This window comes from Gemella massiliensis (assembly GCF_900120125.1).
In the GTDB taxonomy this organism is placed as follows: domain Bacteria; phylum Bacillota; class Bacilli; order Staphylococcales; family Gemellaceae; genus Gemella; species Gemella massiliensis.
The window spans coordinates 57672-115342 of record NZ_LT635544.1 but is presented as its reverse complement, the minus strand read 5'-3'; the positions used below and the strand labels follow the sequence as shown (position 1 = coordinate 115342).

Sequence of the window (57671 nt, the reverse complement as noted above, 5' to 3'; positions counted from 1 at the left end):
GCACATTTCAATGCCAATTCTTTTACATCATAGTTAGGATCTGTCGGTTTTAAATTTAACCCATCTTTTATGACAAAAATTAATTTCGGGAAAATCGCCGTTCTTTTCTCGACACCAAGCCCTTCTATTCTTACTTGTAATATCGCCTTTTGAATTTCTTTTTCAAATTCTCCTTCTCCCAAACCGAAACCTAAAGATGTAAAAGGGGTTTGTCCTTGAGAAGAATACAACGTGTTTATTTCATACTCTAACGATTGCATTGCATCATAAATATCTTTATTTGTTTTTTGACGGGCAAAGCGTTCTTGTTTTTCTTCACCCTCTATCCACTCGCGTGCCATTTTTAAGTTTTTCTCATAGTTCAACTTAGCAAACGGTGCTAATACTTCATCTATTCTATCAGCACTACATCCACCGTATTGACTTGAGGCAACGTTAGCAATAATTTGTGCCATTTGAGCTGTTGCCGTTTGAATACTTCTTGGACTGCTTACCTCGGCATTCCCAATTTTAAACCCTTTTGTTAACATCTCTTTAAAATCAATCAAACAACAGTTGGTTAGCGGCTGATATGGTGAATAATCTAAATCGTGGTAATGAATTTCTCCTTTTTGGTGTGAATTAGCCACATGCTTCGGCAACATTTTAAGCCCAATTGCTTTTGCCACAATGCCACTTGTTAAATCTCTATGAGTGTTGAATACTAAACTATCCTTGTTGGCATTTTCATTAACAAGACTCTCATCACGATTTACGAGTTTTTCTATTGCTACATTAATATCCAGACTCTGTTCACGTTCAATATCACGCTTACTACGATAACCTACATACTCTTCATAAATGGCAACTTCTCCCAGTTGCACAAGTGTATGTTCTACTATATTTTGAATTTCATAAATTTTAATATTTGTATTAAAACGATTAGCAATTTCCAGTACAACATTGTCAACTATTTTTTGTATATCAACACTATGCTTTTCTCCAAAAACTGAAAATACCGCTTTTTCTATAGCTTTATAAATTTTTTCTGCATCAAAACGTGAAATTCTACCATCACGCTTGATTACTGATAGTTTTTCTTTTAATATATCTAGTTTTTTTTCTGTATATGAATAACATTTTTCTACCTGCATCAAAATTCCTCCCATATTTTTTTCTATATTATATATCTTATAGTAAAAAAAGTGATTTGTCTATACCTAAATTATTCCCCGGAAATTGAATTTGCGATTATATAGCCATCCTCAGTTAGTTGTGAAATTTTTGTGTAAACTGTTTTTTTATCACAAACTTATTATTTATTGTTGACATAGGAATTTTCTTAAATTTTATTACAATCTGTATTAATTTTTATTAACTCATTTTCTTAGTACAGTTTCGCTTCTCCTTATATTATCTCCTTTTTTTATAAAAAATTATTTTTATCCATTGTTTAAACTTTATTTTAAGAATATTATATATTATGATAAGTGTAATAAAATATAAAAGTGAGAGTTACGAATGAAAAAAAGTCACATTGAAACATTAACAGAACAATTATTTCCTGCTGAAAATAATGGTAAAAATATTCTCTTTAACGAGATACAACCATTTATCGAATTATTTATGCACTATGAATGTGCGATGCTTGAAATAGAGACAAAACTTAATGTCTTCGATAAAGAATTTTCACTGCATGGAGAAAATAATCCAATAGAATCAATTTCTACTCGTTTAAAAAGCCCCGTAAGTTTGATGAATAAGTTACAACGTTTAAATTTAGATTTCGATGTTAATACCATAAAACAAAATATTTACGACGTTGCCGGAGTACGTGTCATATGCTCATTTAAAAATGATGTATATAAACTTGTTTCCGCTTTGAAACAACAAGATGATATTACGGTTATAGCCGAAAAAGATTATATAAAAAATAATAAGGACAATGGTTATCGCAGTTATCACCTTATTGTAGAAATACCGATATTTTTATCAGGTAGTGTTGAACATGTGGCTGTAGAAGTTCAATTCAGAACAATCGCAATGGATTTTTGGGCAAGCCTTGAACATAAATTACGTTATAAAAAAAATCTCAGTGTTGAAAAAGAAAAAGAAATTGAACGTCGTCTTTTATTGTGTGCGGAAATTAGTGCAAAACTGGATAATCAAATGCAAAAAGTTAAAGAAATTATTGAAGAAGATGAAGAAGTAAAATTTATTGATTATAACGATATTGACACTTCAAAAGTATAATACATACCAAAATACCTTAGAAAAATTTTTCTAGGGTATTTTTATTAAGGTAAATCTTGTAAAATATCTTCACCTGTAAAAAACAAGAAAAATTATTTATAAACAACTTAAAAATCAATTTTGCCAAGCTTTTTCCATAAATTTCAAGAAAAGTTCTCTCAAATCAATAAATTTCAACGTTTAACTTATCAATAAATAAATTCCACCGGAGTTTTTAACTTTTAAAGTTAGTTATTCCGGGAAGCTAAAAATAAATTTGTTTTTTACGACAAAATTATAATACAACCCATATAATTTATTAAATTATTTATTATATTTATCAAATATTATTAAAATATAAAAATATTATATAATTACTTGACTTATCTTCTTATATCTGGTTTGATTATAGTAGACTACAAATAAAGGAGAATTGCTTATGAAAACTTTAAAATTAAATAATGAAGTAGAAATTCCCGTTCTAGGCTTTGGAGTTTTTAATATTTCAGATGAAGAAACAAAAGATGCCGTAGCAAGTGCTATCAAAGCCGGTTATCGTCATATCGACACAGCTCAACTATATCTTAATGAACGTGGTGTCGGTGAAGGTATTAAGGCTTCCGGTATTCCGCGTAAAGAATTATTTATAACTACAAAAATTTGGATAAACAATACCAATTACGAAAATGCTCGTTCATCATTTATGCGTTCATTAGAAAAATTACAACTGGATTATGTTGATTTATTATTAATTCATCAACCGTATAATGATACATTCGGTGCATGGCGTGCAATGATCGAGCTTAAAAACGAAGGAAAAATTCGTGCAATCGGAGTTTCCAATTTCGGCATTGATAAACTAGTTGACCTTTCACTATTTAGCGAAGAAAAACCGGTAATTAACCAAATAGAACTTAACCCTTTCTGTCAACAAAAAGAAGCTGTTAAACAGTTTAAAGAAGAAGGTGTTGTTGTTGAAGCATGGTCAACATTCGCACGTGGAAAAGATGATATTTTTAATAATAAAACTCTAGTTGATATTGCTAAAAAGCACAATAAAACTGTTGCACAAATAATCATTCGTTATTTTATTGAACAAGACATCGTAGTATTAACAAAATCATCACATCCTAAAAGAATGAAAGAAAACCTAAACGTTTTTGACTTTAAATTAGATAGTGATGATATTCAAAAGATTTCAGCGTTGGACAGAAAAGAAAGTCAATTCTTCAGTCATAAAGATCCGAAAGTTATCCGCTCTTTAGCCCAACGTAAAGCAGAATAAAACCGATTAAAATATTTATAAATAGCTAAAAACTTCGCCTATCTCACCTACGGCGGGATTTTCAGCTATTTTCTTATATAGTTTTCCCTACTGATATTTTTTTTATTCGGTTGTAATTGACTTTATTTTATATATTATTTTAGTAAAAGTCGATAGTAGTATAAACGTCTGTCGCTAACTTTATTATTTGAAAAATAATAAAAAATTAATTACTAATTACTGAATTTTTTATATTGTTAGTTAAATATTTTAAATTCTTTACAAACCCTGTAAGAGATATTTAAAATCCCTATTCTAATTAAAATATACATTTCAATTAGATAACTATATTTTATTCTTTTTATTTGAAAAAATTTAATTTTTAGTATATTATATGTATTATTCAATATTTAAAGAATAGTCTTTAAAAATTTTAATATTAAGTGAGGGGAAAATGAAAACAGCATTTTTATGTGATTCAACATTACAAGTAAGTGAAGAATTTACAAAAAATTATCCATTAACAATAATTCCTTTGGAGGTAAGGTTAGATAATAGGGTTTATGAGGATAATATAACAATTAAATCTGAACAATTTTATGAATATATAAAAAAAGGTATGAAACCGAGTACCAGCCAACCATCAGTCGGAAAAGTGTTAGAAGCCTTAAATGCCTTAAAAGAAAAAGATTATAAAAGGGTAGTAATTTTTAGTATTTCTGAAAGATTATCAGGAACATTCTCATCTTTTACTCAAGCTAAAGCATTGATAAAAGATTTAGAAATTAAAATTATTGATACTAAACAAGTTGCACGAATAGCAGGACGTGCTATTGAAAAAATCATTAAAGATTTTTCTAACGGTTTAATCTCTTATAACAATATTGAAGAAGAATATAACAAACTTTACAAAAAACAAAATGTATTGGTTACCGTTGAAACAATGGACTTTCTATATGCCGGCGGTCGCCTTGGTAAAACACAATTTATTTTATCAAATATGTTAAATATTCTGCCAATTATTACTGTAAAAGACGGCGCTCTTCTAGTAAGCGGTAAACAGCGCGGGATAAAAAAAGTTATCAAAAAAATGTGTGAAGAAATTAAGAAAAAAAATCCACAGTCCCTTATTATATTCCACACAAACAACAATAATCTGTTAGAAAAAACACAAAATATAATTAAAGAAATATTCGGAGAAATAAAAACAGAAATAGTTACAGTTTCTCCGGTTATCGGGGCTCATGCCGGCCCAAGGGCAATAGCAATAGGTTATTTAGAGTATGAGGACTAATGGATAGCATAAATATAATACGAACTAACCCTTTTTAAATTAACGTAAGGTTAGTTCGTATATTTAGATATTTTCAGGGCTATCATTATTTATAATCATATACATCGAATAGCCTGTTTTTATAATAATAATCGATTTCTGCTGCTGTTATTTTTCTTATAATCTTACATGGATTACCGGCTGCTACCACATTATCCGGTATATCTTTAACCACGACACTCCCGGCAGCAATTACGCTGTTAGCACCTATCGTTACCCCCGGCACTACAGTTACACTGCCACCAAGCCAAACATTATCACCTATTGTAATTGGAAACCCGTACTCATAACCCGAATTACGACTTACTGGATGAATAGGATGCCCCGCCGTATAAAGACTTACATTAGGCCCAAACAATACATTATTCCCTATTTTCACCTTAGCAACATCTAATATCGTTAAACTATAATTCGAAAAAAAATTATCTCCAATTTCTATATTATACCCATAGTCACAATAAAAAGGTGATTGAACAACTGTCCCATTTCCAACTTTTCCGAAAAACTTATCTATCATATTTTTTCTTTTTTCTTTTTCAGTAGGAGAAATATTATTGTATTTAAAACAGAACTCTCTTGCTCTTTGTCTTTCTTTTTGCAACTTGTCGTCAGATGCTAAATAAGGTAATCCTGCCAACATCCTTTCTTTATAATTCATCTTTTATCCTTTCTAACCTTTGATCTGTGTTTCGTACATTTTTCTATAAACACCGTTAAGTTTTAACAATTCCTCATGATTTCCACTTTCCACTACTTTCCCTTTATTTAACACAAAAATCATATCGGAATTTTTTATCGTTGATAATCTATGGGCTATTATAAGTGTTGTTCTTCCATCTTTAAGTTCATCAATCGCCCTTCCTACTATTTGCTCCGTTTCACTGTCAATATTGGCAGTTGATTCATCTAAAATTAAGATTTTCGGATTTTTTGCCAAAGCTCTCGCTAAACAAATTAGTTGCTTTTCTCCGGTAGAAAAATTATTACCCCCTACTTCTACTTTAGAATTCAACGATCTTGTTTTTAAAATAAAATCTCCTCCAACTCTTTTTAAAGACGTTTTTGCCAATTCCTCATTGCCGGTTGTTGTAATATTTTCAAGAAGAGTTCCCTCAAATAAAAAAGTATCTTGGAGAACAATCGCTGTTTGTCTTCTTAGATATTCTCTACTATATTTTTTTATATCACGACCTCCGATTAAAAGTTTTCCTTTAGTAGCCTCATAAAATTTGACAATCAAGTTCATAATCGTACTTTTACCGCTACCGGTATGTCCAACAAAGGCAACCGTTTGATTTTCTTTAATATCAATATTCAAATCTTTCAAAACATAGTTTTCTTCCTTATATGCAAAAGAAACATTTTTAAATTCAATATTACCTTGGAAATGTTCTATCTCTTCCATTTCAATGTCTTCTTCAATTTCCAATTTCAAAATTTCTTGAATATTATTTGCCGCTCCTACGGCACGAACGTAATTAGAAATACTAAATGTGAAATCGGCAATACGATATATTATATCCGTTGTATAATTAATAAATAGATAAACCATTCCGAGCGTTATACCAAAAACATTATTAAAGTGTGAATAAGCATAATAGTAAACTATTCCGATAAAAATAATAATTCTAATTATTCCTGTTATATTATGTAATAATAAACTATCTACGATATTAAGGCTTTTCCAATAACCGAAACGTTCTTCATTATGTTTATTCCAATCACATAGTGCCGCTTCTTCTTGGTTAAATGCTTTTATTATTTCTAAATTTTGATAATTTTCATTAACAATACCATTGCTTTCAGAAAATTTACGGCGATACCCTTTTATACTACCAATAGTCATTTTATTATAAAACTTCAAAATAACATACATTATCGGTAACAAAAGCAACATATACATTCCAAATCTAATATCTACATAAAACAGGACAATATAAGAAAAAATAATTTTCATCGCAATAATCATAATCTGAATAAAAGTAGATACAAAAAATATCCTTATCTGATTAACATCACTTGTTATCCTTGATACAACAGAACCCGCAGGCATATTATCAAAATAACGAATCGGCAAACTTTGAATATGATCATACACTTGCGTTTGTATACGAACATATATTTCATTGGCACCCTTTACCAAATAAATATTTCTTATATAGTTGGAAATACCTGAACATAGCAAAATTAAACCGTAACCTGCAGCTATTACCAATGATTTTTTTACTACTTGAGTTGTTACATCACCATTAACCCCGTCAAAAACTTTTGATAAAACATAAACTCCGCCTACACCAAATGCAACATTCAATATTGAGAAAATTGTTCCAAGCAAATAATCTTTTTTCGCTGTTTTTAAATAAGGTAGAAATTGTAATAATGGATTTTTATTATTCATCTTCTTCTACCTCCTTATTTTGATAAGCATCTAAATCTCTATACCATGCACAATTTTCCAATAACTCACTATGTGTTCCGATATTTAAAATCCTGCCGTTTTCCATTACAATGATTTTATCAGCATGTCTTATCGCAGAAATTCTATGCGAAACAATTATATTGGTCTTTCCTGTTCGATGATTTTTTATATTTTCGATAATTACTTTTTCAGTGTTGGCATCAACTGCACTTAAGCTATCATCAAGAATCAGTATATCAGGATTTGTTAAAATAGCCCGTGCTATTCCCAAACGTTGTTTTTGTCCCCCTGATAACGAAACTCCATTCTCTCCGATTAAAGTATCTAAACCATCTTTAAAATTATCAATATCCTTTTTTATATCGGAAAGAATTAAACTTTCTTCCAAATTATTTTCTAAATTTTCTCTGTAAAATAAAATATTTTCTCTAATAGTCTTTGAAAATAATTGGTACTCTTGCGGGGCATAACCTATCTTTTCACGAATAGAATAATCGTAATACTCTTCTATCGGTTTACCATCAATAAACAAAGTCTTCTCTTTTATCGGATATAGTCTAAGAAATTGTTTTATAAGAGTTGTCTTACCGCAACCGGTTTTTCCTATAATACCAACTGTTTCTCCACGATTTATTACCAGATTAATCTTCTTTAAAACCTTTACATCATTATAACTGAAATCAAAATCTTTAAATTCAATATTATCACCAAACTTAAAAACGGTATCCGCTCTATCGTTATTTACTTCAGGCTTTCTTTTCGTGATTTCAATAACACGTTTTGTTGCCTGACGAACTTCTATAAGCATAACAATCAACTCGGATAAAGCTATATATGGCCACTGAAGCATACCTACAACAACACAAACTGCAATAAGTTCTCCAAGTGTCATACTCCCAATATTAATTAAATAAAAACCATAACCGACAGCTAAAACATAAGTTATAGCCAAAGATACCGTATTAAGCGATTGGTAAAGAAGTGTTGTTTTCATATATCTTACATTAGTTTTTGAATAACTGCGTAATTTTTTTATAAAACTGTCTCTAACTTTTGAAAGTAAGCTATATGTTCTTATAACCCTAATTCCCTTTACATTTTCTAATGTTTCTTCGGTAATTTTATCCATCGTTTTAGCCATTTTATTGTAGTATTTTTCCTGTACTTCTCTTCTGCTAACTAAATAAATAGTCTGTATAATAAGCGGTAGATGTATTAATGCTAAATACCCTAAATTAGACTTATTAAATATTAAAATACTTATAAAAATATTATAAATAATACCGTCAAATATAAGAAGTATTCCATAGCTGAAAAAAACAGCAATGTAGTTTGCGATATCATTGGTTGAACGGCTAATAACTTCCCCTATGCTAAATTTATTAAAAAAGATAGGTGTATGGCGGTAAACATCACGTTGCACTTCATAGCCTAAATCTTTTATTATTTTATCATACCCGATAAAAGTATAATATTCTTTAAAATAATAGACGAAATATAATGCTAATCCTATAAAAATAATATTAATTATCTCTTTTATTACACCGTCAAAGGTGATAGAACCGTTAGCTATTCCGTCTACTATAAAATTTAATCTATTGGCAGGATATAAAGTAAAATAATATGAAAAAAATGAAGCTACTAATGCAATTCCAATTCTAATTTTATCCCTATAAAGCAACTGTGATAATTTTTTTATTATTTCTTTGTTGCTTACGCTACTTTCCATTTCTTCACCTTCTTTCAAGTATATTTTATAATTATATCATATAAGAAAGTGAAAAAGAAATTATTGTGAGATAATGGAAAGGTATAAAATAATAAGGGTATAAATTTTTCCCCATACCCTATATTTGACACAGAGCCAAAAGAACTGTTTTCGCAATAATAGCGAAAAACAGTTCTTAAAGTTATTTTTTAAAATAAACTTTCTTCCAAGAAAAACCTTTGACTAATCCTACTAAAGTTCCTAGCCCATAAGAAATGTGTACTAAAAATAAAATAATCGGCATTAACAACAATGTTAAATTAAATTTATTCGTTAATATAGTTGCAATAGTTATTATTATCGTAAAAAATACATACACACCCATTAATAATTCCAATAGTATCCATGTCCAAGGCAAAGCCAATAAACTTACGACAATCACCACTACAAATACAAATGGTACAAAGTGAAATATTGAAAACGCTTTAGGGTAAACATGGCTGACTTTTCCTATCCAATAACCATTGGAATATTTTTGCTTTAACATACGTTTTAATGTTGGACGTGTATACTGATAAGACAAAATATCATTACTATATCGAATTTTGTACCCATGTTTTCTTAAGCGATAGTGCAATTCATTATCTTCTGCACGACCTACATACTCATCTAATAAACCTACTTTATCAAACACTTCTTTTCTGTACATTCCTTGAAAAACGGATCTAACATACTTCTTTGAAGTTTTTTTTCGATAACTTGCCACACCGCTGCCAAACATATTTTCTTCTACAAACAATAAAGTTTTACTAAAATTGTTCCCACCATTTATAATATTAGGTCGTGGCCCCCCACAAACATATTCTCCTTCGTTAATCACTTTTACATTATTTTCTATAAAATTCTCCGTAATATGAGAATGACAATCCACTTTTAAAATACATTCTCCTTTTGCACTCTTTATACCTATATTCATTCCTGCTGATAAAATGACTTTAGGATTTTTTAAAAGTACCACATCATAAAATTCGTGATTATTATCTTTAAATTTTTTTAATATATCCCAACTACTATCAGACGACATACCATCAATAAATATCAATTCTATTTTTTTATGATTATACGTTTGCTTTTTAAAATCTTCAATTAATTGCGGTAAAAATTTTTCTTCATTAAGTAGCCCAATAACTACTGATACTAACATATAGTCTCCTTGCCAAAAGTAAGGGAGCAAGGCAATTTACCTGCCCGGCTCCTACTTTTTTATTTATCTTTTCTTCCTAAACGTTCGTTAGCTTCAAACATTATACTTGCGATTGATTCGCCCCAATACGGTGCTGTTGCATAGTTTACATTCATACCGCCGGCTTTATTTCCTAAATATGCACCATGTGCAGGGTATCTACCATTAGTTAGATATTTCTCACTAATCCAACGTGCAGCCCCCAATATACCGGCATCAACATTATCAAAACGTTTAGCTGAATTGAAAGGATTTGAATCATAAGCGGCAATACCGAAGAAATTATTTTTTCTCTTCGCTATATTACTTTTACCCCAAGCACTTTCTAAAGCACTATGTGCCACTAAATAAAGTGCATTAACTCCATATCTTCTTTCAGCTTCTTTGAATGTTGCACCTCTTCCAGCCAACATACTGTTGCTCGCTCCCATTAAGTTATAAAGGCGATTAAGATCTGCTGCCGAATAATTTGTTTTTGATTTTAAATTATTAAATTGGAACGGATGCTCAAGTTTAAATGTTCCGAAATTAACACCATCTGCTGAATAATAAGCTTTACCCACTACCATATTCGGATTATGATATGCAACTTTTACTTTACTATATCGCGAATAACGATGATATACATATTTACCATCACTTACATAATCCGGAATAAATGTTGTATTTTCCGTTACGGCTTGTACTTGAGAAGGATTTACATACCCCGTTAAACCTGCTACCTGTACCGGTATTCTTCCGTTTGAGGTTGCTCTACTGTCTCTAAATAAGACCGTTCCTTGTGATACATGTGATAATATTTTTCCGCTAGCATCATAAACCGGAATATACAATCCTTTTACTTTATAATATCCTGAGTAAGTATTACCGCTATAGGTTTTATTAGATTTTCCTGCATTTGCTACCCATTTTCCGTTATTGTCTACATAATAACGTCCACTATCTACCCAGCCGTTTGTTGCCATCTTTCCGTCTGATCCTAACCAGTAGTTTCCTACCCATTGATTCCTTGCCAATGTGTTATTTTGGTTATAATAATACCATGTAGTTCCTCTCTTCACCCAACCTTTTTGGGCATTTGCTATCCATTTTCCATTATTATCAACATAATAACGTCCACTATCTACCCAGCTGTTTGTTGCCATCTTTCCGTCTGATCCTAACCAGTAGTTTCCTGCCCATTGATTCCTTGCCAATGTGTTATTTTGGTTATAATAATACCATGTAGCTCCTCTCTTCACCCAACCTTTTTGGGCATTTGCTATCCATTTTCCATTATTATCAACATAATAACGTCCACTATCTACCCAGCTGTTTGTTGCCATCTTTCCGTCTGATCCTAACCAGTAGTTTCCTGCCCATTGATTCCTTGCCAATGTGTTATTTTGGTTATAATAATACCATGTAGCTCCTCTCTTCACCCAACCTTTTTGGGCATTTGCTACCCATTTTCCGTTATTGTCTACATAATACTTCCCTTGTATCCAAGTATTCTTTACCATGTATCCATTACTACCTAGATAATAATCTCCTACCCATTTATTTTTTACTTGTGCACCATTATAGTAGTAGCTCCATGTACCATGCTGTTGTACCCAACCTTGAGCCGCCGCATGTGCTTCCATCCCTACTACTTCATTTATTACTATCGGTGTTGTTAATACTGTTAAAAACATTAAGCCACTTTTTACACTTTTTGAATTCATTTTTCTATATCCTCATTTTCAACATTTTATTACATAAATTTATCATATTAATTATATCATAAGCTTGTTATTGTTCTTATTACAATTAAATGATTTTTATTACAAATTTGTTACGTATAATAGAAAAAGTAACCCAAAAATCATGATTTCATTAGAAATCAATTTTGTCGAGTTACCCCTGTATAATTCATTAAATTTACGAAAATTCTTTAAAGCAAATTTTTAAATTAGTGAACCCCTTCATATAACTACTGATGAGTAAATTCTACTAAAATTTTTACTTTTTAGATCATTCCACCTTTTTTAGGATTCTCTTTTGCACCAGTTCCGTAAGCCACCCTGTATACTTTTTTAATTCATTTTGTTATAACTTCATTGTTTGATACCTTACTTATATCTTTTTAAAATTTCTTCTAACCTATTATAATCCTTAACGCTATCAATCTCATAAATCGTATTATCTTCTAATTCTTCAACATAAACATCAAGTTCTTTAATATTATCCTTAACTATATTATCCCAGTACAAATCCATGAATTTCTTATCAGTATATGCTTTATCAATAAACTTAATTATTTTTTCTGCTGTTTGTTTATCCCAAAATGATACACCACTTAAAATCCTTCCCCCCCTGCTGTCAACAATAATATCTGTTACTTTATAGTCATCACCATATATTAAAAACCACTCATTATCACAATCTTCTCGATAAACACTAAAGTATGTAGAACGATCTATATTTGTTCTAAATAAATTTTTAAATAAATAATTATCTGCATCAATAACATAACTATCTGCTAATAGATTTTTCACTAAATACAATGAGTAAAAATTATTATACTCAGCATACTTATCATTATATACTAATTCAACATTATAGTTTTCTGTTAAATATTCAAACTGCTCACACAAATATCCTGTTACTATAACTATATCTTCTATACCTGTCTCTTTTAAATATTCTATTTGATATTCTATTAGCGGTTTCCCCTTTACTTTAATAAGTGATTTAGGTGTATTGTCAGTCATTGGTCTTAATCTTGTTCCAAGCCCTGCTGCCAAAATAATTGCTCTCAATATTATATTCTCCTTTAATCTTTTATAATAATATAAACTCCTACCACAATAATTAACGATGTTATCACTACTTGTGCACTTAGTTCTCCGCCAAGTAATAACGCAGTAAAAATTATTGTCCACACTGTATAACTAACATTAAGCCCTGTTGCTTTAGCTGGTTGCAAACGATTAATAGCAATATAATACATAATATAAGAAATCATGTTGCTAAGTACAAAAATAAAAATTATGCCACCTAATTTTATGTCAGTAAAGCTACTAAAATCAAAACCATTGAAAACTATAATAATAAGATATGATAAAAACGATGTAACTTGTCTTATTAATAATGTTTCTATCTCACTAAGATTATTACTCATTGCATATGAGCTAAGTACACTCTCACTTCCCCACGCAACTGCACAACCAAAAGCAAATATTATTCCAATATAAAATGATTGAACTTGCTCGGTCTTGTAACTTTGTATAAAAATTCCTATAATAATTAATGTAATCCCTAAAATTGTTTGTTTGGAAATTTTATGTTTTAAGACAAAAAATGCTAAAATTACAGATACTGCCGGATAAATAGCAGTAACCGATGATGTCAATGCACTACCGATGTACTTAACAGCATATAAATTACTTTGCATTCCAACCGGTCCTGCTAAAATAGCACCTATTATTACACTCATATTTTTTATATTAAGAAATATTCTAAAATCTATTCTTTTATATTTAATCAACAATATTGCTCCTAATATAAAAATACTAATAAAATCATGTACAAACGCTACAATAAACGGAGAAATATTGTATGAAGAAAATATATATGCACTAATTGTAAGACCTAATCCCCAAAATAAACCTGAAAATAGACCAAATGATATACCACTTTTATTTTTCATAACTGTTCACATACTCTTTCAAATTTTTTAATGCTCTTTGATATCTATCTTTACCATATGTACCAAAGTCTGCACCTTGTTCTTCTTTATAAATCGTCCAAAGACTCCAGATAAAATCTTGAAGTATTTTATAAATCAATATTTTCCCAACACTAACAGGTGTTTTTTCACTATTATAATACCTGAGAAAATCTCCTTCTTCTGATTTTTCAAAATCAGATTCTAAAAATAACGCTGCTAAATCCCACATTGGATCATTCATAGTTGAATATTCCCAATCGATTAGATAAATGTGCCCTTTTTCATCTTCTATAAAATTTTCTGGTACTAAATCAATATGACAAGATTTTTTTTGTATACCTAATTCTTCTAGTGGTTTTTTCAACGACATTACTTTTTCTCTTATTTTATTATAATAAGGGAAATATATTTTCCCTATTATCAAACTCTCATACTTCAAAATTTCAGAAAATGGATTAAACTCACCTTTAAGCTCTTTTTTTGAACTATGCACTGTTTTTAAAATTTCCGCTACACTCGGTAATTTTGTTTTTATATAATTTTTATCGAAAGTTTTGGCATTTTCTATATATTTATTAACTTTTATTCCTGCTTCTATATCAAACACATAATTTTTCACATCGAGTTCCAAGTCCTGCAGCAACTCTAAATTATATTTTTCAGCTTTACGGTCTATTAATTTTTCTGTACCTTTCCCAAAAAATTTAACAATATACTTTTTATCCGTAGTTTCGACTAGGTAATTGTTATTGGTCATTCCACCTAAACGTTCTACATTTATTATTTCTTCTTCAGGAGATAACAATATACTTATTTTATCACGTATTAATTCTTTCACTTTATCTTCTCCTTATTTGCATAATATTATTTATTATAACATAAAATTGAGATTTTTTAATTGTTTTTAAAGGTTTTTGGTTTTATTTCCTCGGTAGACAGTTTTTTTACACATTTCATATTGTTCTCTGATATTATATATTGATATTTATACACTACCCCCGTAGGATAAATAATTACTAAATTTTTCCTATTATCTATTTCAATCACATCTTCAAAAAACACTTGTATATCTTTAGGGATGGTATCTTTATTATCTATAAGCGTCCCAGGTTTTATTTTAGCAATACTTTTAATGCCTATAGGTAAACTTTCTATAACTTCAGGCTTCTCTTTTTTGCGTCGGAAATTTCATTTTTGTAAATTTTTGTTTTTACAACTTCTAATAATAAACCCTTTCTCTTTCTAAAAAATTCTTTTATTGCAAAAATTACTAATACCACTGCGATAAGGTTTATCTCACCCTTAAATAAACTTGCTAAAAACTTATTATTTGATTTTGCTATAAAATCATATACTCCAAAATAACTAAAAAGATTAAAAATAATACACAAAATAATAATGGTTAGCATTATATACATTTTAAATTCAAGTTGTCTTTCGTTTATTTCTCTGATATTTCTTTCTGAAAAATATTTTTTATCACTCAACTTACTACTTAAATTTTCAGTGTCAACTAAAGCAAAACATAACAAAAACGCTAACACACTCCCCGTCAACAACTCTGGTGTTAAAACATTTGCTATAGAAAAAACTATAATTATTATCATTATACTCCATTTATCAAGACTGAATATTTTCTTAATTTCATTTAAGACGACTGCAGTTACTATAATAAGAGCTATTGTAGCATATCTATATTTATCTATGAAAACCCCTAATACAATAAGATAAATTATTGAATAAAAAATTTTATATTTCGATAACTTCACATCTAATCCGGCAATATAAAGTAAATTATGTATTTTTTCTATTATATTACTCCCTTTTGGTTTATAACTTCCTTCTTTTTTATATATACAGAATGATTTTAAAATAAGAAACATAGTTAAAACTATAATTAAAACCGAGAAAAAAACTAGAGGTTCCTCTATGGGTAAAACTATAGTTTTAATTGAAATTGAACCTACTGCTGTAATTGGACTTAAATATATATGTAAAATAAAATTAACAATTTTATAAAGTATACTAATTTTATTTATTTCTAAAAAATAAATACGTAATATAAATAATCCAATAACAATAGGATAAATATATACACTAAAAATATCTAATATTTTATTTGTTCTTTCATATTCTATTAATTTTTTATAAAATAATTTATTATCCTTGTAGTAAGCTATTATCCCTAATTTCCCCGAATCAATAACTATATCCCTTTGAAAATATTTTTCATCTAATATTTCTATTATTCTTCTTTTTTTTCTACTTTTTCCTTCGGTTTCAAAGCTTTTTTTATTTCGTTGTTGATTTCTTTTTCCTTGTCAGCTATTTTCTTTTCTAAATCTTCTTCATCTTCTCTTTCTTTTAAAATTCTTTCTTTATCTTTCTTATATTCATGACCTTTTACAACAGTGTACTTATTTTCTTCCACAACTTCTAATTCTTTTCCCATACTTTTCTCACTTTCATTTTTCTACTTATCTTCTCCCTACCAAAACTGGAAAAGTTCTGTTAATTATAAGTGCTATTAATTCACAAATCCCAACAGCACAAATAATTTCAAACATCATAATTACATAGTTGTTAATAAATATACCAGTGTATCTACCTGCCAGTTGTTCAAATATTATATCTAAAATATACAAAACTATCGGCGAATGATAGGCGTAGTATATTAATGTATTTTGTCCTATTTTTTCTATAAAGTTAATCTCTGGTATATTTTTAAAAAATATTAAACATGCCCAAATACCAAAAACAGCGGCAACAAAGTATAATATTATATTGTTTGTCTCTTGATAGTATAAGTCCACTCTCTTATTAACTACACCTAATGCTATACTTATTAAAACAGCTATTAGAAAATATCTCTTTTTCAAAACGTTATTAAAAATTCTCATATTATTTTTCACGTAGTACCCTAATAATATGAATAGCACAGCATACGGTGCTAAATCAATACTCCAAATCAACCAGTATTCATTGGCGTATGCTATTTTCCCTACATATATCGATAAAAATAACCCTACCACCACCATTAGCCATTGGTACCACACTTTACAATATTTCACAATAAGATAGCTGATGATTTCTGATACGAATAAAGCATTTAAAAACCATAATTGATAATAAATATGCATTCTGTCCGCTAGTACTAGAGATTTTATGAAGTATACAATATCTATCTTCAATATCAAATTTGGTTGCAATAATATCGATTTCACTGCAAATACTGAAATATTTAACAAGAAAAACAGTATAACTATCGTTTTTGCTTTTCTTTTAAAGAAACTCCAAAAAGTATTATATTTTTCTACACTAAAGACCAATCCTGATAAGAAAAAAAACAATGGCATATGAAAAATATATAAAAGCAATTTTACTTTTGAGGGCGTGTACGACATATGCCCTAAGATAACAAGTATTATAGCTAACGCCTTTAGCATATCTATATATTTAATTCTCGTTTTTTGCATAAATTACTTCTCCTTTAAAATGTATATAGCCGCTTCTTCATTAATCAAGTCTTGCTTTTCAAAAATTACATCTTTATTATAATGTTCTCTAAATAATGTTTTAATTTTTTGTTCAAATGAAGAATTATTAGGTATAACATATTTAATTTGATTATTATTTAATGAACTCGATAATAAGTTATCTGGATTATTTATTTTCAATTTATTTAGTTTAGTATAATACTCTGGCGAAAATGTCTACCACGTTCCTAACGTAGTAGAGTTTGAAAACAAATTATTTCTATCCACAAACACTTTAGATACATTGGCTTGACTATTTATTATATTACTATACCCTAAGAAAATATATAAATTCTCCTTGTTGTTTTTCAAAACATTATTGTATTCAGGATTCAACTGATGTTTTTGGTAAGTAAACCAATATAAGTTATTTTTTCCAAAAGAAATTATATAAGATAAAAATAAAAAACATAATATTCCAAAGCTAATACCTTCAGTATTTTTTAAAATTTTGTATCTTTTTCTTTCAAAAAAATATTCTCCAGATAATATAATGGCTAAAATTGCCACACATATTATCGGTATATAAACACGCTCTACTAACCTTTGTCTTATTACTAATGCAATTAGAGATAATATTGGAGTCAAAATTAATAAATACCCATATCTATTTTTCACTCTAAAAAATATTAAAAATAATATAACAAAATAAATAAACACTTTTATTAACTCACTAGAGAATAATTCCAATGCGGTTTCTCTTATAGAAAAGTTATACTTTTCACTTATAGAGCGCATATTATCTAGATTACTTAGCATATTTTCATTAAAGACATTCTTCTCGGCAAATATCCAACTATTATAAGTATCCAGATCATTTTGAGAAATATTAATCTCTTGAAGTTGTTTTACGTAGTCTTCATAATTTATAGCTGGATAATCTCTTATCTGCGTACTTTTATCATTCCATGATAAATACTCCGAAACTGTCTGGTTAGAAGTAGTAACCATCTTATTCGATAAGAAAATCGCTATTATTATCAACGCTAAGGAAAATACTTTCCTTTTTTCCTTCTTTACAATCGTTTCATAAAGAATTATCGCTATCAATAATATTAAAATACTTGTTATTACCTGAATTCTGAGCGAGAATCCAACAAAGATAACAACGTACGACAGTAAAGTATGCTTATTTTTATACAATAAGAGCACGCCTGCCAAAGACAATAAATAAGCCACTACAGAATATGTAAAATACTTTAAAATCAAAATTTCTAATATTAAAATAACTGAAAATAACGCATACTTATTCTTATGTTCTTTCACCAAGTATAAAAAAATAGAAAAACTTAAACTATAAGCTACTATAAGAAAAATAAAATAAATATTTATAGCTGGTATTATACTTTGAATAATCACTAATAAATAACTTAGTACAATACCGATATAAGGAAGTAACATATACTCCCCGTTTAATATAGAATAATTTATTGCCACATCATCTACAGCATGATATAGATAATTGTAATTTATTCTATATAGATATACTATTAAAATCGGTAATATTAACATCAAAATATTATAATATTTTTTCACAATAATCTCCTTATATACCTAAAAAGGAGGGACAAGTGCCACACTCCTTTTTTTATTTTCTCCAAATTCTTTCTGTTTAGGATACGAGATTTTATCTCCATTCCTTCCACATTAAAACAACTAATGTTCTACTTCTTTCTTGGTATTATACGATAACCTATTTAAAATTTCAAGGAAAATAATGCTGTAACAATACTAAATAATTACTACCCTTTTAAAATAGTACTATTGCTACTTTTCTCATGAAGTTTAAACAATAAACTAAGATATAAAAAATATTCATATTGTTTAACGCAGAAACACTTAAAAATCCCCATATTTATATTTTAAAATGAATAAATGATAAGAATATAATATATAATTAACAATATAGAAAATTGATATTATTTCAATCGCCATAACAGTATGTTTGAATAAATATGATGCATATAGTATTATTAAACTTAAAAAAGGTATTATGCTAAAAAACAGCATCTTTCTGTTAACAGCAATACTTATAATAAAAAATACATCTAATAAATAGGAATACCTATCATGCATGTTTGGTAAAAAAAGAACACAAGTATATATTGTCCAAATAGCAATATAACATACTATATCACCTTTAATTTCAATTTTCTTATGAATAGTATAAAACAATCCTAAACTTAAAATAATAAACGCTATTATAATTGCAATTTTTTTGAATAAACTATGTGTTTCTAAAGTTGATGGAGAAATAATTGCCCAAAAACTTGGAAAGTTAGCCCATAAATAACTATATCCTGACTGTTGTATATATATTATAAATATTGAAAAAATACTTCTTCCCATTAGCAAACCAGGTAAACTTAGAAAATACATTGTTGCTATTATTACACTAATCATTTTAATAATACTAAAGTCTTTATTTCTAAAATACTAAAAAGAAAATAAAGGTACAATAAAAATAGTTTGTAATTTAAAAGAAAAAGCCACACCTAATACAATAAACGATTTTATAAACTTCCTTTTCATTAATAAAAGAATACTTATAATTACAAAAGAACTATATATCTAATAATAATTCCCAATATGCTCATTAAAATAACAAAATAATAAGTAATATATTTTTCTATATGATTAATAATACGTTTTTCTATATTAAACATAATTCTCAACTAAAACCTCCTCAATTTATAATAAAATTATACTATACATAAATATACAAAATCAATTATAAGTAAAACTATATGAGATAAAATATTATAGTATTACAATAAATGTAAGATAATATAAAATAACTTCTACTTTCCTTTCTAAATATGTTATAATAGTCAAAGAACTTTCGAAAAGGACGAATTACAATATGAAAAATATTAAAATTAATGCATTAGCTAGTTTAATGGTTAATGTGCTAAATATAGTATTTCCTTTAATAACAAACCCTTATTTAACACGTATTCTAAGCAAATCAAGCTATGGTTATTTCAATACTGCAAATACTTGGGTGAGCTTTGTTATACCTCTGGCCGCATTTGGAATTTATAACTACGGGATACGTTCTATAAGCAAAGTAAAAGATGATAAAAACAGAATAAACTATATTTTTTCAAAATTATTTTATATATCAATACTAACATCTGTAATAACTACTATTTGTTATTTCTTATTTATTAATAGTACAGAGATCGAAAATTTGAAAATACTTTATTATATACTCGGCATTCAAGCTTTCTTCCAATTTTTAAATATAGAATGGATGAACGAGGCTTATGAGAATTATACATTTATTTTATACAAAACACTGTTTATACGAATAGCTATGCTAGTCTCAATCTTCGTTTTTGTAAAAACAGCAGATGATATAATCCCTTACACTATTATTATGAGTGCTACAACTATTCTAAATTATCTTTTAAGTTTTATCTGGATAAAACGTGAAGTAAGATTCGTAAAAGTACCTTTAAGTGATTTACTTGCATCTTTTAAAGGATTAACTACTATGCTCCTTTTAGCAAACGCAAATATGCTATACACTTTGCTCGACAGAATGTATATTACTAAAGGCCAGGATGAGAATTTTATATCATATTATACTATTGCTTCTAGTATCGTTATGCTAATAGCAAATGTACTCGGGGGGGCACTTAATGTTAGTCTCCCTCGTCTTGGGTATTATTTAGGGAAAAAAGACTATAAGGCATACGAAAGTCTAGTTAACCAAGGTAGCGCACTGTTTTATTTTCTAATTATTCCTACTAGTATAGGGATTTCTATTTTAGGAACTTATGCTACTGTCATCTATTCTTCAGAGAAGTATTTAGAAGCTGGAATCGTTACTAGTGTTTTTGCCGTAAGAACTATAATTTGGGCTGTCGAGCTAATTTTAGGAAAACAGATTATTTTTATCAATAATTACGAAAACAGATTAACCTCCTATTACTTTATAGGAGGCGGAATTAATATACTATTAAACTCGCTACTTTTCTTTAATCATTTATATAGACCTGAATACTATATAGCTACGACTATGCTTGCTGAACTTTTTGTTGTGATATTAGAAATCTTATTTATTGTTAAGCATAAACTTATAAGTTTAAAAACTTTATTTAACACTGTTTTTAAATATACTGCAATTTCTCTAGGATTTATTCCTATATATTTTATTTGCAAAACAATATTTAATATAAATTCTTATGCGATTACCTTTAATATGTTGTTAATGATCATTTGTGTAGTTGTAATTTCTGGTATTTACTACTTAATAGCATTATATATATCAAAAGATAAAACACTTAACTATGTTATAAGTATAGCTAAAAATAAAATAAAACGTTAAAAGGAGTTTATATGAAATTTACTAAACGCTGTATATATTTTTTATCACTACTTTTTCTTTTGTTAATTTTTTCTAAACAAATCTATGCAAAAGATAGAGTGCACATAATAACTGTTTCTTCTTGGTCAGACGCTATAATTTTAGAAAGCGATGACCATTTTGCAATGATTGATACCGGAGAAGATTACAGTTATCCTGATGGAAACAATCCTAAATATCCCGTCCGCGAAGGAATAACCAAAGATCCTAATCTAATAACAGAAGACAGATTGTTTGCACATATAAAGGAGTTAGGAATTAAAAAACTTGACTTTATTCTTCTTACTCATGTGCATTCTGATCACACTGGGGCTGCTGCCGATATTTTAAAATCGATTCCTACGGACAAAATTTATTTAAAAAAATATAGTGATGAAAGAATTTCAGATAAAGAGAGACTATGGGATAACTTATATTCTTACGATAAAGTACTTAATGCTGCAAAAGAAACTAATGTAGACATTATTCAGGATATAAAAGATTCAGATTCTCATATAAAACTAGGAAATATTTCTATTAATTTATTAAATTATAAAAATGAATATGATAGTGACGGGAACTTAAAAAAAGTATATGATGATAATTTGAATTCTATTCTATCAGTTTTAAATATAAATAATGTTAAAGTGTTTTTAGGTGGAGATTTAGAAAACACAGACTTAAAATTAGAGGATTACTACGCCCCATTAATAGGACAAGTTGATGTCATGAAATTTAATCATCATGTCGAAACAACAAAATCTAATGCAACAAATTTTATAGACACTCTAAGACCAAAATATATTATCAAAACCGGAATACGTCCAGTCGAAGAAAATTATAAAAAATATCTTGATAACAAAAATATCAAAATTATTAATGCTGGTCGTAGTGATATTAAAGCCGTTGTTCTTGATTTTGAAAATAACTCTATTAACGATGTATCTACACAATACACTCACTACGGCTTTTATAACGAGAATAATACTCTAAAATTTAAAAATTGGAATAACAACTATCCAGAAAAGGGATGGCTTCAAGAAAATGATAATTGGTACTATATAAAAGGCAACGGAATAGTTACAGTAGGATGGGAGTCTATAGACGGAAAATATTTTTATTTTAATGAAAACGGAACCTTACATAATGGAATTTTAGAGGATAACGGTAATACATATTATATTGATAAAAACACAGGTGTGTTATCAGATAGTTGGAAAAAAATTGATTCTTCTCTAAAATACTTCAAAAAAAATGGGATAATGCCAAAAATGAATGGGAAAACTTTTATCATTTTGAAAAAGATGGTAACCTTAGTAAAAATCGATGGGTGGGCTTTATTCACACAAATAACGAGGGAAAAATTAGTTTCTCTGATTACAGAAATTACCCACTTATTATATTAATTTTAATTCTTGTTGGATACATTTTTTATTTAGTAACAATTAAAAAGAAAACATCGTGATTTTAATGGGTCTACAAAATATAAGACTGATGAAGAGGAATAAGAGTTTTGAACTTATATTCCTCTTTTTTTTAAAAAAGAGGAGAAAAAGAGAAATTTTATTATATAGATTTAATACATAGTATTTATTTTAAATAATAATAAGCAGACAGTCAATAAAGTAATACAAACTTAGAATAATTTCGTGTACCTAATTAAGCAATATTAATACTGTAATCTATTACATCTTTATTGATTCTATCAGTATTAGAGTAGCCTAAGTTAAATATTATTAATACTCTAGCTTTTAAACTGAAGAAGTTTCTATATCCATAGCTAGTGCGTTTAATATTTTTCACCTTATTAATAATTCCCTCTATTGGACCGTTAGATAAATTATATCTTAAAGCATTTTCTATATACTTTTTGTTTTTAATAAAAGTTTTAAAAGTAGCTGAAAATTCCTCAGCGATAGTAGTTTTACTTAAATTAATAACATCAAAAAATCCTGTAAAGTCATGAGTATCATATGCATCTAAAAGCATTTGTACAGTATAGTATGCTTCTTTTAACTCATTATCTTGTTTAATAAGGTGTTCTACTATTTTTCTACTTGTAATCCATTGTTTAAAATGATATTTTCTTCCATAATCATCACTAGGCACATCATCTTCTCTTTTCAATAATAACTTCCAATATCTTTTAAATTGCTTATATATTCTATCGTTATCATTATCTTTAAATCTTCTCATAACACGTGTTCTTAAGTTATTTAAAGTGTTATTAAAAGCTTGAATAATATGGAACCTATCAATAATTACAGATGCATTAGGGAACAATACTTTTACCATAGCCATATATCCGGCGTTCATATCCATACAGACCATTTTTACATTTAATCTATCTTTAAATGTATATCTCTTTTTAAAATGATCTATTATAGTTGACTTTCTGTTGTTTGTAAGAATATCTATAACCTTATGGTTTAAAGCATCGCAATATATAAAGCTGAGGTGTCCTTCTACATCTTTAGTCGCTCTAAATTCATCGAAACAAAGATATTCCGGTAATCTGGTAGATGGTCTTTTAGATAAAGAGTTATATAGTTCTTTTTGGATATTATATACCGTTGTATCACTAATTTTACATTCTCTAGCTATTGATTTACGTGATGATTCCAGTGTTAATCTAGATATAACTTCTCGTTTTAATTCAAGGGAGATAGTACATTTTCCTTCGGTAACGGTTGTTTTAGCTGTTGTGTATTTATTGCAGTTTTTACAGTAGTATCGTTGTTTGGTTAAGTGTAGATAGGTAGCTTTTCCTCGGCATTTTTGAAGTTTTATACGTGAGAGTTTACTACCATTTTTTAAAACTTTTGCACAACCTTTTACTCCGCAGTTATTACATTTAGGTTGAGGATATTCTACCTTTGCGTGAACTATTTTGAATAGTATCTTAGGAAGTAGTTGTGTTGATTGTTTCGTACATTTTACATCTTCTACTCCTGTAATTTTTATATTATTATCATTAACCCCTAGTAATATTTTTAAATCTGTATTATAATTATTCATGACGTAAGTATCCTTTCTTTAGTTTTAGACGATTAAATTATAACGGATATTTACGTTTTTTTCTATATTTTTTTGTGAATTTGTCATAAAAAAATCGGACTTGATTTTTTCATCAGTCCGTTTTTTTGTTGAGCCATTTTAATAACCACGATGTTTTTTTCTTATAAAACAAATTTTCTAATTTGTTTTATAGGAAAACTAAATGCATTTAAAGACAATAATAAACTAATTATGATAGCTAATAGTAAAAATGCAAACTTCCCTTGTATTCCATAGAAAAACAAGTTCAAAACTCTAAACAATTTATTTAAAATATAATATACATTCATATGCCAAAAATAAACATTTATTGAGTTTCTCCCCATATCACTGATAATTGGAATTTTATTATTAGGTATTACCATTACAATCGCAGCTCCTACAATAAAAGACACTACATAACATCCTAATCTAATAATAGGAGCAATACTCATAATTTTTGGAAAATATGAATTTCTTCCTGTAAATAGATATCTCAATCCATAGAATGTATCAACTTTAAAAAAGCATATACCTAACCATACAGCTAAAATAATTATCCCCAAAATTATATACTGATTATTGTTTTTCCTAAACTCTACTATATCAAATTTTTTTAGAAGTACACCAATCAAATAAAAAGGAAAGAATACTATTATTCTTGACAAATATAAAAAATCACCTATAGATTGATCATATCCAACAAATAATGCTAAAAGAATAGAAAACACAAATATAAATTTAATATTTTGATTTTCTAATACTTTCGTTGTTATTAGATATACCGCTATCGCAAACATAAACCATGAGATACCTCCATCCCATAAAAGATTAAATTCTACATTTATAGTACCTAAAAACCTTTCTATAATAGCTGAACATATCTTATATGCAAAACCAATACTTATAAAAAATATAGCTTTTCCTGTGATATTTTTATTCTTATAAAAATATCCTGATATAAATATAAATAATGGAATATGAAATGAATAAATAAACAAAAATATACTATCATAAATTCGAGATACATCAGTAAACTGATCTGCAAAATGTCCAATTATCACACATGTGACAAGTTATCCCACAAAGCTACTCTTTGCTTCATAAATCTATCTCCCAATAATTTACTTTCTATTTTTTAATACAACTGACGCATTATTTGCATCAATTTTTTTATAAATTGGGTTTCCTTTCCAATTATAATTTGTATTAGGAATTTCAAAATCTTTCCCATATAAAGCTGAAAGATATTCTTTCGCATTATCTGGAACTTTTATATCTATCCCTTTAAAATCAACTTTTTTTAACTCTGAAAAAGGTAGACTGTAGTCATAAACTTCTAGACGAGTCGGTTTACCTAAGGAATTTTTCATATAAAAGATAGTTTTTGAATTTAAGCTGTTTCCTTGCCGTTCATAAACTATAAAATCAACATTTAACCCTTTATAATCGTATGATAATTCTACTAATTTTTCATCATAGTAAAATTCTTTAGTTTTTGCAAGCCCTTTTTGAAGTAATGTTTTTTCTATTTTATAAAATTCTTCTAAGTTTGGTATTAAAATACCAAAATCCATATCTAAATCATGGCTTATAAAATCATTTTCTCTATAATACCCTAACAATGTCCCAAAATCTAACCATAATGAATAATCTTTTAATTTAGAAGAATAAACTACGTCCAAAATCTCTACGAAATTATCACTTAATAACTCACTTCTTTTGGTATCTAATTCTATATTTGCTTTTTTATTCAAAGATTTTATAATAGGAAAATTTTTAACTATGTCTTTTTTATCACCTAAAAAACTAGCCAAACTTCTTTTTAACCACTGTAACACTAGATATTCCCACCTTTTTTATATGCTTTAAAATTATCATGTTTTATTCTATCTTCTTCCTTAGGAATTTCCATATAGTTTTTTCCATATATAGTGCTAAGTATATGATTATACTCTTTCGAAATATAATATTCTCTATCCTCAAACTTGACTTTTATCGTATTATCTAATGCATTTTTTCTAATTTTAGTATTTTTTGATTTTTTTTCCATAAGATAATCTATATACTCTTCATTACTACCAGTAGAAGCTAAGTTATTCATTTTTTCATTCCATTTTCTTACAGAAAATATTCTAAATCCTAAAACTAACAAATAACGAAATATATTTTTTAAACCATTTTTTTTATTAGTCACGCCATACATTGTATAAACTGATAACTGTCTATATATATCTAATTTCGTCATCTCTTTGTTTACATCATTATATGCATCAAAAGGAAAAATGTCCACACAAATCCCTAATTTTAAATCATTATTTATATAATTGTTTTCATAGTATGTTGTTTTATCATATACTCTATAAAATGGATATGGATATTTTTTGTTGTTTTTATATGAGACTACTCCATATTGGGTATTCTCATCTTTTACTATAGCTTCATATAATCTATCATATTCTTTTCTTGTTAAAGATATATCTATATCATCATCCCAAGGAATAAATCCTTTATGTCTTACAGCACCTAGTAAAGTTCCATAAGCTAAAGTATATTTAATTTCTTCTTTTTTACAAATATTGTGAATATAGTCCATCACTCCTAATTCTACTTCTTTTAACTGAGTTTCATTTAATTCTACATACTCTTCTTTGTCTACCAAAATAATATTAAAATAATAACCTACCGCTAAGAATAATATTATTCCTAAAAGAGAAATTCCATAAAATGTAGAACTCAAAAACAAGTTAGAAACTAATATTACTATGGCTGTCAATAAGACTTGCTGTAAGGGCTTATTCTCTATACCATTCCCTTTTTTTTCTATAGTATTTTTTAACATACTTCTCAAAAATGAAACAAAAAATACAGCTATTGATAAAAATCCTAAGAGACCATTATAAAATAATATCTCTAAATATCCATTATGAGTTAAATAATGTTCTCTTACTATATAAGCATCTTTATCTTGTTTTTTTGCTACTTCATACCAATTTCCTGAAGAATACCCTAATAATGGTTTTTTGGGTACAAACTGTAAAGTTGACTTCCAGATTGCAAATCTATTGTTAGAAATATTTTCTTCACTAGTATCCGTTCGTTCTAGTGTTAAATCTTTTTTATCTTTTTCTTCTGTCTGCTTAAATTCATTGCTGTAATGTTTTAGATACTGATCACTAGAAAAATTAATAGCCTTATAGCTAAAAAGTACCACAACTATCGCTAAGAATATTTTTAATACACCTTTATAATATTTTCTATCAAAAAATTTAATAATTGAATATACAACTGTCACTATCATTAAACTCAATAGTGTTGTTCTTGACCCTGAAAGAACTACATATGTAAAATTGAAGAAGATAGTTACTAGTATAATTATCTTATAATTTTTAGTCACTTTTAACAAGATACTTCCTAAGTATATAATTACTATTAACGAAACTATAGACAAGTAATTAGGACTTGCTAGGATACCAAATAACCTTGATTCCATAAAACCTTGTCTTATTAGCAAGCCTTTGTAGTCATGAACCCTGTAGCCTTTTATCATCAAAAATTGAACTAGTGATATAACTACACCTACAGTATTTATAAATGAAATTATAATAAAGAATACATTATATAATTTTATACTGTTTTCTCTAGAAATAACTTTAAATATAGGATATATTGCGAAAAAGTATATATAAAAAACTACCATGTTTTTCACATTAGCTACATACCCTTCTCTTATTACAAATAAACAAGTTACTATATTCAAAATAAAAAATAGTATTAAATATTCTATATTTTTCACATTAAAAAATATTTTTTTTGTACATAAATTAAATGTCGCTATTAGTACTCCTAACAAAGTCATAGAGGCTGTAATTATTTTATTTGCTGAAATAAATTGCAGTGGTACAATCAAACCACACATACAATACACAGAAATTGTTACTATAAACAAAAGATTTATTTTGAAGTAATTTTTATCTATTAGTTTTATCATGATTATCTCCTAATTTGTTTTTCTTTTAAGTATTTTTTTATACAAATTCTTATGAATTAGTAAGAAAACAAAACCTATTTTTCTTCCCCTAGTAAACAATTTATCCTCTAATATATTTTTTCTATTTGTTTTTAAATAATTTATTAATTTATTTTCTAATTCTTTATCTGTATAATCTTTATCTACTAATAATCTATCTAGAACATAAAAATACGCCCAATTCAGCCTAGTTATAGCTACATTTAACAAATTCGGATAGTTATTTTTAATAATATCGTAATTTTGCTCATATGCTTCTATTACATTTAAAAATTTTGGAGAAAATTTTTGTGTAGTAATGCTATTTCCTCTGTGAATATAGTAGTATTTTTTTTCATTTGTTGCTGCTATTATGTTGCACTTATCTAGAAGTTTCACCATTATAAACGCGTCTTCTGCTATTTTTCCAATTTCAAATTTTAAATCTTCAAATAAGATCTTTTTATATAATTTATTAACAGCCGTAACTGAAAGAATTTTTGCTTCCATTACCATTTTTATAGCTTCCTCTTTAGTTAATTTCCACTGCTGTATTTTTGTAACTTGATTTTCTACAACACCGCTAAACACATCATAATGTCCGCACATAGAGATATCCGCTTCTTCTTTTTTCAGGTTATTTAGCAAGAGTTCATACATATCTTTATCAATATAATCGTCGCTATCTATGAACCCTATTAAATCCGAAGTAGCTTCTTCTATTCCACGATTTCGCGCAGAGGAAAGTCCACCATTTTCCTTGTGAATTACCCTAATTCTGTCATCTTTTTGAACTAGTTCGTCACAAAGCTTTCCACTATTATCAGTGGAACCATCATCTACTAAAATAATTTCAAGATTTTTATATGTTTGATTAATAATAGAATCAACGCAACGTTCTAAATATTGCTCTACATTGTACACTGGAACAATGACACTAATCTTATCTCCCATATTCTCCTCCGTATTCTAAGTAACTTTTCTCCATATCCGTTACAAGAGCATCATGATGAGGGACTTGTTTTTCTTTCGGCGGTGGAGTCATATAATCACCGAAGGCTGTTTTTAAATATACATCATAACCTTTAGGAATCGGCATTTTTGTCTGTTCGAACGGCATAAATATACTTTCGTCAAAAGCATCCAACGGATATTTTTTTTTCATATATCCCGGTCCTGAACAAAGTTCTGTTATACCATCGCTTTCTGCTCTAGTGTATTTCGTCATCTCATGTTCCGCTTTTTTCCAAATTTTATAACGTAAAGTTTTCGGAGTAATACCTAATAAAACTGTACTTCCTATTTGCATTAATTTCCCATGATTTGTTGGAATAGTTTGAGCACAAAACAGCGAGTATATTAACGCCCAACGCACTTGTTTTTTTCTACTTGTGCTATCTTTAGGATAGTAATCAAGCGGCAGCACATCTAACGCTAAACCGTGCGGCATATTTAAATCCTGTTGGTAAGGTTTAATACATGTAGTTTGAGTATCACGAATAGTAATAAATAAATTCCTATCAACAAAATCTCTATTACTTTTTGACAAAAAATATCTTTTATCAGCATACTTCTGCCACAACACCTGTAATTTTTCGTAATCTTCACGAGGCATAAAAAAATCTAAATCATCATCCCACGGAATAAACCCTTTATGCCTTAAAGTACCAATCGCACCACCGCCACACAAGTAACATAGTAAGCCATGTTCATTACAAAATTCTACAAAATACTCAGCCATTTCTAAACTTCTATTTTGAATTTCCTGTAAATTACTCACCCACAACCTCCGTTACAATTCGTTTAAATTTATCTATTATTACATCAATATCACTGTCACTTAAGCATGTATGAAGTGGCAAAGTAATCTCGTTTTCGTAATAAGCATACGCATTTGGATAATTTTTTATATCAAAACCGAGGTTATGATACGCTGTTAATAATGGTAAAGGCTTATAATGAACATTACAGCTAACGCCAATCTCTGCCATTTTTTCTATAATTTTACCTCGTTGTTCAAACGTTGCACCTTTTATATGAGTAATGTAAAGATGCCTACATGATTCAAAATTCTCCGTTTTATGCACTAACGGTACTATGCGTGTACCTCTAAAAGCTGTATCATATTTTTCAACTATTTCTTTTCTTCGCTTCAACAGATCCGGATAGCGTTTTAGCTGTACAAGGCCTATTGATGCCGCCAAATCAGTTAAATTACATTTATAACCAGGTAATATAATATCATACTCCCAAGACCCTGCTTTCATTTTAGACAAAGCATCTTTTGTTTGACCGTGCAATGATAAAATTTGAAACTCTTTATATAACTCATCATTATCAAATACCGGATTATTTCTCCACGTAACACTACCACCTTCCGCTGTAGTAAAGTTTTTTACCGCATGAAACGAGAATGTGCTAAAATCGGCAACACTACCAATTTTTTGCCCCTTGTACACACTTCCTAACGCATGTGCCGCATCAGCAACAACAGCCACTCGCCCTAGCTTTTCTTGATATTTTCCATTCGGTTTAAACAAATCTTTTTTACTATCTACAATGCTGAATATACGTTCATAATTGCAAGGTATTCCGGCTAAATCCACCGGAATAATGGCTTTTGTTTTAGATGTAATGGCTTTCTCCAATTTATCATAATCCATCTCATGACCATTTTTTTGAATATCAACAATAACAGCTTTCGCGCCAACATGATAAATAACACTACATGATGCAGTATAAGTCATTGCCGGAACAATTACCTCGTCCCCTTTACCGATACCTAACACACGCAATGCCAATTCAAGAGCAGCCGTTGCAGAATTAAAACAAACCGTTTTCGGTGTATCGGTAAATTCTGACAATCTACGCTCCAATTCTTTTGTTTTCGGTCCTGTTGTAATCCAACCTGACTTTAAAGTGTCAATTACTTCGTTAATTTCTTCTTCGCTAATATCCGGCGGAGAAAATGGAATATTGTATCGTTTCATTATTGTTCTCCTTAGTTACATAGTAAGTATCACTAATACCATTATTACTTTTATTACTGTAATTATTTTCTTAAAATACTCTTCTAATTTCTACTCATTGTCCGTTTTAATAATACAAAATATACTGCTTAAAACCGCTTTAATCAAATATTGTATTACTATTTTAAACCAGCAGAACGCTTTTTTTAATTACTGTAATTCTACATTTTTATACTCTTGATTATATCAAATTACAACATAATAATCAATTATAGGTTTTATATGAAAATCAAAGTATATATTATTTTACAAACATTGCTATTAGGCTCGTTTCTATCCTTTGTGGTTGATTTCTTAAGGTTACCACTACTATAGAATTAGCAACAAATAATATTTTGTATATAAATATATAATTTTACCTACATAACAAAAATAAGCTCCATATCACTCAATAGATACAGAACTATTTCTATTCACATTTTGCATTTTCTTAACTGTTATTAGTAGTTATCTTAATACTACAACCACAGTTTTTATCATAATTTTAATATCATTTAAAATACTGAATTCTTTAATATATTGTAGATTATATTTCATTTTCTCCGGTAATACTTTTTCCATATAGATATCATCAATGGATAAATCACTATCCTTATATCGTGCAATCACATCATCTTCATCTTTATATTCAATACTGGCAGGGGAAGTAATACCCGCCGGAAGCAAAAGTGTTGCATTCATCTCATCGGTATATTTATCAACATATTTCGCAACCTCCGGTCGGACACCTACAAAACTCATATCACCTATAAGAACGTTAATAAGCTGTGGCAATTCATCAAGTCGCAACTTACGTAGTTTTCTGCCCGCTCTACTAATACGTGGATCATCTTGAAGGGTAACGGCTGAACCGATTTTGTCGGCATCTTGCACCATCGTTCTAAATTTGAAAATTTTAAACGGTCGACCGTAAATCGTAATTCGTTCCTGTCTATAAAAAATAGGTCCCTTACTATCTACTTTTATCCATAATGCTAAAAATAATATTACCGGTGACAGTATTATTAACAAAAATAATGCCAACAACTTGTCAAAAAACAACTTCAAATACAACGACATTTTGCGTTGTTCTATTATTTTTTTATATCTATCTACTATTTCAGTTTCAAATCGTTTATCAATACTACTCATTTCGCACCTTACTACAAAATTATTTCTATTTATTATACCATAAATATTCTATCATGTGTTATGAAAATGTTAAGATCATGTACTATACGGTTAAAAATAAGCAAATACAAAACTGATAAGATATGGTAAAAATATAACGTTTTATGTTATAATGGTATTAATTAAGTAAAAAATGAGAATATTTAAGGAGAATATATATGATATATGCTGGAATATTAGCAGGCGGGACAGGAACTCGCATGGGCATAAGTAATATGCCTAAACAATTTCTTGATTTAGGGAATAAACCTATTATTATTCATACGATAGAAAAATTCGTTCTTGAACCTGAAATTGAACGAATTGTTGTTGGGGTACATGAGGACTGGGTTAGTCATGCAGAGGATTTGATTGATAAATATTTACCTACATTCCGTGGAAAAATAATTATTACCGCAGGAGGTAGTGATAGAAATACAACAATAAAAAAAATAATTGAATCTATTAACGATTATAAAAAGTTAGAAGATGATGATATTGTCATAACGCACGATTCTGTACGCCCGTTTATTACATTACGTGTTATAAGAGATAATATCCGACTGGCAAAAGAAAACGAAGCGGTAGATACGGTTGTGGAAGCGGTGGATACGATTGTAGAAAGTACAAACGGGAATTATATTACAACTATTCCCAATAGAGCACATTATTATCAAGGGCAAACTCCTCAAAGTTTTCGTTGTAAAGATTTTCTATCATTATATGATTCGTTGAGTGCGGAAGAAAAATCAGTGCTTACAGATGCTTGTAAAATTTTTGTTATCAAAGGGAAAAAAGTTGCTTTAGCTAAAGGAGAATATTCGAATATTAAAATAACAACGGTAACGGATTTGAAAATAGCTAAAGGGATGTTAGAGGACGAGTAAAATGATTAATCATATATACCAACTAATAAAACCGAAATTTATTAATGTTAAATATAAGGAAGAAGATTTATCCAACGGAGATAAAGTTATTATTCGCCCGAATTATATGGCTGTGTGCCATGCCGATCAACGTTATTATCAAGGTAAGCGTGATCCTAAGATACTTGCCAAGAAGTTGCCAATGGCACTTATTCATGAATGCTGCGGTGTAGTTATTGCAGATCCGACCGGAACATATAAAGTAGGACAACACGTTGTAATGATACCAAATCAACCGCCTCGTGCAAGTGATGAAGAAATGTATGAAAATTATATGCCGGGGACTCACTTTTTATCCAGCGGATTTGATGGCTTTATGCGTGAATTTATTGCTTTACCTGCAGATAGAGTAGTACCTTATAACACAGTTGATGATAGTGTTGCCGCAATAACTGAATTTATAAGTGTCGGAATGCACGCTATGGAACGTTTTTTGAAAGATTCACACAGTAAAAAAGAACGTATTGCGATAATTGGTGACGGTAGTCTTGCGTTTGTTATGGCAAATATTGTAAACTACACATTACCGGAAACGCAAATTATTGTGATAGGAAGACACTGGGAAAAATTAGAGCTATTCTCGTTTGCCAAGGAAACATATTTAACAGATGATATTCCTGCTGATCTTACATTTGATCATGGATTTGAGTGCTGTGGTGGAGATGGAAGCGGATATGCTATTAATGATATTATTAAATATATTAAACCGCAAGGTAGTCTTGTCTTAATGGGAGTTAGTGAATATCATGTAAGCATAAATACACGTGATATCCTTGAGAAAGGTCTAACCTTAATCGGTTCATCACGTTCCGGACGAAGTGATTTTGAAAAAGCAATAGCGATGCTTGAAGATAAAAAATTTGAACGTAGATTTAAAAACATTATCTACTTAGAACAATCTGTAAAAAATATCGGTGATATTCATAAAATATTTGCAAGCGACTTAAACAATGCTTTTAAAACAGTGTTTAAATGGGATATATAGTAAAGATATGAGCGAAATAATTAATACAAGAAAAAATATCTAAATTGTTGAAGAAATACTTCCTGTAAATTATACTATAAAATTTTTTAATAAATAATCAAATAAGGTAATATGCTCTATGTCAAATACTAAACATCGAAGGTACTAGTTTCCAAAACTTGGATAAGTTTTGGAAACTAGTACCCTTTCATTCTCAATATTATTTATATTTTACATAAAACCGTTTTCCCCATAATTTTCGTGAAAAAAGATAAAAAATATTTTAAAATAAAACTAGCCATTTGGTATAAAACTCATTAATTTAACCAATCAACTTATTTTATCATCTCTCTTAATTCCTTTATATCTATAACTTTTAAATATAAAATTAAGCTGATGTATACCATTCCACCTACTAAAATATACATTACTAATCCTATTATATTAGATAATCCAACCAATACTTTTAATAATTCTATTACAATAAACATTATTATTGTAGAAAACAATATTTTAATAAATTTGTTATTAAAAATGATACGAATATCTACTATTTTTCTACTGTAATTCCATTGTAAGATAAATACTAAAAATTCTACAATAACCGATGTTATTGAAGCACCGATGTACCCCAATAAAGGAATTAATGCGATATTTATTAAAATACTGACAATCGCCGGTATAGTTGTAGACAACATAAATTCCTTATTTTTATTTCTAACAACAAGCACTTGATATCCTAAAATATTAGTCCAACCTATAAATAAAATATTAAAAGAAATAATATATAAACTGTATTTTACATTTCCAAAATTCTCCCCTAAAAATAAATTAACGAACAATTCATTAATAACCATCAACCCAAAAATCATAGGAAAAATTATTACATTATAAACCAAAAAAGAAAATTCAACCATTTGTAGAGCTTCTTTTTCTTTTTTTTCAGCTAACAAATTAGCAACTCTCGGCAACATCACAGCCCCTAACGAACTGACAATCGTAAGCAAGATACTTATTAATTTTTGACTTTGGTCATAAATACCGACATCATAAAAAGACCCAAATATTCCCAGTAACGTTCTATCCATAACAACATACAATGAAATTGCAATCTGTGGTAAAAATAGTAATATTGTAGGTTTAATATTTTTCTTTATGCCGTCCCATCTAAATTCAGGTTTTCTTATATACTCTCTAGCAGGAAACCACATTATTAATTGCCCTAAAAAATCAAAAATAACTAGAATAAAAACATAAAGGTAAATCTGATTTTCATTTTTAATAAATAGAAAAATACTAATAACCCCGAGTAATCTTACACTCGCATTTCTTATTGTGATTCTTTTAAAATCTTCTCTGCCGGTAAATAACCAAGATATATCTAAAAGTTTTGAAAACAAACTAATAACTAACAAAACAGCTATTTTATTATTCATCGTCGGAACTAAGTTAAGTGCTCCACAATACAATAAAATTGATACTATACTTGTTGTTACCTGAATAGCATAAATATTCCAAAATGTTTTGTTTACGTTGGTTGATGAAGCTATCTGCTTTGTACCGTAAATATTTATTCCCAGATTAGCCAGTAAAACAAAATAGCTGACAATAGAATTATAAAAACCGTAATTCCCCAAATTTTCGCTTGTAAAAACACGTGTTACATAAGGTACCGTTATAATTGGCAATATAATATTTAATAATTGGTATGATACATTGTATAAATAATTTTTTAAGAGTTTCACAATAAGTCCCCTTTTCAAAATTTTCGTAACTTTTTATTGAAATTATTTGTTTTATACAAAATTCTTTGTTGATTATTCTTTGTAGCGGTAACGGTAAAATATTTTGCATTTTACTTGGAGATTTTTGAACCTTAGTCAAAATCAATTCTCTATAAGTCAATTATAGGTATCTATTTCATTACAAATCTTTATCGAAAATTTAGCCTGAAACATACCCGCTACTTTTCTAATTCATTTCTCACCACATCTAATACTCGTTCAACTACTACGTGCATATCGTAATATTTATAATCTGCAAGACGCCCGCAAAAAATAACATTATTATTTTTATTCGCCTCTTCTAAGTATTTTTGATATATCGCATTATTTTTTTCGTCATTGATTGGATAATATGGTTCGTCTCCACGTTGCCAACTAGTTGAATATTCACGTGTAATAACAGTTTTTTCTTGAGTTCCGTATTCAAAATGTTTATGCTCAATAATTCTGGTATATGGTATTTCTCGTTCGGTATAATTGATAACTGCATTTCCTTGGAAATTATCTTCATCTAATATCTCATGCTCAAAACGAAGACTTCTGTATTCCAATTCGCCATATTTATAATCAAAATATTGATCTATCATTCCGGTGAAAACTACTTTTTTAGCACAGCCTTCCAATTCCTGTCTATTTTCAAAGAAATCTACATTCAGTTCTACTTCTATACCTTTTAACATATTTTCAATAATAACGTTATACCCACCGATTGGTATACCTTGATAACGATCATTAAAATAATTATTATTAAACGTAAATCTTACTGGCAACCTTTTAATAATAAACGGCGGTAATTCTGTTGCACTTCTTCCCCATTGTTTTTCTGTATACCCTTTGATTAGCGTTTTATATACATCTGTTCCAATCAGTTTTATCGCCTGTTCTTCCAAGTTTTTAGGTTCAGTATCTTGCAAGTGACCGGTTTGCTCCGCTATTTTAGTTTTTACTTCAGCCGGAGTTTTAGTCCCCCATAAAGCATAAAATGTATTCATATTAAATGGCAGGTTATATAATTTCCCTTTATAATTTGCTACCGGTGAATTTATATAGTTATTAAATTCGGCAAATTGATTGATATAATCCCATACTCCCTTGTTTGAAGTATGGAAAATATGTGCTCCATACTTATGCACATTAATACCTTCTATATTTTCACAATAAATATTTCCGCCGATATGACTTCTCTTATCTATTACTTTTACTTTTTTTCCTTTTTTCGTTGCTTCATAGGCGAAAATTGCCCCTGAAAGTCCTGCACCTACTATTAAATAATCGTACATGTTAAAACCCCTTTTAATAATATTCAAAAATATATTTTAGTTATATTATTGACTTATATCTTAATAATATTCTTTAAAATCGGAATTCTATATATTATTTCCGATATTAAAAGACTTATTCCTATCGTTAATCCAAATACCAATATTGTATCATACCAATACCCTATTTTTATAATCTTCACTAAGAATTTTATCACATAAGTATGCAATATGTATACCCCCATCGTTAAGGCGGACAAATGATAAATAGTATTTTTGTAATTTTGTTTAATTGTAGAAAAATCCAACTTTAAAAATATAATAAAGATACCTATGCTGAGAATTTTTATAAACAAGCTGTCATAAAAATACTCTGCAAAAATATTATGATGAATACTTTTGGCTACAGAATATAAAAATATCGGAGAAACAAATAACATAATTAAGAAAAAGCAAGTTATATATTTATTTATCTTAAGTTTAATTATAAATTCTTTTCTACTACCTATGTAAGCTCCAATAATATAGTAAAAATACCACGTCCATAATCTAAAAGTTTGTGGAATGTATCTTTGTATCGGTTCCACTATTACAAATAAATTGATAATTTCTATTATTATTCCTACTGTCAGCAATAATAACAATATTCTCAAATAATTTTTTTTATTATTTAGTAACTTCTTTAAATATGGTAATGTTAAATATATTATTATTAATGAACCGAAGAACCAAAATTGAAAAAAATAACCCCTTTGCAACAAAGAGCCGACAATTTTCTTTATAGGATTACTATAGAAATCCCTCTTCATTATCCATAAAATAATATTCCAACTAAACACTACAATTACTATATTTTTTATTTTTATAATCAAATATTTATACGATAAATTTAATTTATTCAATAAAAAATAACCATTAATCATAAAAAATAATGGTACAGAAAATGTACCCATGTAATATAAGTACGCACTCACGTTATTACCGCCGAAAAAATCAAAACCTAATATCATAACATGTAACAAGACAATACCCAAACATGCTATAATTTTCAACATATCTATAGTAATATCTCTCATAAATCTTTTCTCCTTAGTAATTTAAGTTACGCTGTTTTTTATGGATATTAATAAATTTTGTTGAGCTATTGTAATATATGTGTCCTAAAATAAACCAAAAAGTATTATAATAAGGATATATAATTAAATCATCTATAATCCCATGAATAGCCAATAATGCAAATATTACTAATAAATAGTTATCCTTTAATTTAGTTATATAAAACATAACTACGGTCAAAATTATTATAAGTAAAATTATAAATATAATTCCATACCTTTGTAATACCTGTACATATAAATTATCTACATAATTGTATGAAGTGAAATTTATTTCTCCGTTTACATCTAACCCGTTTCCTACTAAGTACAACTTCTTCCAAAATAAACCATATCCATATGTTTGTATAGAATCTTGACCTAAAGACAATCTTCCCGAAAGCATACTATTTAAGTTGTATTGCCAATTACTTAACATTTTATAATTTATTGTAAAATAAATACTTATTGTTGAACAAATTAAATACATGAACGGGAAAACATAATATAATAATCGCAGCTTTACATTAGGAAGATATTTTATAATTATTGCAAATATTATAAAACATAAACTTATAAATGAAGTTAGTCTTGAATCTGTATAAATATAAATTAAATAATTTATTATAAATAGTATCCCTAATGTTTTTAGTTTTATTTTTTCTTTGTCTATATATATTTTTAAAAATACTATATTCGAAAAAATAGTAGCTGAATTTAAAGCATACCTAAATCCCAAATATTCTCGAGTTCTATCCGCTTTATTTACGAAAAAATTTTCAATTATGTTAAAATAACTGCTCACTATTACAAAACCCAAAACAAAACTGCTGATTACTAAAGATATTTGTGCTATTTTTTTAAAATCTATATTCCTTGCTGAATAGATAAATACTATCATTAGCGGGATTGTTTTTTGTTCTGTATTGGTAGCCGCCATAAATGTTATTACAGACGATATTATTACTAGTAAAAGTAATATAATATCCTTGTAATTGTACTTATTGTGTGTTAATTCTTTTAATATCAAAAATAAAAGACATACAATTAGTATTGTTTTATATGTTGCTCCATAAAAATATTTATAATATAACGATGTACTTAAAAGAGAAAACAATAAAAATATACTATATGAAAAATAAAAGCATAGTTGTCCTATATGATTTTTTGATATTCTAATTTTCATTGCTTTTCTCCTAAATTCTTATCAATTCTATACCCTTTGGAATTATGTGCCACCTGTTTATCCTTTGGAGGTAACTTTCTATAATTTCCGTACAAATTAGTTAAATATATATCATAATTAGCATACCCTTTAACTTTGTATTTCTCAAAAAGATATTCTTTTTGTGGCAGCATTTCTTTTTTTAACCATTTTTCTTTTTTGCCGTACATACCTGTTATAATTCCTACATATTTGGCATCTTCAAATTTAACAATTTTACATACCGACTCTAACAATCTTACTAAATTATATGAACCTATCTTCTTCAATATCGGTCTATATAAATTTTTTACTTTTGCACTAAATTTTCCGCGTCTGCTTGTGTTCTTTCTTTCCACAGAAGTTAATAGCAATCTTCTTAATTGTTTTATGATAAATACTTGCATACTAAATAAAGATTTATTACTAGGAATACCATCAACTACAAAAATATCTATTCCTATATACGGACAATCCTCTTTCTCCGCCATTTCATCAATTCTGCCTACATCTTTTCTTATATATCTGGAAAAATGACGTGCAAAAGATTTATCTCTATTAGAAATTATTTTTCTGTCATCTGATATAATCAATGAATTGGTTATATTTAACTCCAATAATTTTTCATAATCTGTACGAGGCATGGCAACATCTATATCATCATCCCAAGGTATAAATCCTTGATGTCTTACTGCACCCAACATCGAGCCTCCGCATAAATCATACCTTAAATTATATTCTTTGCAAAGACTATCGAATTCAATTAATAATTCCAGATATGCTCCCTGCAATTCTTTCAATGTCATTAATTTTACAATCCCCAAAAAATTCTCCTTTCTATTCGTATAAACTAACTTTAGCTTGTGAATATTTCTCCATTATGTCTAAAAATAACATACAGTATTCCTTATTGTTTGCGTTATTTACATTAATATTATTTATCAATTTTATAAATTCCAACATTAAATAACGGAAACCATTTCCCTTGTATTCATAAAAGTATTTCTTTGTATCTCTTAAATCCTCATATCTTACTTCAAAATAGTCTATTTTCCACCAAGGAGATGGTACATACACATAACCTTTTGTTCCGGTAATAACCAAGTGCCCTTCTGTCTTTACACCTATCCCCGCTTTAAATGTAGCTGTAGCTTTTCCGTAATCCAAAATGCCTTTTGTTAGATAACTGAAATTATTTTTTTCAAAGCTATACATTTTACATTCACCTATATTTTTTCCCAATATACTGATTATAGGAAACAACACAGTTGAACTCCAATCATAAAAACTTCCTTCATATTTATTTTTAACTACATTATCCATATTATTTAAGATTTGGCTACACGAAATATCTATATCTTTAACCTCTCCTATTATTCCAGATTTCAACTGTAAAAGAAGATGAGTTAACGCAGGAAAATAACGTGTTTTTTCCGCTTCAAACAAAATTAAACCTTTTTTGTACGCATAATCATATAATTCAATCGCTTCTTTTCTATTCAAAAATAGCGGTGGATTACACAATACGTGACAATCGTTTTCCAAAGATTCTTTTATCATAGAATAGTGTTTATCCGCAGAACTATCTATATAAACTGCATCTATACTATCAAAAAATTCTTTTTTATTTGAATAATACTCTAATTCATCGTTGTTATAACCATATGTGTTTTCTTGAGCATATACAGATTTTACACATAATGACCCCACGGTGGTGCTTTCTTTGTAAAATCTATCCGTAGTTCTTCCTGTTCCTAAAAACCCTACCTTTAAAATAGGATTCTGTTCTGTTCTTATTTTGGTACTGCTAATTCCCTCTGTTCTCGGTAGATATACAACCTCGCAGTATTCTTTTAAATAATCAAATTTACCAATCCAGTCAGAACCTACAGTAAATACGTCTATATCATAACTTTGAATATCTATAATCTTTTGACCTACATATTCTTCAATTATTATTTCATCAGCTAATCCGGTTTTTCTTATAGCTTCTATACGCTCTGCTAACGGTTGTTTTACATTTAGCTTCCCTCTCCTCTTATCAAAAGCATCTGCCGTAACTCCAACTATCAGATAATCTCCTAACTTTTTCGCTCTTTCCAAGAGTGCTATATGCCCATGATGTAATAAATCATACGTTCCATATGTTATAACTTTTTTCATCATTATATCCTCACTATTTTAAAATATTTCTTTCTTTTAATTCATATAATGCACTTATTAACTCATTATTTTTCTCTACCGATAAGTTTCCGATGTGTCCTACTCTAAATAATTTTTCTCCTAATTCTCCACCATTAGGGCAAACCCATATTTTATATTCATCTTTCAGTATATTAAATATGTCTTTTGCAGAACAATTATTAGTCAATAAAGGTGTTACCGTGTTAGATAACTTGTATTGCGGTATTGTTAAAGGTAGTTCCTTTACTTTTCCCCTAAAATCATTTGCTAATTTTTCTATTTTTTTTCTTTCCGCTTCTACACCGCCCGTAGAAGAAATTTGTTTTAATCGAGCGTTTAATTGTAACAATATCCCTACTGCCGGAGTAAATGGTGTTTGTCCTCTCTCTCCATCTTTTAATGCTTTTTTAAAATCAAAATACAATATGTCGTGATTTATATTTTTTATTCTATCAATCGCTCTTTCGCTTAATACAATTATTGCCACGCCGGGAGGACAAGCCAACGCCTTTTGAGAACCTATTATCAAAACATCAATACCGTGTTTTGTCACATCAATTTCATCTGCTAAAAAAGCACTTATTGCATCAACAATTAAAAATAAATTATTTTCCTTGCAAAATTTACTTATTAATTCTATATCATACAGTTTCCCTATAGATGTTTCATCCAAATTAACTACGAGTGCTGTAAAATTTTTATTACTATATTTTTCTAATTTTTCAAGAGTTAATATTTCTTCAAACCCTACAACTATTTCTTCATAATTTAATTTTTTCAAACTACAAATTTCTGCAAAACGTGTTCCGAAACTACCGCCATTTATTATTAATATCTTATCTTCTAAAGTCAGAGTATTTATTACGCTTGATTCCATACCGGCTGTACCCGATCCTGTTAAAAAAATTACTCTATCATTATCACTCGCATTGGTTAATTCTTTAACCAACTTTTCATTTTCCAACATAATATCGGAAAATTCATTTGTTCTAAAATACGGTATATCTCCATATGCCTCCATAACTTCCTCTGTTAAATGTACCGGTCCTACCGAAAAATTAATCATCGACTTTTTCTCCTAATTTATATTTTCCTAAATCATATTCTATATATTGATTCCATACTCTTTCTTTTTCCGGGGGGATCTTCATATAATTTCCATATCTTCTCATTAAATAATCGTCGTAATTAGAAAATATATAACAATTTCTTCCTTCAAAATTTACAGAAATAAGCTTTTCTACATCACTTCTTTTTTCAATTTCTCCATAAAAGTGAAATTTATCAACCGGTACCGTAACCTCTTTGGAATTATTATTTTTACACATTCTATTCCACATATCATAACGAGTTGCAAGTGTCTCTATTCTTATAAAACTAATCAATCCTCCTATATACTTTCGTATATTTTTATCATCATTTTTTTTATTTTTATATTTTCTTCGACAAGATAGTAAAAAACCTAAAACTAATGAACCTATACCATGAATATGTTTTAATAGTTTATTATCAAAAACATTTTCTATTATAAAAATATCAATAAATACTCCAACATCATCTAAATCTTGTTCCAAGACCGTTCTATATGTAGTCCCTTTAAGTCTTATCTTAGGGATAACACGACCGTAATTTTGTTTTTCCTCCGGATTTAACATAGAGTATTTATGAGAATATTGTACGTTAATTATATTAATAAATTTTTCAAAACCTTCTCTTGTCATAGCTATATCTATATCGTCATCCCAAGGTATAAATCCTTGATGCCTTACCGCTCCTATGGCACTTCCCCCTATTAATACAAAATCTATCTTATTTTTCTCACATATTTCAATAATGTCATCCAATATCACAAGCAATACCCTTTGTATATTTTTCAATTCCGATTCGGTTAACTGCTTAGCTATTTCTCTCATCATCTTTATCTACCTCAACAATAATTGTTTTATGTGCATTTCTATCTTTCTCTTTCGGAAGTTTCATATAATCTCCATATAAGGTTCTTAAATATGTATCATATTCTTTCGGTCCTATTACTTTTAAATTTTCAAATTTATATTCTTCACAACTACTGTAGATTTTTTTGGGAAATAATTCATTAAATTTATATGATGTTTGACCCATAAAATTAATTGCCCAATCTGATTTTTCATATGGATATTTAGTCAATAATTTATCAAGTTTTATCAATCGATTATTAGTATCAAAATATTTCCCTATAGGAATTACACTCGCTACTTTTATAATAACTTTTTCCAAAAAAGAACGATCCGGTCGTTTTGTATTTACTTTTTCTAGACAAGATATATGATATAATAATCTATTTACTAATAATCTTCCTTTGTGGATCTCTCTTTTTATTCTTCCGCTAGGCATACCGTCTAATGGGAAAATATCCACCCAAACATTTTCTATTCTATTATCTTTACTTCCTAATCTTTTGACTTGATGATTTTTATTTACTATTCTTGAAAAATAATAATGATGATCTGAATTATCATCATATACCCTAAGTTCTAAATTTTCCCCCAAGTATCTTTCTACATTATCTAAGAAATATTTATATTGTTCCCTTGGTATAGCTATATCTATATCATCGTCCCAAGGTATAAATCCCTGATGTCGCACAGCTCCCAGCATTGTTCCGCCTTGGATATAATAAGTTATATTCATATTATCAAATATTAGTAATAGTTGTGAAAAAATATCTAAAATTTCTTTCTGCAATGTATTCAAGTTACTATTATTCTTATCGATTTTCATTTTATACCTCACTACAACTCACTAAGAGTCTTATCCAGAACTCTTCCAAAATAGTATCCCTCTCTAATTTTTTGAGATATACTTTTTACATTTTCTAAAATCTCAGAATAACTTTCTGTGTCAAGTGATATTAATTTTTCTTCTAATTCACTTAAATTACTCACAGTAAATCCTAAATTATTATCCTTAATAAAATCTGATATTGCCGCTTCTTCCCAAACAATAACCGGAAGTCCTGCTGCTAAATATAGTGACGTCTTATGCGGATTATTAAACTTTAAATATTCTCCTGTATTTCCTGTACAAGTTTCAAGTGAAATACCATCCCATACTAAACCGAAATCTCCCTTAATATTTTTTATTAAATCATTAGGAGGAAATGAACCAACATATTTAGCATTGTCTGTTAATTTTTCTTTTTTTAAATTTGGTCCATATAGATTAAACATAACTTTTTTAGAGTTTTTTATTAAATCATAGATATAACTACTCTTACCTGCTGCTAAGTTACCTGCTATGACAATTGTGTTATATTTTATTCCAATATTATAACTAGGTTCTATTTCACTAAGATAATCAAATATTTGTAATTCTTCTAATTTTTCTTCTTCTATTCCTGCTTCAACCAAATAATTGTGCATTTTAATATTATGACATATTATTTTGTCGAATTTTTTCAATAATTCCGTATCTGCAAGTTTGTTTGTATTTTGATTGTTTTTTATAACTCCATCTATCCCTTTTCTCAAAGATTCCAGATCATGTATAACAGATATAAATTTTATTTTTTTATATTTTTGTAATTTAGGAATTAAAAAATTAGCTACTCTTACGCCATACATCGGGTGTTGAAAGATTACCCTATCACCTTTTTTCAACTTCCAGAACATCTTTAACCAATTATACCCTACTACAAAAAATAGCCACGCTTTTTGATAAAATTTACTTTTATATGTAGGGAATTTAGGAAATAAAATTTCTCCCATTCCTCTTTTTTTAGCTATATTAGAGATATCTTCAGGAGCTTTTATGCCCGCAGTATCTCTCAATTCTTTTTTTATACTTATACAATAATCCATTTTGACATCTATCCTTATATTATATATTTCACACTCTACATTTTTGTTGTCTCTTCATCTATACTTAATTACACTCTACGTACCTTTGATTCTTTGTTCTGAAAAGATAAATTCTCACAGAAAACCAAATTAATCGGTCGTATAATCAGCTATAATATTAACTTTAAGCATATTTCTCCTTTTCTATCCTTTTGCACTTCTTATTCACTTCCCTTTATTTACTTCCTTCTCTTTTTAATACTACCATTATTGTTTTTACGATTATTTTTATGTCCAATCTTAATGACCAGTTTTCAATATACTTCATGTCAAGTTTTATAACTTCTTCAAAGTCTGTTATGTCACTTCTACCATTTACTTGCCACATTCCCGTAATTCCCGGTTTCACTCTCATTCTCTTGAACTGATGCAAATTGTATTTTTCATATTCATCTACTGTTGGTGGTCTTGTCCCTACCACACTCATATCGCCTTTTAAGACATTTATAAATTGTGGCAACTCATCTAATGACCAATCCCTCATTTTCTGACCGAATGGAAAAACCCGCGGATCATTGTCCATTTTAAACATAAGATTTGTTGTATGTTCATTTTGTACTAATAACTCTCTTTTTCTCTCTTCCGCATCTAGGTACATACTTCGAAATTTATAAATTTCAAATCTTTTCCCGTTTTGCCCTATTCTTACCTGCTTAAATATTAATGGTCCGGGTGACTGTCTTCTCACCTTAGGATAAATTATTACAGCTACCAATGCTGTTAAAATTGTTCCCGATATTCCTAAAGTAATATCTATTACTCTTTTTAATATCATTTGCCTCAATGTTGATATTTTTATTGCCGACGTAAGATATACGTCATCTCCTTGAAAAGTTAATGTTGAATTACTTTTTATTCCCTTAAAAATCGGTGTTATATTAATTTTTAACGGTATTCCTAAAATATCAAAACCCTCCAAAATTTCTACAACGTTTGATTCATGGCTCACACTAGCATAAATCTCATCGACTCTATTGTGGGATAAGAACTCTCTCATTTCCTCCATATTGTGAACAATAGGTATATTATTATAAATTTTCTTTTCAGAATTATTAAAATAGGCTACCACCTGATAGTTGGCAGGAAAAGCCCCGAACTTATTGAGATCTTCAAAATTTGACAAAATAATTATTTTTCTACTATCATCTCGATATTTTAAATTTATTATTTTAGCTATTGTTCTAAATATATAAATAATAATAAATAATGCTATACTAAAAATCGGAAGCGATAAATCTTTAATAGATATTAATAACATGGCATTGTGAAATACTACTAAATATAACACAAAAAGTGATATTAATTTTAAAACATATAAAAACGTAGACTTTAATTCTAATAAATACCCTCTATCCGTTATCGTCCAGTATTCTTCTGAAAATAATGAAATACTTACCGCTATTAAAGACAATACAAAGAAGAAATACAGATTGTATTTACCCGAAATAGAATCGAAACACGTCATGTATGAAATGAACAGCGCTAATATATCAAATACTAAAAACAAAACTTTATTATTTCTTCTTACATAATACATACTTTTTCCCTATTAAATTTGTTACTAATTTTCTTTCCCATATTCTCCGTAACCTCCATATGCACCATAGCCACCGTAAGTTACTTCTTTAACATCTACTTTATTTAAAATTACACCGAGGAATTTTGAACCTGCTTTTTCCAGTTGTTCTTTTGATTTTTCCAATACTTTTTTCTTAATTTTGTTTGATTCTACAACTATTGCAAAACCATCACATTTTTGGGAGATGATTGCGGCATCCACTACTGCTCCGATTGGAGGAGTATCAATAATTATATAATCATAATATTCTTTAAAGACATCTATCATAACATTAAAGTTTCGATTTTGCAGTAGTCCTGTAGGATTTGGAGGCACTTGTCCTGCCGGTATAATATTCAAATTATTAACATCCGTTTCATAAATAATATCCTCGATTGGTGATACTCCTGATAAATAGTTTGTTAAACCGTTTATTTTATTTTTAAACTTAAATCTACCTGCCATTACCGATTTACGAGTATCGGCATCTATTAATACTGTTTTTAATCCAAGTTCCGCCAGTGAGATAGCCAAGTTTATAGACACCGTACTTTTCCCTTCGTTCTCACTTGTTGATGTTATGGCTATTACTTTAATATCTTTACCAAGAAATTGCACATTTGTTCTTAACGCATTGTAATATTCTTTTATAGATGAATCTACTATTTTTTCATTATTCAGTACACTTATTTCCGCCATATTATCCTCCTATTTTTTATTTCCTTTTGTATCAGGTATTATCCCTAACAACACCATATCTAATCCTTCTTCTATATCTTCAGGTCTACGTATTCTGTCGTCCAGTAGTTCTAATAATATAACACCTAATACCGATATGATAAAACCTAATACTGTAGCCAAAACAGCGTTTTTCACTATATTCGGTGAACTTGGTACCACTGCCGGTTTTGCTTCTTCCAATGTTGTTACATCATCAATTTTTGTTACTTCTTTAATTTTAGCGGCTGATACTTCTTTTACGGCGTTTGCTAATTTACTGGCCGCTTCCGGATCTTTATCAGTTACCGAAATAGAAATAATACGAGTATCTTTCGGTGCATCTACATTAATTTTTGAAGCCAATGTTTTTGTCGACAATGTCAAACCGTTCTGTGAAATGACATCTTCTAATACTTTATTAGAAAGAATGATTTCTTTATAGTCTTTTACCAAAAGCGTTCCCAGTTGAACATCTTGTGTTGTTATCGCTTTATTGTCATTTTTTTGATTAACAACATATACTTTGGTTGTACTTTGGTATTTCGGTGTCGCAACAAATAGACTGTAAGCTAACGCCACCACCGTAAATGTTAGCGAAATTACCGCTATAACTAATTTTTGACTCCATAACTTTCTCAATAGAAATAGTATATCTATTTGCACAAAATCTTGTTCGTTGTTGTTCATTATTATTTCCTTTCGCTTTATATAATTTTATTCATTAGTAGCCTTTCGGCATTTTTTTCAAATAATTCATAAGCCACTGTCGTTCCGTATTTCTTTTCTATTATATCGTATGCTTCTCTCATATGGGGTCTTCGTAAGGTCATATTGTGCATATCCGATGCTATAAAATGTACGAGTTCGCCGTCCAAATATTTTTTTGCACGCTTTTTATAGTGTTTATGTTTATCGCCAAAAAGTTTCGTTTTTAAGACACTTGCCGCATTAACCTGCATATAACACCCCATATTTATTAATTCTTGAACATGATTTAAATCTTTTTCAAGACAAGCGTATCTTTCTATATGAGCTATCACCGGTGATAATCCTAATAAAATTATTCCGTTTAATGCTTTGTACATTTCTCTATAGCTGATTCCGTAAGAAAATTCTACCAATATATAATCAGTGCCTGCCAATGTCGGGTATTTTCTACTTTCAATATTAGCAAGTTCCCCTTCCTTGTAGAAAATCTCACTCCCCAAATAAACATTCAAATCTTCCGAAATATTTTTAGCTATTTTTTCTACTTCTTTAAAATTTTCTTTTATGGTTTCGATACTTTCTTCAAACATCCCGCGTCTACGGTGAGGTGTCGCTATTATTGTTCCGACACCTTGTTTAAAGCTTTCTCTAAGGAGATCTTCAGTATCTTCTTTTGTTTTAGCTCCGTCATCCACTCCAAACACAATATGGGAGTGAATATCTATCATCCTGTGTGAATCTTTCATTAATTATTTCCCATCCAATACATTTTTAATATTTTCACTAACTTCTTTTAAACTGTTATTATCTATTTGTGTCATATAAAGATTAGCCCCCGGCATTGCATATGACGGTAGTCCCATTGTACCATGTCCTGTTAAAGCTTGTGATGATACGGTGTAATCTTTTCCTGCACTAAGTTGCTCGTTTGCCAAGCTCATCGCTGTTTCCAACGGCATATTAGTTTGGATAGATTCGCTAAGTTCTTTAATTATACTGTTATAGTTTGCCAACCCTTCTTTAGAAGAAAGTTTTTTGATAATTGCCGCAATAACTTTTTCTTGATTTTTACCACGATCATTATCTCCACCGGTTAAACCGTAACGTTCTCTAACAAAAGCAAGAGCATGTTGTGAGTCAAGGTGAACCATACCGGGACTGAAATCATAACCGCCAATATGTGATTTAAAACTTTGATCGTTATAAACATCTATTCCCCCAAGTGTATCAATTAACTTCAAGAACGATGTAAAATTAAGCCTTGCATAATAATCTATTTTAATTCCATATAGATTTTCGAGAGTATGTATAGAAGCATCCACCCCATAAACTCCGGCATGGGTCAGTTTATCATATTGATTATTACCGCCGTCTGCAATTTTCACGTAAGAATCACGCGGTGTAGTCGTTAGTAATATTTTTCCGGTGTTTTTATTTACAGTCATAATTATATTGACATCTGAACGTGATACCGATGAGATAGGCCCGTAAGTATCAATACCGCTGATATAAACGTTAAAGGTATCCCCTGCTTTCGCATTATTTTTTGCAGTTACCGCTTTTGTTATCTTAAATTCATAAATTTTCTTAGTATTTTCTAAAAACTCCGGATATTGCGCTGTGATGAAACTCTCATATGAACTATTTAATATCATCGCTTGAGTTTTCCCACTTTTGAGCTGTTCATAACCGGTTACATAGTTTTTTACTTCTACCAAGTTTAAACTTAGCTTCTCATTATCACGAATATTTTTCATCAGTTTATTAATATTTTCACCGTCTGCCGAAACAGGTGCGGCTATTTGTTCACCGGCAATATCTTTTAAGTTATTTGCTTTATTATTTTTTAATACTACAACACTCATGGTATATTCATTGACACCGGCTGTGTTGTTCAGGTTATTAAATAAGTTTATCGCTGTTCTGAATTGTAAAAATGTAAATATTAATATTACATTTAAAATCAATAAAGCTATGGTTGTAAAAAGTTTTGCTTTTCTTTTTATTAATAACACTATAGAAATAATAAATACAAAAATAATTACAGCTAACAGTATATAATTAACACCTCTAAAATTTAAAAAATTATACTTCAGCATGGTGTATCCGACCAGTACCCCGCTTATTAACAGCACAGCACTTAATATACCGTTTATGATATCAAAACCACCTATTTTTCTACCGGATTCCTCTTCAAAATTTCTTTTATTTCTTCTTGACATTTCTCTAATTCCTAACTTTATAAAATTATCTTCTATCCATTCTATCACTTATTTTAACTGTTGTCTATTACATTAATGTTACACACATAGATACGTACAAAATTTTAAAAAGTTTCTATAATTTCTATAAATAATTGGAACAATTTAGGAGAAATTACCTTAATATTTTAAATTAGCTCAAAATATTTACAACTATAACTACATATTACCAATATAATATTTTTAAAATTTCTATTTTATTTTTTAATTTTATAATATTTCTCTAAACATTTTAGCATTAGTTGTTTTTTATTTTTTATTAATTCTCCGTCAACTTGGTAATAATTTTGATTTGTTTTTACCGTTAATGTTTTAGCAGTATATATTTCCACTTTTTTTAATTTGTCATGACGTTTTAATAGTAAACATAAATAATTATAAACAAAAAGTGGCGGATTCATGTTTCTCATAATTAATATATGGAACATGCCGTCTTTACCGCTTGCAGTATGGGAAAATTTTACTCCTCCCCCTTCATAAGGTTGTAACATCACATTTAATAGATACAGTTTAGTAGTTTCTATTTTTTTATTATTAAAGATTATTTCAGCATTATATTTTTTTAAATTTAAAATACTTATAATCCCGCAAAATAAATAAATATACTTCCTAAAATATTTTTTAAACTTCGAACTTTCAACCCTTCTGATAACATCAGCGTTATACCCTATATCAAAACCTGTACAAAATTTTCTTCCATCTATCTCACCAACATCATAATAAGTGATTTCTCCGTTTTCTAAAAGTTTCGTTACCTTTGATACTTTTTTATCAAGTTGCAAAGAACGACCTAAATCATTTCCGGATCCACTGGCAAAATAAATAATATTTTCCTTGTGGTAATTATTCATGACTTCGTTTATCGTTCCGTCACCACCTATAACAATAAGATTATCACCTTTTATTTTGTCCATAAGCGATGTTGCATTTTCTTTTTCTGATGTTTTTAATACTTTATAAACTATTCTTTCCTGTTTTAAACAACATTCAAGTTCCGCTAATTTTTTTAGCGAATTTTTATTATTTGAATTAACAATTATCTCAATCATCACATAAATCCTAAACTATATTCTTCTAAACAATTATACCTTAAAAACACTCTACTTTCAAATTTAATATCATTTACTTTAACTTTTTAACAACAAAAAATATCAATCAAAAAATAAAAAATAGTGAATTATAAAATTCCATATCTAATAATTCACTATGTTTCCATTTATAATTTTATTCTATATATAAATTTTAAATATTATTTTTTATCTAAATATATTTTCTTACTATATTATATTATTTATGGTAAAAGTATAACCAGACTTAAGATTGGATAAACAAATTATCCCCCTTATTGTAAATCTATATATTTATATACAAAATATTATTTTTTGCTGATTTTATAGTGGTGTGGCAACCTTAAGAACTAACTGCTACGCAGTTTCCTTAAGGTTCACCTGAGCTTATAATCTCAGGTGAAGCTAGTATTCCACCACTAAGAACAGCAACGAACTTAATAGCAATGTTTGTAGTGGTAATCACTTTATAAAATTCCTTGTTTTAATTGACTTATTTATATAGATATTATATTATTAGTATATTATTCTAAGTTTATTTTTTAAGGAGGATTTTATGATAGATCAAAGAAAAAAACACGTTACCTTTGGATCCGCTTTTAGTGATTTTTTTAAAGGTTTTGTAGATTTTAACGGTTATTCTTCACGTGCCGGGCATTGGTTTCCGGTCGGAACTATTCACGTTGGATTTTTAATTGTATTAATTGTATTTTTTTATAGTGTATTTGCTTCTTTTGCCGGAATTACATCTCGTGCTTATCGTAATTATGATTACTTTTCCGGTAATTCTTTCGCTGATGCGGCATCTACCGCAACTACCAGTATAGCGGTTATTTTTATTTTAATAGTTATAGGTATTATTATATTAATTCCTATAACAGCAAGCTATGCACGTCGCTTAAGAGATGTAGGTTTTACTAACTGGGGATTGGCTATTTTAATTGTATTGTTTTATTTATTAAATTACTTTACAATATACATAATATCATTTATTTATGTTATAGGATTTTTCTTCATACTAATGTCATTACCTTCTAATGCGCTTGAAACTAATAAAAATGATGATTTTATTAAATTTTTTGTAAGACAGACACCGCAAGCTAAGGCGTACTACTCACAATTTGTTCAATATGATCAATTTGGTAATCCTATTCCAAACTTTAAACAAGGAGGGCAATTTGACCAGTTCGGTAATCCGATAAACCGCAACACAGCTTACGATAGAAATAATCAAAATGCTCAAAGTTTTAATTCTAATAACCAAAGAGGACAAGGAAATTTTGCAAGCGGACAACCAAGACCTAACAGCCAAGGTGTTAATCCAAGATTTAATGGACAAAATTCTCAATTTAATAATCAAGGTCAAAACTTTAATCATTCTCAGTTCAATGGAGATGGTCGAAACGTCAACCCTAATAATCAAGGTCAATTTAACACTAACAATAGAACAGCTCAAAGTTTTAATCCTAACGAACAGGTAAATCCTAATAATCAAGGTTTTAACCCTAGATTTAATAACCAAAATGTAGAGTTTAGCGCACAAAAACAGGATTTTAACTCTAATAATAGTCAATTTAATACGGAAGAAAATGAAACCTTCTCTAAAAATATTGATATTCAAAAAGAAGAGATTAATGTTGAACCGACATTAAAGGAAGAAAATTCTCAAAAAACCGCTCAAATAAATTCAAGAAATGATCGTCTTCAAAAACGAAATACCGGCGATCAGGTAATATATAAACGTAGAAAAAAATAAATTCTAATATTAAAAGAGATTACTCAGCATAAATTGAGTAATCTCTTTTTAACGGTTATCGCAATACTAATAAAGATTAAAAATGGCATATATAAAGTTTTCAGTATATTATAATTAATCTAATTTTGTTAAATAAAATTCACTATCTGTTATTAACTAATTTTGTTTTCATATAGACATATTCTTACTTTAATTTTTTTATTAGTTTGTAGATTATATATATGCCTATAATAACTATTATTATACCAATTATAGACACTAAAATATTACTATAATTAACCATAACTTTAACCTCCCCTTGTTACACAAATAATGGACTTAGGTGAAGAATAAATTATACACAAAGTTTTTTGTTGTTACTTCTGTAGTTGTGAAGTAGTAGTAAAAACTTAAATTTTAGTTTTTTCCAATACTTCATTGGCTTCTTTAAATAATGTTTGTATAACCGTTTTAACCGGTTGTATTTCTTTGACTAATCCGGCGATTTGTCCTGACATAACAGAGCCGTTTACTATATCTCCTTCATATACCGCGCGTCTTAAAGAACCGAGTGTTAATTCTTCAAGTTCCATTAAAGTATTCGATTTTTCTTCTAATTCATGGTAACGTGTTGTTAAGTCATTTTTTAAACAGCGAACAGGAGCACCGAATTTTGTACCCGTAAGCGTTGTTGATGTATCTGTTGCCGAGATAATTGCTTCTTTGTACTCTTTTGAAATCGGACATTCATCAGTTGCTAAAAACAAAGTTCCAACTTGAATGCCGCTGGCACCAAGACAAAAAGCTGCAGCGACACCACGCCCGTCACCTATGCCTCCTGCTGCGATTACAGGGATAGACACTGCACTGGCTACTTGCGGTACTAGGGACATTGTTGTTGTCTCGCCTACGTGACCGCCGGCTTCCATACCTTCTACTATTACAGCTGTTGCACCTAAGTCTTCCATTTTTTTTGCAGTTTTTACTGAAGGGACTACAGGTATTACTTTAACACCCGCTTCATTTAAACGAGGCATAAATTTTCTCGGTGTTCCTGCACCGGTAGTAACTACTTTGACACCCTCTTCTATAAGAATGTCTATTAGTTCTTCAACATTAGGCATCATTAACATTAAGTTAACGGCGAACGGTTTTGATGTCAGTTTTTTACATTCTTGTATTTGAAATCTTAACTCTTCAGCCGTACTACCGCCGGTAGCTAATACACCTAATCCACCTGCGTTTGACACTGCACTGACTAATTCATATCTTGCTATTTGTGCCATACCCCCTTGGATAATTGGATACTCAATATTTAAAACTTCTGTAATATTCATAAGTATTTCTCCTTTCAATATTTATATATTTGTTAAAAAATAAATTTTGCGACCAAATAACAAACGCCCATTAAAATTACTGAAGATAAAAAGCACGCAGAAAACACTCTAAGCCCACGTTTTTTTATTACGGTAAAATTGACACTCATACCAAGTGCTGCCATTGCCATTCCGAGGAAGATATAAGCAACATCGACAAAATAAGGTGCTAACGGTTTTAGTATATTAACGTAACTGCCTAAAATACTCATTAAGATAAATCCGATAATAAAATAAGGCATAGGCATTTTTCCGGTCTCTTTTTCTTTTGAACGAAGATTAATTACAACGAGAACACCTGCAACAACAATAAGCATCAAAACACGTGATAATTTAGCTAAAATAGCCGTATCCAGTGCAACTTGTTCACCGGCACCACCTGCTGCTACGGCGTGAGCTATTTCGTGAAGACTGCTTCCTGTAAAAATTCCATACTCATAAGCGGAAAGTCCTAGATATGGTTTTAGAGTTACTTCAATAAGGGTAAAAATAGTTCCTAATATAGCAACTACCGCTACTGCAAGAACACTGTTTTCCGTTTTAGCACGTAGTTGGGAGCTTACACCCATAACGGCAGCAGCACCGCATATTCCGCAACCACATGATGACAGTAGAGCAAGTTCTTTATCAACTTTAAAAATTCGGCATAAAACATAGGTAAGCACAATCATGAACAATACGACGCAAAAAGCTAATAATAGAGTTTTTTTACCCTCAACTAGTAATTTATCCAACGCCAATTTGAACCCTAATAAGATAATTCCCAGTCTTAAAAATTTATTGCTGATAAATGGAATATCTTTTTTTGTCTGTTCTTTTAGCGGAGCGGATGTTTGCAGCAACATTCCTATTACGAGTGCTATTACCAAATGTCCGAATAATTTTAAAAATGATACATGAGCAAGCTGTTTAGCAATCATTGAAATAATAAACATTAAGACTAATGTCCAGTAAAACCAAATACTTTTTAACCTTTCCATATAATCCTCCTTTTATTTTGCTTCTCTATATTTATTATACTAAGTTGATAGCATTATTTCAATATGATAGTGTAGTAAAATTACTTCTTTATTACGACATTATGTAATATAATATATAGATAAAATTTCTCCCATAAATAATTATAAAAAATATTCTTCTCTATTATTATTTTAGGAAACATAGTATAATAAATTTAAGATTTTTTAATAGGAGATTAATTATGATTTATATTGTTGGGCTTGGTCCTAATGACAGTTACAATATTAAAGAAAATATTAAAACACTTATTCTTGAAAATAAAAATGCAAAAATTATTGCCCGAATTGATGAGCATCCCGCTATGAATTTTTTGCGTGATAATAATATTTTGTTTGAAACTTGTGATAGATTTTATTTAGAAAATGATAATTTTGAAGATACTTATAAACAAATAGCTAAATATATCGTTGATGTTGCTAAAAGTAATGATGTTCTTTATCTTTTGCCGGGGCATCCTATGGTAGCGGAACTTACTACTCAGCTTTTAATAGAAAGTGATGTTGAAGTAAATGTTGTCGGTGGAGAAAGTTTTCTTGATGTTTGTTTTAATGCTTTCAGATTTGACCCTGTTGAGAGTTTTACATTGCTGGATGCAACGAATCTAAAGTCATTTAGCAATATTAATCCATATCATCACATAATAATAACACAATGTTATGATGATTTGACAGCGGCAAATATTTCCACAGAGCTTATGAATTATTATCCATATGATTATGAAGTTAAGATTGTTGAACAAGCCGGTTCGAAGAATGAAAGACTTTATACATCTGCCTTAAATGAATTATCGGCGACCGTAGGAGAAAAGATAAATAATTTACGTGCCGTATATATACCACCGTTTAAAAAAGGGCAGAGTTTTAATATTAAAGATTATACTCTAGAATTTGATGAAAATGCCAATATAACCGAAGTACAGCTTATAGAAAAATTAGAAAATATTATCAA

The 57671-nt window shown here is 28.8% G+C and carries 48 protein-coding genes and 2 pseudogenes (2 of these 50 cut by a window edge); 9 read left to right on the top strand and 41 right to left on the bottom strand.

Annotated elements, in window-relative coordinates; genetic code table 11:
• On the bottom strand, window positions 1-1133 hold the 5' portion of the coding sequence (gene nrdD / locus BQ7358_RS00570; RefSeq protein WP_062172258.1) for an anaerobic ribonucleoside-triphosphate reductase. 1051 nt of this gene lie to the left of the window's left edge; 1133 of the gene's 2184 nt are visible here — the first part of the coding sequence; its start codon is at window positions 1131-1133; its stop codon lies beyond the left edge, outside the window.
• Window positions 1134-1500: 367 nt separating this feature from the next.
• Between nrdD and BQ7358_RS00565 the strand changes: the two genes are divergently transcribed.
• The 3 genes from BQ7358_RS00565 (at window position 1501) to BQ7358_RS00555 (ending at window position 4769) form a co-directional block, all read left to right on the top strand.
• Window positions 1501-2232: a GTP pyrophosphokinase gene (locus BQ7358_RS00565; protein ID WP_072520099.1), complete on the top strand. Its 732-nt coding sequence runs from the start codon at window positions 1501-1503 to the stop codon at window positions 2230-2232.
• Window positions 2233-2650: 418 nt separating this feature from the next.
• Entirely contained in the window at window positions 2651-3496 is an 846-nt protein-coding gene (locus tag BQ7358_RS00560) for an aldo/keto reductase (RefSeq protein WP_062172256.1), read from the top strand.
• A gap of 433 nt (window positions 3497-3929) precedes the next feature.
• Window positions 3930-4769: a DegV family protein gene (locus BQ7358_RS00555; protein WP_062172254.1), complete on the top strand. Its 840-nt coding sequence runs from the start codon at window positions 3930-3932 to the stop codon at window positions 4767-4769.
• Window positions 4770-4854: 85 nt separating this feature from the next.
• Here BQ7358_RS00555 and BQ7358_RS00550 read toward each other — a convergent pair whose 3' ends face one another.
• The 13 genes from BQ7358_RS00550 to BQ7358_RS09100 form a co-directional block, all read right to left on the bottom strand.
• A complete protein-coding gene (locus tag BQ7358_RS00550; RefSeq protein WP_062172252.1) occupies window positions 4855-5466 on the bottom strand; it encodes a sugar O-acetyltransferase in 612 nt (203 codons plus the stop codon).
• 12 nt (window positions 5467-5478) lie between these two features.
• Window positions 5479-7206 (bottom strand): ABC transporter ATP-binding protein, encoded by a 1728-nt coding sequence (locus BQ7358_RS00545; RefSeq protein WP_062172250.1) that lies wholly within the window; start codon window positions 7204-7206, stop codon window positions 5479-5481.
• The gene (locus BQ7358_RS00540) at window positions 7199-8956 is read right to left on the bottom strand and encodes an ABC transporter ATP-binding protein (RefSeq protein WP_062172248.1); all 1758 of its coding nucleotides are present in this window, start codon (window positions 8954-8956) and stop codon (window positions 7199-7201) included. The genes BQ7358_RS00545 and BQ7358_RS00540 overlap by 8 nt, the downstream gene beginning before the upstream one ends.
• A gap of 181 nt (window positions 8957-9137) precedes the next feature.
• Window positions 9138-10139 (bottom strand): glycosyltransferase family 2 protein, encoded by a 1002-nt coding sequence (locus tag BQ7358_RS00535; RefSeq protein ID WP_062172247.1) that lies wholly within the window; start codon window positions 10137-10139, stop codon window positions 9138-9140.
• 59 nt (window positions 10140-10198) lie between these two features.
• A complete protein-coding gene (locus tag BQ7358_RS00530) occupies window positions 10199-11884 on the bottom strand; it encodes a glucosaminidase domain-containing protein (RefSeq protein WP_072520098.1) in 1686 nt (561 codons plus the stop codon).
• Window positions 11885-12271: 387 nt separating this feature from the next.
• Window positions 12272-12961, bottom strand: coding sequence for a sugar phosphate nucleotidyltransferase (locus BQ7358_RS00525; protein ID WP_062172240.1), 690 nt, complete (start codon window positions 12959-12961; stop codon window positions 12272-12274).
• A 14-nt stretch (window positions 12962-12975) separates the two neighbouring features.
• The gene (locus BQ7358_RS00520) at window positions 12976-13851 is read right to left on the bottom strand and encodes a DMT family transporter (RefSeq protein WP_062172238.1); all 876 of its coding nucleotides are present in this window, start codon (window positions 13849-13851) and stop codon (window positions 12976-12978) included.
• On the bottom strand, window positions 13841-14710 hold the full coding sequence (locus BQ7358_RS00515) for a choline/ethanolamine kinase family protein (protein WP_062172234.1): 870 nt from the start codon (window positions 14708-14710) through the stop codon (window positions 13841-13843). Before BQ7358_RS00515 ends, BQ7358_RS00520 begins: the two co-directional genes overlap by 11 nt.
• Window positions 14711-15023: 313 nt before the next feature.
• A complete protein-coding gene (locus tag BQ7358_RS08840) occupies window positions 15024-15755 on the bottom strand; it encodes a hypothetical protein (RefSeq protein ID WP_072520097.1) in 732 nt (243 codons plus the stop codon).
• 362 nt (window positions 15756-16117) lie between these two features.
• Window positions 16118-16324, bottom strand: a complete 207-nt coding sequence (locus tag BQ7358_RS00505) for a hypothetical protein (RefSeq protein WP_062172227.1) — start codon at window positions 16322-16324, stop codon at window positions 16118-16120.
• A 25-nt stretch (window positions 16325-16349) separates the two neighbouring features.
• The gene (locus BQ7358_RS00500) at window positions 16350-17348 is read right to left on the bottom strand and encodes an acyltransferase family protein (RefSeq protein ID WP_062172225.1); all 999 of its coding nucleotides are present in this window, start codon (window positions 17346-17348) and stop codon (window positions 16350-16352) included.
• A 237-nt stretch (window positions 17349-17585) separates the two neighbouring features.
• Complete coding sequence (locus BQ7358_RS00495) at window positions 17586-18944, bottom strand: hypothetical protein (protein WP_083577623.1); 1359 nt, start codon at window positions 18942-18944, stop codon at window positions 17586-17588.
• 1016 nt (window positions 18945-19960) lie between these two features.
• Entirely contained in the window at window positions 19961-20083 is a 123-nt protein-coding gene (locus BQ7358_RS09100) for a hypothetical protein (protein ID WP_256386960.1), read from the bottom strand.
• Between the two features lie 188 nt (window positions 20084-20271).
• On the opposite strand from BQ7358_RS09100, the gene BQ7358_RS00485 reads away from it, so the two are divergent.
• Together BQ7358_RS00485 and BQ7358_RS00480 are read left to right on the top strand one after the other, a co-directional pair.
• Window positions 20272-21744 (top strand): oligosaccharide flippase family protein, encoded by a 1473-nt coding sequence (locus tag BQ7358_RS00485; RefSeq protein WP_072520096.1) that lies wholly within the window; start codon window positions 20272-20274, stop codon window positions 21742-21744.
• 11 nt (window positions 21745-21755) lie between these two features.
• Complete coding sequence (locus tag BQ7358_RS00480) at window positions 21756-23168, top strand: ComEC/Rec2 family competence protein (protein WP_231723789.1); 1413 nt, start codon at window positions 21756-21758, stop codon at window positions 23166-23168.
• A 253-nt stretch (window positions 23169-23421) separates the two neighbouring features.
• Here BQ7358_RS00480 and BQ7358_RS00475 read toward each other — a convergent pair whose 3' ends face one another.
• The 8 genes from BQ7358_RS00475 to BQ7358_RS00440 form a co-directional block, all read right to left on the bottom strand.
• Window positions 23422-24780: an ISL3 family transposase gene (locus BQ7358_RS00475; protein ID WP_072520095.1), complete on the bottom strand. Its 1359-nt coding sequence runs from the start codon at window positions 24778-24780 to the stop codon at window positions 23422-23424.
• A 161-nt stretch (window positions 24781-24941) separates the two neighbouring features.
• The gene (locus tag BQ7358_RS00470; protein ID WP_231723788.1) at window positions 24942-25862 is read right to left on the bottom strand and encodes an acyltransferase family protein; all 921 of its coding nucleotides are present in this window, start codon (window positions 25860-25862) and stop codon (window positions 24942-24944) included.
• Window positions 25863-25922: 60 nt separating this feature from the next.
• On the bottom strand, window positions 25923-26639 hold the full coding sequence (locus BQ7358_RS00465; protein ID WP_062172213.1) for a LicD family protein: 717 nt from the start codon (window positions 26637-26639) through the stop codon (window positions 25923-25925).
• On the bottom strand, window positions 26639-28789 hold the full coding sequence (locus BQ7358_RS00460; protein ID WP_072520094.1) for a LicD family protein: 2151 nt from the start codon (window positions 28787-28789) through the stop codon (window positions 26639-26641). Before BQ7358_RS00460 ends, BQ7358_RS00465 begins: the two co-directional genes overlap by 1 nt.
• A gap of 9 nt (window positions 28790-28798) precedes the next feature.
• Window positions 28799-29761: a glycosyltransferase family 2 protein gene (locus BQ7358_RS00455; RefSeq protein WP_062172208.1), complete on the bottom strand. Its 963-nt coding sequence runs from the start codon at window positions 29759-29761 to the stop codon at window positions 28799-28801.
• Entirely contained in the window at window positions 29751-30587 is an 837-nt protein-coding gene (locus tag BQ7358_RS00450; RefSeq protein ID WP_062172207.1) for a LicD family protein, read from the bottom strand. The genes BQ7358_RS00455 and BQ7358_RS00450 overlap by 11 nt, the downstream gene beginning before the upstream one ends.
• Window positions 30580-31797: a DegT/DnrJ/EryC1/StrS family aminotransferase gene (locus tag BQ7358_RS00445; RefSeq protein ID WP_062172205.1), complete on the bottom strand. Its 1218-nt coding sequence runs from the start codon at window positions 31795-31797 to the stop codon at window positions 30580-30582. Before BQ7358_RS00445 ends, BQ7358_RS00450 begins: the two co-directional genes overlap by 8 nt.
• Window positions 31798-32283: 486 nt before the next feature.
• On the bottom strand, window positions 32284-32967 hold the full coding sequence (locus tag BQ7358_RS00440) for a sugar transferase (RefSeq protein ID WP_062172203.1): 684 nt from the start codon (window positions 32965-32967) through the stop codon (window positions 32284-32286).
• 197 nt (window positions 32968-33164) lie between these two features.
• Between BQ7358_RS00440 and BQ7358_RS00435 the strand changes: the two genes are divergently transcribed.
• Both BQ7358_RS00435 and BQ7358_RS00430 read left to right on the top strand, forming a co-directional pair.
• Window positions 33165-33872 (top strand): IspD/TarI family cytidylyltransferase, encoded by a 708-nt coding sequence (locus BQ7358_RS00435; protein WP_062172201.1) that lies wholly within the window; start codon window positions 33165-33167, stop codon window positions 33870-33872.
• 1 nt (window position 33873) lies between these two features.
• The gene (locus BQ7358_RS00430) at window positions 33874-34896 is read left to right on the top strand and encodes a ribitol-5-phosphate dehydrogenase (protein WP_062172199.1); all 1023 of its coding nucleotides are present in this window, start codon (window positions 33874-33876) and stop codon (window positions 34894-34896) included.
• 314 nt (window positions 34897-35210) lie between these two features.
• On the opposite strand, the gene BQ7358_RS00425 is transcribed toward BQ7358_RS00430, so the two are convergent.
• The 17 genes and pseudogenes from BQ7358_RS00425 to BQ7358_RS00350 form a co-directional block, all read right to left on the bottom strand.
• Window positions 35211-36620 carry an oligosaccharide flippase family protein gene (locus tag BQ7358_RS00425; RefSeq protein ID WP_062172198.1) on the bottom strand — a complete coding sequence of 470 codons (1410 nt, stop codon included), beginning with the start codon at window positions 36618-36620 and terminating at the stop codon, window positions 35211-35213.
• 218 nt (window positions 36621-36838) lie between these two features.
• Window positions 36839-37939, bottom strand: a complete 1101-nt coding sequence (gene glf, locus BQ7358_RS00420; protein ID WP_062172195.1) for a UDP-galactopyranose mutase — start codon at window positions 37937-37939, stop codon at window positions 36839-36841.
• 53 nt (window positions 37940-37992) lie between these two features.
• Window positions 37993-38994, bottom strand: a complete 1002-nt coding sequence (locus BQ7358_RS00415) for an acyltransferase (protein ID WP_072520093.1) — start codon at window positions 38992-38994, stop codon at window positions 37993-37995.
• A 13-nt stretch (window positions 38995-39007) separates the two neighbouring features.
• Window positions 39008-40198, bottom strand: coding sequence for a hypothetical protein (locus tag BQ7358_RS00410; RefSeq protein ID WP_062172191.1), 1191 nt, complete (start codon window positions 40196-40198; stop codon window positions 39008-39010).
• The gene (locus BQ7358_RS00405; protein ID WP_106388761.1) at window positions 40195-41040 is read right to left on the bottom strand and encodes a LicD family protein; all 846 of its coding nucleotides are present in this window, start codon (window positions 41038-41040) and stop codon (window positions 40195-40197) included. Before BQ7358_RS00405 ends, BQ7358_RS00410 begins: the two co-directional genes overlap by 4 nt.
• Before the next feature lie 13 nt (window positions 41041-41053).
• Window positions 41054-41974: pseudogene (locus BQ7358_RS00400) on the bottom strand (Gfo/Idh/MocA family protein); the annotation flags it as partial.
• Between the two features lie 27 nt (window positions 41975-42001).
• Window positions 42002-42379 (bottom strand): annotated as a pseudogene (locus tag BQ7358_RS08835) (adenylyltransferase/cytidyltransferase family protein); the annotation flags it as partial.
• 13 nt (window positions 42380-42392) lie between these two features.
• Complete coding sequence (locus BQ7358_RS00395) at window positions 42393-43466, bottom strand: pyridoxal-phosphate-dependent aminotransferase family protein (RefSeq protein WP_072520092.1); 1074 nt, start codon at window positions 43464-43466, stop codon at window positions 42393-42395.
• A complete protein-coding gene (locus tag BQ7358_RS00390) occupies window positions 43459-44316 on the bottom strand; it encodes a LicD family protein (protein ID WP_062172185.1) in 858 nt (285 codons plus the stop codon). Before BQ7358_RS00390 ends, BQ7358_RS00395 begins: the two co-directional genes overlap by 8 nt.
• Window positions 44297-45160 (bottom strand): LicD family protein, encoded by an 864-nt coding sequence (locus BQ7358_RS00385; protein WP_062172183.1) that lies wholly within the window; start codon window positions 45158-45160, stop codon window positions 44297-44299. Before BQ7358_RS00385 ends, BQ7358_RS00390 begins: the two co-directional genes overlap by 20 nt.
• Before the next feature lie 11 nt (window positions 45161-45171).
• The gene (locus BQ7358_RS00380) at window positions 45172-46239 is read right to left on the bottom strand and encodes a glycosyltransferase (RefSeq protein WP_062172181.1); all 1068 of its coding nucleotides are present in this window, start codon (window positions 46237-46239) and stop codon (window positions 45172-45174) included.
• A gap of 214 nt (window positions 46240-46453) precedes the next feature.
• On the bottom strand, window positions 46454-47815 hold the full coding sequence (locus tag BQ7358_RS00375; RefSeq protein WP_062172180.1) for a sugar transferase: 1362 nt from the start codon (window positions 47813-47815) through the stop codon (window positions 46454-46456).
• A 24-nt stretch (window positions 47816-47839) separates the two neighbouring features.
• Window positions 47840-48535, bottom strand: a complete 696-nt coding sequence (locus BQ7358_RS00370) for a polysaccharide biosynthesis tyrosine autokinase (RefSeq protein ID WP_062172178.1) — start codon at window positions 48533-48535, stop codon at window positions 47840-47842.
• 9 nt (window positions 48536-48544) lie between these two features.
• Window positions 48545-49243 carry a Wzz/FepE/Etk N-terminal domain-containing protein gene (locus BQ7358_RS00365; RefSeq protein ID WP_062172176.1) on the bottom strand — a complete coding sequence of 233 codons (699 nt, stop codon included), beginning with the start codon at window positions 49241-49243 and terminating at the stop codon, window positions 48545-48547.
• Window positions 49244-49260: 17 nt separating this feature from the next.
• Window positions 49261-50010 carry a CpsB/CapC family capsule biosynthesis tyrosine phosphatase gene (locus BQ7358_RS00360; RefSeq protein WP_231723787.1) on the bottom strand — a complete coding sequence of 250 codons (750 nt, stop codon included), beginning with the start codon at window positions 50008-50010 and terminating at the stop codon, window positions 49261-49263.
• A 3-nt stretch (window positions 50011-50013) separates the two neighbouring features.
• Window positions 50014-51534: an LCP family glycopolymer transferase CpsA gene (gene cpsA / locus BQ7358_RS00355; protein WP_234971549.1), complete on the bottom strand. Its 1521-nt coding sequence runs from the start codon at window positions 51532-51534 to the stop codon at window positions 50014-50016.
• 188 nt (window positions 51535-51722) lie between these two features.
• Window positions 51723-52574 carry a diacylglycerol/lipid kinase family protein gene (locus tag BQ7358_RS00350; protein WP_062172172.1) on the bottom strand — a complete coding sequence of 284 codons (852 nt, stop codon included), beginning with the start codon at window positions 52572-52574 and terminating at the stop codon, window positions 51723-51725.
• A 574-nt stretch (window positions 52575-53148) separates the two neighbouring features.
• Here BQ7358_RS00350 and BQ7358_RS00345 point away from each other — a divergent pair.
• Window positions 53149-54348 (top strand): DUF805 domain-containing protein, encoded by a 1200-nt coding sequence (locus BQ7358_RS00345; RefSeq protein WP_062172170.1) that lies wholly within the window; start codon window positions 53149-53151, stop codon window positions 54346-54348.
• Window positions 54349-54737: 389 nt separating this feature from the next.
• Here the strand turns inward: BQ7358_RS00345 and BQ7358_RS00340 are convergent, their stop codons facing one another.
• Together BQ7358_RS00340 and BQ7358_RS00335 are read right to left on the bottom strand one after the other, a co-directional pair.
• Window positions 54738-55664, bottom strand: coding sequence for a DUF561 domain-containing protein (locus BQ7358_RS00340; protein WP_072520091.1), 927 nt, complete (start codon window positions 55662-55664; stop codon window positions 54738-54740).
• 32 nt (window positions 55665-55696) lie between these two features.
• On the bottom strand, window positions 55697-56683 hold the full coding sequence (locus BQ7358_RS00335; protein ID WP_072520090.1) for a YeiH family protein: 987 nt from the start codon (window positions 56681-56683) through the stop codon (window positions 55697-55699).
• Between the two features lie 221 nt (window positions 56684-56904).
• Here BQ7358_RS00335 and BQ7358_RS00330 point away from each other — a divergent pair, with 221 nt between their 5' ends.
• Window positions 56905-57671: the 5' portion of an SAM-dependent methyltransferase gene (locus BQ7358_RS00330; protein ID WP_062172163.1), read on the top strand. It continues 163 nt past the right edge of the window; 767 of the gene's 930 nt are visible here — the first part of the coding sequence; it begins with the start codon at window positions 56905-56907; its stop codon lies off the right edge, out of view.

Bases quoted from the DNA above. Each gene is read 5' to 3' on its own strand.
- BQ7358_RS00540 (WP_062172248.1), bottom strand. From the start codon at position 8,956: ATGGAAAGTAGCGTAAGCAACAAAGAAATAATAAAAAAATTATCACAG.
- BQ7358_RS00335 (WP_072520090.1), bottom strand. From the start codon at position 56,683: ATGGAAAGGTTAAAAAGTATTTGGTTTTACTGGACATTAGTCTTAATG.
- BQ7358_RS00455 (WP_062172208.1), bottom strand. From the start codon at position 29,761: ATGGGAGATAAGATTAGTGTCATTGTTCCAGTGTACAATGTAGAGCAA.
- BQ7358_RS00435 (WP_062172201.1), top strand. From the start codon at position 33,165: ATGATATATGCTGGAATATTAGCAGGCGGGACAGGAACTCGCATGGGC.
- BQ7358_RS00500 (WP_062172225.1), bottom strand. From the start codon at position 17,348: ATGCAAAAAACGAGAATTAAATATATAGATATGCTAAAGGCGTTAGCT.
- BQ7358_RS00345 (WP_062172170.1), top strand. From the start codon at position 53,149: ATGATAGATCAAAGAAAAAAACACGTTACCTTTGGATCCGCTTTTAGT.
- glf (WP_062172195.1), bottom strand. From the start codon at position 37,939: ATGTACGATTATTTAATAGTAGGTGCAGGACTTTCAGGGGCAATTTTC.
- BQ7358_RS00555 (WP_062172254.1), top strand. From the start codon at position 3,930: ATGAAAACAGCATTTTTATGTGATTCAACATTACAAGTAAGTGAAGAA.
- BQ7358_RS00535 (WP_062172247.1), bottom strand. From the start codon at position 10,139: ATGTTAGTATCAGTAGTTATTGGGCTACTTAATGAAGAAAAATTTTTA.
- BQ7358_RS00365 (WP_062172176.1), bottom strand. From the start codon at position 49,243: ATGAACAACAACGAACAAGATTTTGTGCAAATAGATATACTATTTCTA.
- BQ7358_RS00565 (WP_072520099.1), top strand. From the start codon at position 1,501: ATGAAAAAAAGTCACATTGAAACATTAACAGAACAATTATTTCCTGCT.
- BQ7358_RS00375 (WP_062172180.1), bottom strand. From the start codon at position 47,815: ATGTATTATGTAAGAAGAAATAATAAAGTTTTGTTTTTAGTATTTGAT.
- BQ7358_RS00560 (WP_062172256.1), top strand. From the start codon at position 2,651: ATGAAAACTTTAAAATTAAATAATGAAGTAGAAATTCCCGTTCTAGGC.
- BQ7358_RS00350 (WP_062172172.1), bottom strand. From the start codon at position 52,574: ATGATTGAGATAATTGTTAATTCAAATAATAAAAATTCGCTAAAAAAA.
- BQ7358_RS00430 (WP_062172199.1), top strand. From the start codon at position 33,874: ATGATTAATCATATATACCAACTAATAAAACCGAAATTTATTAATGTT.
- BQ7358_RS00410 (WP_062172191.1), bottom strand. From the start codon at position 40,198: ATGAAAATTAGAATATCAAAAAATCATATAGGACAACTATGCTTTTAT.
- BQ7358_RS00460 (WP_072520094.1), bottom strand. From the start codon at position 28,789: ATGATAAAACTAATAGATAAAAATTACTTCAAAATAAATCTTTTGTTT.
- BQ7358_RS08840 (WP_072520097.1), bottom strand. From the start codon at position 15,755: ATGTTTCTTATTTTAAAATCATTCTGTATATATAAAAAAGAAGGAAGT.
- BQ7358_RS00340 (WP_072520091.1), bottom strand. From the start codon at position 55,664: ATGAATATTACAGAAGTTTTAAATATTGAGTATCCAATTATCCAAGGG.
- BQ7358_RS00475 (WP_072520095.1), bottom strand. From the start codon at position 24,780: ATGAATAATTATAATACAGATTTAAAAATATTACTAGGGGTTAATGAT.
- BQ7358_RS00445 (WP_062172205.1), bottom strand. From the start codon at position 31,797: ATGAAACGATACAATATTCCATTTTCTCCGCCGGATATTAGCGAAGAA.
- BQ7358_RS00415 (WP_072520093.1), bottom strand. From the start codon at position 38,994: ATGAGAGATATTACTATAGATATGTTGAAAATTATAGCATGTTTGGGT.
- BQ7358_RS00520 (WP_062172238.1), bottom strand. From the start codon at position 13,851: ATGAAAAATAAAAGTGGTATATCATTTGGTCTATTTTCAGGTTTATTT.
- BQ7358_RS00370 (WP_062172178.1), bottom strand. From the start codon at position 48,535: ATGGCGGAAATAAGTGTACTGAATAATGAAAAAATAGTAGATTCATCT.
- BQ7358_RS00530 (WP_072520098.1), bottom strand. From the start codon at position 11,884: ATGAATTCAAAAAGTGTAAAAAGTGGCTTAATGTTTTTAACAGTATTA.
- BQ7358_RS00545 (WP_062172250.1), bottom strand. From the start codon at position 7,206: ATGAATAATAAAAATCCATTATTACAATTTCTACCTTATTTAAAAACA.
- BQ7358_RS00440 (WP_062172203.1), bottom strand. From the start codon at position 32,967: ATGAGTAGTATTGATAAACGATTTGAAACTGAAATAGTAGATAGATAT.
- BQ7358_RS00385 (WP_062172183.1), bottom strand. From the start codon at position 45,160: ATGAAAATCGATAAGAATAATAGTAACTTGAATACATTGCAGAAAGAA.
- BQ7358_RS00380 (WP_062172181.1), bottom strand. From the start codon at position 46,239: ATGGATTATTGTATAAGTATAAAAAAAGAATTGAGAGATACTGCGGGC.
- BQ7358_RS00485 (WP_072520096.1), top strand. From the start codon at position 20,272: ATGAAAAATATTAAAATTAATGCATTAGCTAGTTTAATGGTTAATGTG.
- BQ7358_RS00480 (WP_231723789.1), top strand. From the start codon at position 21,756: ATGAAATTTACTAAACGCTGTATATATTTTTTATCACTACTTTTTCTT.
- BQ7358_RS00395 (WP_072520092.1), bottom strand. From the start codon at position 43,466: ATGATTAATTTTTCGGTAGGACCGGTACATTTAACAGAGGAAGTTATG.
- BQ7358_RS00390 (WP_062172185.1), bottom strand. From the start codon at position 44,316: ATGATGAGAGAAATAGCTAAGCAGTTAACCGAATCGGAATTGAAAAAT.
- BQ7358_RS00550 (WP_062172252.1), bottom strand. From the start codon at position 5,466: ATGAATTATAAAGAAAGGATGTTGGCAGGATTACCTTATTTAGCATCT.
- BQ7358_RS00360 (WP_231723787.1), bottom strand. From the start codon at position 50,010: ATGAAAGATTCACACAGGATGATAGATATTCACTCCCATATTGTGTTT.
- BQ7358_RS00505 (WP_062172227.1), bottom strand. From the start codon at position 16,324: ATGGGAAAAGAATTAGAAGTTGTGGAAGAAAATAAGTACACTGTTGTA.